The 51,993-nt window shown below is 39.0% G+C and carries 60 protein-coding genes and 1 riboswitch (1 of these 61 cut by a window edge); of the genes, 48 read left to right on the plus strand and 12 right to left on the minus strand.

The window, feature by feature from the left end; all coding sequences use genetic code 11:
- Positions 1-912: the 3' portion of a protein adenylyltransferase SelO gene (locus K9B36_RS12175; protein ID WP_223702387.1), read on the plus strand. The gene continues 564 nt to the left of window position 1, outside the view; 912 of the gene's 1,476 nt are visible here — the last part of the coding sequence; its start codon lies beyond the left edge, outside the window; it ends in the stop codon at positions 910-912.
- 156 nt (positions 913-1,068) lie between these two features.
- Here the strand turns inward: K9B36_RS12175 and K9B36_RS12180 are convergent, their stop codons facing one another.
- The gene (locus K9B36_RS12180; protein ID WP_223702389.1) at positions 1,069-1,344 is read right to left on the minus strand and encodes a hypothetical protein; all 276 of its coding nucleotides are present in this window, start codon (positions 1,342-1,344) and stop codon (positions 1,069-1,071) included.
- A gap of 321 nt (positions 1,345-1,665) precedes the next feature.
- Between K9B36_RS12180 and K9B36_RS12185 the strand changes: the two genes are divergently transcribed.
- Together K9B36_RS12185 and K9B36_RS12190 are read left to right on the plus strand one after the other, a co-directional pair.
- The gene (locus tag K9B36_RS12185; RefSeq protein ID WP_223702474.1) at positions 1,666-2,076 is read left to right on the plus strand and encodes a YkvA family protein; all 411 of its coding nucleotides are present in this window, start codon (positions 1,666-1,668) and stop codon (positions 2,074-2,076) included.
- Positions 2,077-2,194: 118 nt separating this feature from the next.
- Complete coding sequence (locus K9B36_RS12190) at positions 2,195-3,046, plus strand: hypothetical protein (protein ID WP_223702391.1); 852 nt, start codon at positions 2,195-2,197, stop codon at positions 3,044-3,046.
- 137 nt (positions 3,047-3,183) lie between these two features.
- Here the strand turns inward: K9B36_RS12190 and K9B36_RS12195 are convergent, their stop codons facing one another.
- Positions 3,184-4,347 carry an MFS transporter gene (locus K9B36_RS12195; RefSeq protein ID WP_223702392.1) on the minus strand — a complete coding sequence of 388 codons (1,164 nt, stop codon included), beginning with the start codon at positions 4,345-4,347 and terminating at the stop codon, positions 3,184-3,186.
- Between the two features lie 123 nt (positions 4,348-4,470).
- On the opposite strand from K9B36_RS12195, the gene K9B36_RS12200 reads away from it, so the two are divergent.
- From K9B36_RS12200 to K9B36_RS12210, 3 genes are all read left to right on the plus strand, one after another.
- Positions 4,471-5,685, plus strand: a complete 1,215-nt coding sequence (locus K9B36_RS12200) for an MFS transporter (protein WP_223702394.1) — start codon at positions 4,471-4,473, stop codon at positions 5,683-5,685.
- A gap of 106 nt (positions 5,686-5,791) precedes the next feature.
- On the plus strand, positions 5,792-6,814 hold the full coding sequence (locus K9B36_RS12205) for an FUSC family protein (RefSeq protein WP_223702396.1): 1,023 nt from the start codon (positions 5,792-5,794) through the stop codon (positions 6,812-6,814).
- Positions 6,815-6,953: 139 nt separating this feature from the next.
- On the plus strand, positions 6,954-7,337 hold the full coding sequence (locus K9B36_RS12210) for a DUF302 domain-containing protein (protein ID WP_223702397.1): 384 nt from the start codon (positions 6,954-6,956) through the stop codon (positions 7,335-7,337).
- A gap of 55 nt (positions 7,338-7,392) precedes the next feature.
- Here K9B36_RS12210 and K9B36_RS12215 read toward each other — a convergent pair whose 3' ends face one another.
- On the minus strand, positions 7,393-7,698 hold the full coding sequence (locus K9B36_RS12215) for an MGMT family protein (protein ID WP_223702398.1): 306 nt from the start codon (positions 7,696-7,698) through the stop codon (positions 7,393-7,395).
- Positions 7,699-7,869: 171 nt separating this feature from the next.
- Here K9B36_RS12215 and K9B36_RS12220 point away from each other — a divergent pair, with 171 nt between their 5' ends.
- Together K9B36_RS12220 and K9B36_RS12225 are read left to right on the plus strand one after the other, a co-directional pair.
- The gene (locus tag K9B36_RS12220) at positions 7,870-9,033 is read left to right on the plus strand and encodes an iron-containing alcohol dehydrogenase (protein WP_223702399.1); all 1,164 of its coding nucleotides are present in this window, start codon (positions 7,870-7,872) and stop codon (positions 9,031-9,033) included.
- A gap of 272 nt (positions 9,034-9,305) precedes the next feature.
- A complete protein-coding gene (locus tag K9B36_RS12225; RefSeq protein ID WP_223702476.1) occupies positions 9,306-10,094 on the plus strand; it encodes a GNAT family N-acetyltransferase in 789 nt (262 codons plus the stop codon).
- Positions 10,095-10,143: 49 nt separating this feature from the next.
- Here the strand turns inward: K9B36_RS12225 and K9B36_RS12230 are convergent, their stop codons facing one another.
- Positions 10,144-10,431, minus strand: a complete 288-nt coding sequence (locus tag K9B36_RS12230; RefSeq protein WP_223702400.1) for a hypothetical protein — start codon at positions 10,429-10,431, stop codon at positions 10,144-10,146.
- A gap of 99 nt (positions 10,432-10,530) precedes the next feature.
- Between K9B36_RS12230 and K9B36_RS12235 the strand changes: the two genes are divergently transcribed.
- Positions 10,531-11,691 carry a GNAT family N-acetyltransferase gene (locus tag K9B36_RS12235; protein WP_223702401.1) on the plus strand — a complete coding sequence of 387 codons (1,161 nt, stop codon included), beginning with the start codon at positions 10,531-10,533 and terminating at the stop codon, positions 11,689-11,691.
- Between the two features lie 67 nt (positions 11,692-11,758).
- Here the strand turns inward: K9B36_RS12235 and K9B36_RS12240 are convergent, their stop codons facing one another.
- Together K9B36_RS12240 and K9B36_RS12245 are read right to left on the minus strand one after the other, a co-directional pair.
- Positions 11,759-12,541 (minus strand): SDR family oxidoreductase, encoded by a 783-nt coding sequence (locus tag K9B36_RS12240; protein ID WP_223702403.1) that lies wholly within the window; start codon positions 12,539-12,541, stop codon positions 11,759-11,761.
- Positions 12,542-12,771: 230 nt separating this feature from the next.
- The gene (locus K9B36_RS12245) at positions 12,772-13,608 is read right to left on the minus strand and encodes a protein-glutamine gamma-glutamyltransferase (protein ID WP_223702404.1); all 837 of its coding nucleotides are present in this window, start codon (positions 13,606-13,608) and stop codon (positions 12,772-12,774) included.
- A gap of 163 nt (positions 13,609-13,771) precedes the next feature.
- Between K9B36_RS12245 and K9B36_RS12250 the strand changes: the two genes are divergently transcribed.
- The 7 genes from K9B36_RS12250 (at position 13,772) to K9B36_RS12275 (ending at position 20,341) form a co-directional block, all read left to right on the plus strand.
- The gene (locus K9B36_RS12250) at positions 13,772-14,353 is read left to right on the plus strand and encodes a hypothetical protein (RefSeq protein ID WP_223702405.1); all 582 of its coding nucleotides are present in this window, start codon (positions 13,772-13,774) and stop codon (positions 14,351-14,353) included.
- Positions 14,354-14,475: 122 nt separating this feature from the next.
- Entirely contained in the window at positions 14,476-16,197 is a 1,722-nt protein-coding gene (locus K9B36_RS12255; RefSeq protein WP_223702406.1) for a WG repeat-containing protein, read from the plus strand.
- Positions 16,198-16,460: 263 nt separating this feature from the next.
- Positions 16,461-18,041, plus strand: a complete 1,581-nt coding sequence (locus tag K9B36_RS12260; protein WP_223702407.1) for a M2 family metallopeptidase — start codon at positions 16,461-16,463, stop codon at positions 18,039-18,041.
- Between the two features lie 59 nt (positions 18,042-18,100).
- The gene (locus K9B36_RS12265; RefSeq protein ID WP_223702408.1) at positions 18,101-18,661 is read left to right on the plus strand and encodes a GNAT family N-acetyltransferase; all 561 of its coding nucleotides are present in this window, start codon (positions 18,101-18,103) and stop codon (positions 18,659-18,661) included.
- 266 nt (positions 18,662-18,927) lie between these two features.
- Positions 18,928-19,428, plus strand: coding sequence for a CBO0543 family protein (locus tag K9B36_RS12270; RefSeq protein ID WP_223702409.1), 501 nt, complete (start codon positions 18,928-18,930; stop codon positions 19,426-19,428).
- 129 nt (positions 19,429-19,557) lie between these two features.
- On the plus strand, positions 19,558-19,689 hold the full coding sequence (locus K9B36_RS16895) for a hypothetical protein (protein WP_263399345.1): 132 nt from the start codon (positions 19,558-19,560) through the stop codon (positions 19,687-19,689).
- A 397-nt stretch (positions 19,690-20,086) separates the two neighbouring features.
- Positions 20,087-20,341 (plus strand): YqkE family protein, encoded by a 255-nt coding sequence (locus K9B36_RS12275; RefSeq protein ID WP_223702411.1) that lies wholly within the window; start codon positions 20,087-20,089, stop codon positions 20,339-20,341.
- A gap of 196 nt (positions 20,342-20,537) precedes the next feature.
- Here K9B36_RS12275 and K9B36_RS12280 read toward each other — a convergent pair whose 3' ends face one another.
- Entirely contained in the window at positions 20,538-21,458 is a 921-nt protein-coding gene (locus K9B36_RS12280) for an aldo/keto reductase (protein ID WP_223702413.1), read from the minus strand.
- A 107-nt stretch (positions 21,459-21,565) separates the two neighbouring features.
- Positions 21,566-21,715: a Z-ring formation inhibitor MciZ gene (gene mciZ / locus K9B36_RS12285; protein WP_223702415.1), complete on the minus strand. Its 150-nt coding sequence runs from the start codon at positions 21,713-21,715 to the stop codon at positions 21,566-21,568.
- A gap of 73 nt (positions 21,716-21,788) precedes the next feature.
- Between mciZ and K9B36_RS12290 the strand changes: the two genes are divergently transcribed.
- Both K9B36_RS12290 and K9B36_RS12295 read left to right on the plus strand, forming a co-directional pair.
- On the plus strand, positions 21,789-22,340 hold the full coding sequence (locus tag K9B36_RS12290) for an NUDIX hydrolase (RefSeq protein ID WP_223702417.1): 552 nt from the start codon (positions 21,789-21,791) through the stop codon (positions 22,338-22,340).
- 9 nt (positions 22,341-22,349) lie between these two features.
- Positions 22,350-23,519: an endonuclease Q family protein gene (locus K9B36_RS12295; protein ID WP_223702419.1), complete on the plus strand. Its 1,170-nt coding sequence runs from the start codon at positions 22,350-22,352 to the stop codon at positions 23,517-23,519.
- Positions 23,520-23,657: 138 nt separating this feature from the next.
- Here K9B36_RS12295 and K9B36_RS12300 read toward each other — a convergent pair whose 3' ends face one another.
- Both K9B36_RS12300 and K9B36_RS12305 read right to left on the minus strand, forming a co-directional pair.
- On the minus strand, positions 23,658-24,113 hold the full coding sequence (locus K9B36_RS12300) for a GNAT family N-acetyltransferase (protein WP_223702421.1): 456 nt from the start codon (positions 24,111-24,113) through the stop codon (positions 23,658-23,660).
- Between the two features lie 14 nt (positions 24,114-24,127).
- Positions 24,128-24,343 carry a DUF6366 family protein gene (locus K9B36_RS12305; RefSeq protein ID WP_223702423.1) on the minus strand — a complete coding sequence of 72 codons (216 nt, stop codon included), beginning with the start codon at positions 24,341-24,343 and terminating at the stop codon, positions 24,128-24,130.
- Positions 24,344-24,789: 446 nt separating this feature from the next.
- Here K9B36_RS12305 and spoIIM point away from each other — a divergent pair, with 446 nt between their 5' ends.
- From spoIIM to sigF, 11 genes are all read left to right on the plus strand, one after another.
- Positions 24,790-25,431 carry a stage II sporulation protein M gene (spoIIM, locus tag K9B36_RS12310; protein ID WP_223702425.1) on the plus strand — a complete coding sequence of 214 codons (642 nt, stop codon included), beginning with the start codon at positions 24,790-24,792 and terminating at the stop codon, positions 25,429-25,431.
- A gap of 110 nt (positions 25,432-25,541) precedes the next feature.
- Positions 25,542-26,015 (plus strand): ferric iron uptake transcriptional regulator, encoded by a 474-nt coding sequence (gene fur / locus K9B36_RS12315; RefSeq protein ID WP_223702427.1) that lies wholly within the window; start codon positions 25,542-25,544, stop codon positions 26,013-26,015.
- Positions 26,016-26,177: 162 nt separating this feature from the next.
- On the plus strand, positions 26,178-26,405 hold the full coding sequence (locus K9B36_RS12320) for a YqzK family protein (RefSeq protein ID WP_223702429.1): 228 nt from the start codon (positions 26,178-26,180) through the stop codon (positions 26,403-26,405).
- Between the two features lie 6 nt (positions 26,406-26,411).
- Entirely contained in the window at positions 26,412-27,302 is an 891-nt protein-coding gene (xerD, locus tag K9B36_RS12325) for a site-specific tyrosine recombinase XerD (protein WP_223702430.1), read from the plus strand.
- A gap of 355 nt (positions 27,303-27,657) precedes the next feature.
- Positions 27,658-28,842, plus strand: a complete 1,185-nt coding sequence (deoB, locus tag K9B36_RS12330; protein ID WP_223702432.1) for a phosphopentomutase — start codon at positions 27,658-27,660, stop codon at positions 28,840-28,842.
- A gap of 13 nt (positions 28,843-28,855) precedes the next feature.
- Positions 28,856-29,671, plus strand: coding sequence for a purine-nucleoside phosphorylase (locus K9B36_RS12335; RefSeq protein WP_223702477.1), 816 nt, complete (start codon positions 28,856-28,858; stop codon positions 29,669-29,671).
- A 23-nt stretch (positions 29,672-29,694) separates the two neighbouring features.
- Complete coding sequence (locus K9B36_RS12340; protein WP_223702433.1) at positions 29,695-30,999, plus strand: pyrimidine-nucleoside phosphorylase; 1,305 nt, start codon at positions 29,695-29,697, stop codon at positions 30,997-30,999.
- 198 nt (positions 31,000-31,197) lie between these two features.
- Positions 31,198-32,361, plus strand: a complete 1,164-nt coding sequence (locus tag K9B36_RS12345; protein ID WP_223702435.1) for a D-alanyl-D-alanine carboxypeptidase family protein — start codon at positions 31,198-31,200, stop codon at positions 32,359-32,361.
- 126 nt (positions 32,362-32,487) lie between these two features.
- Complete coding sequence (gene spoIIAA, locus K9B36_RS12350; protein WP_223702437.1) at positions 32,488-32,838, plus strand: anti-sigma F factor antagonist; 351 nt, start codon at positions 32,488-32,490, stop codon at positions 32,836-32,838.
- Positions 32,838-33,275, plus strand: a complete 438-nt coding sequence (spoIIAB, locus tag K9B36_RS12355) for an anti-sigma F factor (protein WP_223702438.1) — start codon at positions 32,838-32,840, stop codon at positions 33,273-33,275. The genes spoIIAA and spoIIAB overlap by 1 nt, the downstream gene beginning before the upstream one ends.
- A gap of 12 nt (positions 33,276-33,287) precedes the next feature.
- A complete protein-coding gene (sigF, locus tag K9B36_RS12360) occupies positions 33,288-34,043 on the plus strand; it encodes an RNA polymerase sporulation sigma factor SigF (protein WP_223702439.1) in 756 nt (251 codons plus the stop codon).
- 989 nt (positions 34,044-35,032) lie between these two features.
- Here sigF and K9B36_RS12365 read toward each other — a convergent pair.
- Positions 35,033-35,191, minus strand: coding sequence for a hypothetical protein (locus tag K9B36_RS12365; protein ID WP_223702440.1), 159 nt, complete (start codon positions 35,189-35,191; stop codon positions 35,033-35,035).
- Positions 35,192-35,252: 61 nt separating this feature from the next.
- On the opposite strand from K9B36_RS12365, the gene K9B36_RS12370 reads away from it, so the two are divergent.
- The 14 genes from K9B36_RS12370 (at position 35,253) to K9B36_RS12435 (ending at position 47,314) form a co-directional block, all read left to right on the plus strand.
- Positions 35,253-35,873, plus strand: a complete 621-nt coding sequence (locus K9B36_RS12370; protein WP_223702441.1) for a stage V sporulation protein AA — start codon at positions 35,253-35,255, stop codon at positions 35,871-35,873.
- On the plus strand, positions 35,863-36,285 hold the full coding sequence (locus K9B36_RS12375) for a stage V sporulation protein AB (RefSeq protein WP_223702479.1): 423 nt from the start codon (positions 35,863-35,865) through the stop codon (positions 36,283-36,285). Before K9B36_RS12370 ends, K9B36_RS12375 begins: the two co-directional genes overlap by 11 nt.
- 14 nt (positions 36,286-36,299) lie before the next feature.
- Entirely contained in the window at positions 36,300-36,761 is a 462-nt protein-coding gene (gene spoVAC / locus K9B36_RS12380; RefSeq protein ID WP_223702442.1) for a stage V sporulation protein AC, read from the plus strand.
- Between the two features lie 15 nt (positions 36,762-36,776).
- Positions 36,777-37,787, plus strand: a complete 1,011-nt coding sequence (gene spoVAD, locus K9B36_RS12385) for a stage V sporulation protein AD (RefSeq protein WP_223702444.1) — start codon at positions 36,777-36,779, stop codon at positions 37,785-37,787.
- Complete coding sequence (gene spoVAE, locus K9B36_RS12390; RefSeq protein ID WP_223702446.1) at positions 37,787-38,137, plus strand: stage V sporulation protein AE; 351 nt, start codon at positions 37,787-37,789, stop codon at positions 38,135-38,137. The genes spoVAD and spoVAE overlap by 1 nt, the downstream gene beginning before the upstream one ends.
- Before the next feature lie 6 nt (positions 38,138-38,143).
- Entirely contained in the window at positions 38,144-38,755 is a 612-nt protein-coding gene (locus K9B36_RS12395; protein ID WP_263399348.1) for a stage V sporulation protein AE, read from the plus strand.
- Positions 38,703-40,187, plus strand: a complete 1,485-nt coding sequence (locus K9B36_RS12400) for a spore germination protein (protein WP_223702448.1) — start codon at positions 38,703-38,705, stop codon at positions 40,185-40,187. The genes K9B36_RS12395 and K9B36_RS12400 overlap by 53 nt, the downstream gene beginning before the upstream one ends.
- Positions 40,188-40,431: 244 nt before the next feature.
- Positions 40,432-41,757, plus strand: a complete 1,326-nt coding sequence (lysA, locus tag K9B36_RS12405; protein WP_223702450.1) for a diaminopimelate decarboxylase — start codon at positions 40,432-40,434, stop codon at positions 41,755-41,757.
- 498 nt (positions 41,758-42,255) lie between these two features.
- Positions 42,256-42,696, plus strand: coding sequence for a peptidylprolyl isomerase (locus tag K9B36_RS12410; RefSeq protein WP_223702451.1), 441 nt, complete (start codon positions 42,256-42,258; stop codon positions 42,694-42,696).
- 306 nt (positions 42,697-43,002) lie between these two features.
- Positions 43,003-43,200, plus strand: a riboswitch (FMN riboswitch).
- 123 nt (positions 43,201-43,323) lie between these two features.
- Positions 43,324-44,406 (plus strand): bifunctional diaminohydroxyphosphoribosylaminopyrimidine deaminase/5-amino-6-(5-phosphoribosylamino)uracil reductase RibD, encoded by a 1,083-nt coding sequence (gene ribD, locus K9B36_RS12415; RefSeq protein ID WP_223702453.1) that lies wholly within the window; start codon positions 43,324-43,326, stop codon positions 44,404-44,406.
- A 12-nt stretch (positions 44,407-44,418) separates the two neighbouring features.
- Positions 44,419-45,072: a riboflavin synthase gene (ribE, locus tag K9B36_RS12420; protein ID WP_223702454.1), complete on the plus strand. Its 654-nt coding sequence runs from the start codon at positions 44,419-44,421 to the stop codon at positions 45,070-45,072.
- 24 nt (positions 45,073-45,096) lie between these two features.
- Positions 45,097-46,290, plus strand: coding sequence for a bifunctional 3,4-dihydroxy-2-butanone-4-phosphate synthase/GTP cyclohydrolase II (locus K9B36_RS12425; protein ID WP_223702481.1), 1,194 nt, complete (start codon positions 45,097-45,099; stop codon positions 46,288-46,290).
- 53 nt (positions 46,291-46,343) lie between these two features.
- Entirely contained in the window at positions 46,344-46,808 is a 465-nt protein-coding gene (gene ribH / locus K9B36_RS12430) for a 6,7-dimethyl-8-ribityllumazine synthase (RefSeq protein ID WP_223702456.1), read from the plus strand.
- Between the two features lie 158 nt (positions 46,809-46,966).
- Entirely contained in the window at positions 46,967-47,314 is a 348-nt protein-coding gene (locus K9B36_RS12435) for a GNAT family N-acetyltransferase (protein ID WP_223702458.1), read from the plus strand.
- A 58-nt stretch (positions 47,315-47,372) separates the two neighbouring features.
- Here K9B36_RS12435 and K9B36_RS12440 read toward each other — a convergent pair whose 3' ends face one another.
- Complete coding sequence (locus K9B36_RS12440; protein ID WP_223702460.1) at positions 47,373-47,906, minus strand: DUF309 domain-containing protein; 534 nt, start codon at positions 47,904-47,906, stop codon at positions 47,373-47,375.
- Positions 47,907-48,030: 124 nt separating this feature from the next.
- Between K9B36_RS12440 and K9B36_RS12445 the strand changes: the two genes are divergently transcribed.
- The 5 genes from K9B36_RS12445 to K9B36_RS12465 all read left to right on the plus strand — a co-directional run bounded on the left by K9B36_RS12445 (position 48,031) and on the right by K9B36_RS12465 (position 51,488).
- On the plus strand, positions 48,031-48,807 hold the full coding sequence (locus K9B36_RS12445) for a segregation/condensation protein A (RefSeq protein WP_223702462.1): 777 nt from the start codon (positions 48,031-48,033) through the stop codon (positions 48,805-48,807).
- A complete protein-coding gene (scpB, locus tag K9B36_RS12450) occupies positions 48,794-49,372 on the plus strand; it encodes an SMC-Scp complex subunit ScpB (RefSeq protein WP_317889875.1) in 579 nt (192 codons plus the stop codon). Before K9B36_RS12445 ends, scpB begins: the two co-directional genes overlap by 14 nt.
- Before the next feature lie 66 nt (positions 49,373-49,438).
- Positions 49,439-49,894, plus strand: a complete 456-nt coding sequence (locus tag K9B36_RS12455; protein ID WP_223702466.1) for a hypothetical protein — start codon at positions 49,439-49,441, stop codon at positions 49,892-49,894.
- Between the two features lie 52 nt (positions 49,895-49,946).
- Complete coding sequence (locus K9B36_RS12460; RefSeq protein WP_223702468.1) at positions 49,947-50,438, plus strand: YpuI family protein; 492 nt, start codon at positions 49,947-49,949, stop codon at positions 50,436-50,438.
- Between the two features lie 171 nt (positions 50,439-50,609).
- A complete protein-coding gene (locus K9B36_RS12465) occupies positions 50,610-51,488 on the plus strand; it encodes a superoxide dismutase (protein WP_223702469.1) in 879 nt (292 codons plus the stop codon).
- Positions 51,489-51,993 lie beyond the last annotated feature (505 nt).

Below are 51,993 nucleotides of genomic sequence, written 5' to 3' on the forward strand. Positions count from 1 at the left end.
GGAACTTTCCAATATGCAGCACAATGGGCCTCAGAGGAAGAGCTGCGGGCGCTAGCAGATTATGCGATAGACCGTCACTATCCGGATGCAAAAGCACAGGAAAACCCCTACCTCTTTTTGCTTCAGGAAGTGATCAAACGCCAAGCTGAACTGATTGCAAAGTGGCAGCTTATTGGCTTTATTCATGGTGTGATGAACACTGACAATATGACCATTAGCGGAGAAACAATTGATTATGGTCCTTGCGCCTTTATGGATGTGTATGATCCTGCAACAGTATTCAGTTCCATTGACCGGGAAGGACGATACGCCTATGGCAATCAACCATATATCGGCGGGTGGAATCTAGCAAGATTTGCAGAAAGCTTAGTGCCGTTATTACACGACACTCAGGAGAAGGCGGTCGAAATGGCTCAAGATGCCCTTTCAGATTATTCAAGATTATATAAATCAAGTTGGCTCAAAGGGATGAGAGCAAAACTCGGTCTAATTAACGAAGAGGAGCAGGATGAAGCTCTTATCCAAGATTTACTCGGAATGATGAAAAAGTATGGTGCAGACTATACCAATACCTTCCGCTGGTTGAGTTTTGACAAGCAAAAGAAATCAGTTCTATTTGGCACAGAAGAATTCACAAAGTGGTTTGAACAGTGGCAGGCAAGGCTAGGGAGGCAGGAGAATTCCCAAGCGTCTTCCAAGCAGTTGATGCAAAATAGCAACCCTGCTGTTATCCCTCGAAATCACTTAGTGGAAGAGGCATTAGATGCAGCTGTTGAAGAGGGCGATTACAGTGTGATGGAGAGTCTGCTTGATGTTCTTTCAAAACCTTACGCGCACGAACTGGACGAAGGGAAATACTGCTCCGAGCCACCAGATTCCAATCGACCGTATCAGACCTATTGTGGTACATGAGAGATTTCCATCCCTATATTAGGGGTTACAGGCATTGTTTGAATACCAAAAAGTTCGGAGCGCAAACCTTCCGAACTTTTTCATGTTGCGTTTAGTGGTGTGCGTCAAACTGAATGCGTTTCCATAGTTTTGTAAAAAAGCCTGCCTTGAAGGAAATTATCTTCTTTCAAGTTCTCTTCCATTGAACAGAATGATGATGTTAGGTTGTTGTTCTTTTTTCACTAAGCGACTCTGAAAAAAATAGATAGAAAGAAAATAGAGGACAGCTATTCCATTTAAGGACAATTGGGTTTCCAACAGCCTTTGGGGAGAAACAAAACCACTAAAGAAAAATGATAACACCCATAATGCAGCTAACATGATGAGGCCGATTGAGTATAATCTCAACTCAATCTTTTCGTGCTGTTGACTGTTTCTAGCTTGTTTATTCATGATGTACACACTCCTTAGGTTCACCCTAAAAGAAATGATTTCGTAAAAGGGTATGTATAGTGGACGGTATTAAGAACTAGGGGGCTTTATCAAGTTTTTATAAAATGTGCTAACACTAGTGAAGTTCTAAAGCTGTTTGTCCGAAAGATGTACCTTTTCAAAAATGGAAGTAAAATAGAGTTATAGTAATAGGTAACTATAATTGTAATCTGTAGCAATACGCAAGGATAGGAGTGTCCTATATGTTTTGGAAAAAGAAAGAAGTCGACGCAAAAGTCAAAGAGAGCCAAAAGAACAGCATGGATGAAAGATTTGGAGAAAATGGAAGTACTTAATGAAGAAGTAAAATATAAGGCAATTGAATATTTGAGGGATAAGAATAAATTAAAACATTTGATTAAAAGAGCAGAAGTTAAAGTGGATAACAAAGAGGCCAGTAAAGGATTTGTGCAAGATACATGGGATAACCTTAAAACGATGATGGAACTTATCAAAGCATATATTAAAGGAGATTACAGAAATATTCCTTATGGTTCTCTTGTGCTAATTGTAGGAGCAATAATTTATTTTGTTATGCCTATAGATGCAGTACCTGATGTCTTATTCGCATTAGGTTTTACGGATGATGCAGCTGTAATAGCACTGACTTTAAGAAAAGTGAAGAAAGATCTTGATAAGTTTGCTGCTTGGAAAGGTGAGCTTGAAAAGAAGGATATGGATGGTAAGGTGTAGATGAAGCTAGTATAAAGGAAACTGATGTTTAAGTTCAAAACAATTGGCCAGGTTGTGGACTCTGTGAAAACAAGAAACTTTTTAATTGTAGAATCGTATAAAGGTAAAGATATAGATATTGGAGATGGTAGATATCGATTCAATTGAAGTTATAAATTTAATCCCGAAATTTTTAAAGTTTTATGAAAAGGCAAATGTTGATGGTTTAACTCAAGGTGAAAGATGGACTTTGTGGGAGAAACATTATAATTTCGGTGCAATACCACCAGGTGAAGAAGGAAGAAAATTAGCGAGATCCTTGCTTGATAAAGCATGGTATAAATACCTAGAAAATATAGAACTCATAAGAACTTGGAAACCAAATCAGGAAAGAGTAGCAGAATGTCTAACAGAAGTGAAAGCGCTATTAGGCTACAGTGAAAGTATAAACTTTGTCGTTGTTTATTTTGTAGGTGCTTTTGAAAAGAATCCATTTGTCGCACCATATGACGAGAAAAGATTGGCTCTTTGTTTACCTATTGAAAATGGAAATTCAGCTATTTTACTTGCACACGAGCTTACCCATATAGTTCATTCGAAAACAGCAGATATTACAGCAGGATGGGAACGAACGATAGCTTGTACAATACTACAAGAGGGCTTGGCAACCCAAGCTAGTAAGTTTTTAGTACCTGGAGAACCAGAAGAAGTGTATATAGAATATAGTGAAAATTGGTTAAAATCCTGTAAGCACAATAAAAAAGAAATCATTAGCGGTATTTATCCTTTTTTGAACAATTCTTCTTCGGAGATTGTTTATAAATTTACTATGGGAAAAGGAACAACAAACCATGAAAGAGAAGCCTATTTCATTGGATGGGAAGTTGTGGGAGACCTTATCAGAAAAGGCATTTCTTATGAAGAACTCGCAATGATTAAAGAAAAAGATATGCCAGAATATATTAGGTGCATTCTAAATAAAGAAATATAAAAACATTTAGTTTCTCAATTAAAACAAGAAGGTTCTTTCCTTTTCAAGTGAAAGAGCCTTCTTGGTATTCCATATCTTATCTCTATCCATCGGTTATACATCAGATGGATGATTTGAATGATAAGAAATATTTTGAATCATACTTGGATATCTTGTTTCTTTATAATGAGAGTATAATAGAAATAGATGAATAAGGATCCCAATAAAGCTGAATAGGCTAAGATTCGATATAAAACAAAGCTATTAAAGTATTCAATGATGGCACCACCTGCAAGAGAGCCAATCATTCCAGCTAAACCAAAGACAATCGTGATAAAAAAGACATGTCCCGTTGCCTGTAGCTCTTTCGGAAGGATTTTTGTTACATACTGAAAGGCGGCTAAATAGAACAACCCGAAGGAAACGCCGTGTAACAGCTGCAAGTACAAAATCATTTCGGGAGTGGTGATGACGGACATAAGAAACCAACGAAGTGCATAAAGTAGGCCGGATAATCCAATGAAAATAAATTCATGAAGCTTACGGAACCAGAGCCAACTTGTAGCGAGAAAAAGGACTTCTACCATGATACCGATAAAAGTAGCCAATCCGATTAAAGACTCCTGGCCTCCGAGTTCTACAATATGTATCCCTAAGTAGTTATCATTAGTGCGATGAGTGACAGAGATGAATACAGCTATTAATAGAAATACACTTAACTTAGGATCCATCCCCATTTTCACTGCGTCCATGAGGGTCACTTGCTTTTTAGAGGTCTGAACGTCGGTAATTTTCAAACTGATAAGAAAGGTAAAGAAACCAAAAAATAAAAAGGGATAAAGAATATTTTGAATCCCGATTATGGCAAATAGATAACCACTTATTAGAGCAGTCAATCCAAATCCAAAGGCGCCCCATAACCGTATGGAGCCGAATGTTCTGCCTTCTTCTGTTGCTGTCTTAAGTGCTAAGCTTTCTCCTAATGGGTTTAGAGGAGAGAGAAAACAAAAGAACAAAAACATGAAGATAACAAATGCAATAAAAGATTGAACTTGAAATAAAACCATGCTTATGACAATGGAACCGATCAAACACATAATAAGAACTTTCTTTGTGGATCTCCATCTGTCACTCATAAACCCCCAAAAAGGCTGGGTTAAAATCGCGGCCAATGGGCCAATTGCAAGGATCAAACCTATCTGGGAAGTAGGTAAACCAATATCCCTAAAGTACACAGGCAAATAATTGCCAATGATGGTAGTAGTTGAAAAACTAAAAAACAGGAAAATCATTAATGTAAAACTTTTATTTCTTCTAAACATACATAGCCCCTTATCTTTGAAAATAATGCATTAAAAAACTACTAAATGCTATCTTAGCATGAGGCAGGGGAATGGAACAACAAAAGGGACAGGTCCCCGTGTTCCAGTCTGAAAGGAGCACCTATGAAAACTCGGAAACTCTCATCACACAATATTCGCGTCATGTTTTGGATCCGCTTTTTTGGAACCATCAATTTCCTTGCCCCAGTGTTAACGCTTTTCTACTTTTCTAGGGGACTTGAAGCCTCTCACATCCTTTTATTACAACTTTTCTGGAGTGGAGCTGTTCTGCTTGGAGAGATACCGGGGGGAGTGGTTGCAGATCGATTCGGTGCGAAAGCATCTTTTCTGATAGGAGTTATCGTCAAGATTATTAGTCTAGGCTTGTTGGTTTTCGCCTTTGAACCTTGGATGTTTTTCTTATTCAGCGCGTTAAATGGCTTTGCTGTCACCTTTTTTTCTGGAGCGGACGAAGCGCTAATCTATGAATCACTTAAAGAAGACAATGACCACCATCGAATGGACCGTGCGATGGGGAAAATTCAATCGGCAGGATTTATTTCCATGATTCTTGCTGTACTATTTGGTGCTTATTTGGCAAAAGATCTACAAGATGAACAGTTTGTTTTACTAATCGTTCTTGGATTGGCATTCCACCTCTTTGAATTGCTTCTAATCTTCTTGGTTAGAAACCCGAGGAGTAGCGGGTCCTACCGGGACAATCCTTTCACTCAAGTAGCTGATGGAATCAAGGCAATTCGGAAAGCGCCGACGTTATTGCTTTTATTTGTTAATTTTACCTTCGTTTTTATTGCAGCAGACTCTGTCTATGAAGCCTTCAACCAACCAGTATTCATTAATGCCGGTTTACCTGTTGTTATGATTGGAGTGTTGTATGCACTTGCGGCGATAGGTGGATTTATAGCTTCTCAATCAGTGGGATGGTTTACCAGTAGGTTGCCGAGAAATTTACTAATGGCTGTGACCGGTGGTTTGGCTGCGCTTGGTCTTTTTCTGTCAGCGGTGTTCGGTGAATCATTATGGGTAGTGATTGGTGCATTTTTTGTTTTGAGGCTCGGCCAGGCGATAAGAGGCCCCATCTATTCTCAACTGAAAAATGACCAGATTCCTTCTAATGTCAGGGCTACTACCTTATCATTAATTTCGGTACTTGATTCGGCATTTGATCTTTTACTTTTTGGACTTCTCTCGATTGTCGCCGTTAAAGGTGTGAGTGGCATCTTGCTAGCAAGCAGTTTTATTGCATTGATTGGGACACTTACCCCGTTGAAAATGAAGGCAGGCGTGAAAGCCGAAGCGAAGAATCGAACGGCCTAAACCTAAAAGTTTATTCCTGCCAGATTAATTGTTATATTTAAATTACTATCTGAAGTAAATTAACTCATCTATTTTTAACTATAGAGCAGAATTGGAGTAGGGTATTATGACGATGACGATAGGTCCACGTATTATTAAAACTGGATTAGCCGTGACGCTAGCGTTATACATTTGTGCTGCCGTGGGTCTAGATCCAGCAATTTTTGCAGGCGTAGCAGCAATACTTACTGTTCAGCCTTCTATTTATCGTACATGGAAACAGATGCTCGATCAAATAGTGACAAATACCATAGGTGCAGCAGTGGCACTTTTCTTTATCTATTATTTAGGAGACAATCCAATTACAATTGGTTTTGTAATTATGCTTGTTATCTCTCTTAGTTTGAAATTGAAGATGGAAAGTACTATCCCGCTTACGTTAGTTACTGTGTTAGCTATCATGAGTGCACCAGGCAACGAAGATATTATGTTTACGATAAACCGCTTTCTTATTATCCTGATTGGTGTCGGCTCCGCAATGACTGTAAATCTTGTGGTACTGCCTCCAAAATACACAAAAAATTATATGGAGAAAATACATTCTACCTTTCAGACCATGTCCTTACTGCTACGTACTGCTGTTTCAAATGAAATGTCAGAAAAGGCCTATCAAGATCAGAGTAAAGAATTGAAAACAAGCATCGAGAAATTGGAAAGTCAATTTAAAGTATTTGATGAAGAACGAGGCAAGCTAGGTAAATTAAATCAAACGAACGCAAGGGAAATAGTCGTATTCAAGCAGATGCTCAAAACCTTGCAAGAAGGGGAACAACTTCTAGAGAATATAGACGAGCATTACTTTCAAAGTAATACAACGGATGAAGAGAACCTATTGTTTGATCGGCACATCGAAGAGTTAACAAAATGTCACGAGTATCTCTTATTAAAATATCAGGGAAAAATGAAAGACCAAGAACTCCTAGTCGATGATGCACTCGAAAAAAGTGGCGAATTCTTCGATCAGGTTATTAACATCTATAGCCACGACAAAGAACAGAAATTAAGACTGATGATTATTACCTCATCCGTCATCGACTACACCTTTCAGCTAATTCGATTAAATAAGCTAATAGATCATTATCTAAAATAAAGGGAAATTGGGGAGATTCCTTGTCCCATTCCGTAAGAACAATCTGGGACGAGGGACCTGAACCTGCGATTCTTTTTTTCTCTAAAGGGAATAGTAAGACTATCTTGAAATCTTACGACTGAAAAGGGAGTTGATTTGAATGTTCGACTATACGGTGAAAACGAGTAAAACGGTGGAGGAAGCAATCCGTAGTCTTGAAGGAACGTTAAAAGAGAAGGAATTCGGAGTTCTATGGAAATTTGATATAAAAGAAAAGTTGCAGGAAAAAGGTCTTGATTTTAACCAAGCATATCATGTTCTGGAAGTTTGCAATCCCTATGAAGCTGAGCGTGTGCTATCCAAAAATCAGCTGGTGGGCTACTTCCTACCATGCAAAATTGTTGTTTATGATGATGGTGGTGTTACTAAAATCGGGATGCCAAGACCTTCCGCACTAATTGAAAAATTGAATGATCAGTCTCTTAAGGACCTTGGAAAGGATATTGAGGAAAGATTGATTGAATGCATAGACCAAGCTGTTTAGTCTAGGAGTTCAAGATTAAAGAATTCATTAGGTACCCTGTAGAAAAGAGAAACTTTTAAGGTAGCCATTGATATGTAGCTAAATCAATCGTTCGTTTGTGGTCAACTTCTACACTTTCCATTTCCAGTAGGAGTATTTGCTCATTAAAGGCGTCATCATCTTGAAGGGCAATCTGTCCTTTGGCGTTTATGACGCGATGCCATGGCAGTTGATGTTTTCTGCTCATCGAATGAAGGATACGTACAACTTGACGTGCGGCTCTCGGACTACCTGCAAGTCCTGCTATCTGTCCGTAGGTCATCACCTGACCTTTTGGGATGTTTTGAATAATGTTTATCACTTTTTCAGTAAAAGGTGTCATCAGATGGATCCTTTCTAGTGAATGAGTATGTAATTATTTTTTCTTTAAAGCTAGTGAAAAAATAATCTACCATTATAATATTACATAATGGACTGAGAATAGGAATACACCAAACAAAGAAATTGCTCTATTTTTAATATTCAACTACGATAGAAATAGGAGGCGAAAACTATGGAAAACTTTACATTTCAAAATGGTACAAAGATTATTTTTGGAAAAGATACAGAGTTGCAAGTAGGCGAGGAGTCAATTGCATATGGGAAAAAGTTACTGCTGCATTATGGTGGCGGAAGTATTAAAGAAAGCGGTCTATATGACACAATTATTAAGTCCTTGCAAGAACATGACATTGAAGTCTATGAATTAGGTGGAGTGAAGCCTAACCCTCGTATAAGTCTGGTTCGAGAAGGAGTTGCACTGTGCAAAGAACATAACCTTGATTTTATCCTCGCTGTCGGTGGCGGAAGTGTCATTGACTCGGCCAAAGCGATTGCCGCTGGAGCGAAATACGAGGGAGATGTATGGGATTTCTTTACTGGAGAAAGTCCAGTGACAGAGTGCATGCCAATAGGTGTCGTTTTAACAATTCCTGCTGCAGGCAGTGAAACAAGTACCGGCACCGTTGTAACGAATGAAGAAGGTTGGTACAAGCGTGCAACTGGTCATAGTAAGATGAGACCACAGTTTGCGATTATGAACCCAGTGCTTACATATACACTGCCTTCTTATCAAACAGCTTGCGGAATTACTGACATGATGGCACATATTCTGGAAAGATATTTTACTAATGAGAAAAATGTTGAGTTAACAGACCGTCTATGTGAAGCGACATTAAAGACCATTATTAATAATGCTCATATCGTGTTAGATGACCCTTCCAATTATGCTGCGCGAGCGGAAATCATGTGGTCCGGTACAATTGCACACAATGATTTGCTCAGTACTGGAAGAACCGGTGACTGGGCGAGTCATGACATTGAGCACGAGATAAGTGGGATCTATGACATTGCCCACGGAGCGGGACTTGCAATTATTTTCCCTGCTTGGATGAAGTACGTTTACAAACACGACATTAACCGATTTGCTCAATTTGCAAACCGCGTATGGGATGTTGAACTGGATTTGAACGATCTTGAAAAAACTGCGCTAACAGGCATCAATAAAATGGAACAATTCTTTAACTCCATTGGTATGCCAACCTCATTAGCGGAAGTGGAGATTGGTGATGAACATTTTGCAGAAATGGCCAAAAAGGCAACAGAGCGTTGGCCATTAGGAAACTTTGTAAAGCTACATGAGGAAGATGTTTATAAGATTTATCAGATAGCGAAGTAGATTTGTTTACGAAAAAGAAGCTTAATTTAGTTAAGGGTTTTGATCTGTTAGGTAGATATTAAAAATGTAATGTAAAAAGATCATCAATTTGTATTCTGAATTGGTGGTCTTTTTGTTGGTGTTAAGGTTCGTACTCGGTAACCGAGTTTTAACAACCAAATAGGTGAAATAGAGCTTAGGTGCGAATGATTTTGAAATTTCACATACATTGTTTTAATTATGATAATATGGATGATGGTGGGAATTTAAATATTTATGAAAGAAGGAATTTAATGATTTATGAAGCAGATTTAACGGTAAGGGAAAAGTTAATTCCAATGTTTGAAAAAATTGATAGCACTATTATTCTTTCCTATCTCCAAGGACATATGGGAACTGCTTGGGTTGACGACCCTGAAAATCCAACTGTTGCTCAAATTAATGTGGGGATATTTGTGTTCTTTGCCGGCGATTCCAGTTCAAAGACAGCTGAAGAATTACTGTATAATCTGCCAGATTTTACGCTTGCAATTGTTGATTCAGATGAATGGAAAAATCGTATAGAAACAGTTCACAGTGATTCATTTGAGAAGTTTCAACGGTATAGATTTATGAAGAGCCCTAATTACTTCGATGGGAAATATTTAAAAAATCTCTTAACAACATTGCCAGATGGATACGAGATTAAGCGTATAGATAAGAATATAGCAGAATTACCGTCTTTTCATGAACTTTCTGAAGACTTTGTAAGCCAATTTGAATCTATTGAGGATTTTCTGAATAGAGGAGTTGGTTATTCCATTTTAAAGAATGGTCAAGTGGTTTCTGCTGCCACTTCATTTAGTATCTATGATGAAGGGATAGAGATTGAAGTGGCGAGTCATCCTAATCATAGAAGGAAAGGTTTAGCATCTATAACTGCCTCTGCCTTAATTTTAGATTGTCTGGATAGAGGAAAGTACCCAAGCTGGGATGGTGCTAATCTTGAATCTGTTGAACTAGCCAAAAAACTTGGATACAAATTTAAAGAATCATATGATACATATTTTATAGAGTATATAAAAGAAAAGAACGGTTCTTAAGCTTGATTAGAGGAAAGTGGGGACTGCTTCTTTTTCCCACTCCAAATTCCTACCCGATTGCTTCCGTCACCACAATAGCCAAGTCATCATTGCCAAAAAGCGATAGAACACCAAGTAATGTGTCATTTGAAATTTCTCCGGCTTCCTCTTTAGAAACTGTCAGTTTAAGTGCTTGTGCTAAGGCTGGATTTTTTCTCTGGTTTGGATATGCTTTGGAATAAAGTTTGACTGGGTCCAAGTCATTGTTCACACACCATTGTGCGAACACGAGAATCATCATATTTTCATCTTTTTGATAGTTTTCTATTATTTTTTGTTCGACTTCTTTATTATTCATCTACTAAATCTCCTTTGAAAATACTACAATCATTATAAGGGAATATGAAAGTAAAACACAAAGAAAATAAGTCATGGCTACGATAAAGGGGGATTTTCGATGGATAGAATCGTTCAGTTAACGGAGGAGCAATACTTGGAGGCTATCAAGCTATCTCAATATGCTTTTCAATATGTTGTACCCGAAGAAAAAATAGCGAAGCGGTTAGAAATGCTAAAAAGCCATCATATTTCGGCGATATTTGAAGAAAAACAGCTCGCGGCAAAATTGCATCTTATCACATTCAACGTTTTTATTGGACACAAGAAGTGGAAAATGGGTGGTATTGCAGGTGTGGCAACCTATCCTGAATATCGTCGTAAAGGCTATGTGAAAGACTTAATGCAGCATTCGTTAGAACATATGAAAAGGGAAGGGTGTCACGTTTCTATGCTACATCCCTTCAAAATCTCTTTTTATCGGAAATATGGTTGGGAACTTCTCACAAATCGTCTGAAATGCACGATGGCAAAAAGTGATCTAGTTAAACAAGATTCAGTTGCAGGTACAATAAACCGCACAATTGAAAACCATCCGTATAAAGATTTAAATGAAATTTATACACAATATGCTAGCCGATATGCAGGAATGCTGGTTCGGGAAAACGCTTGGTGGGAAACAATCGGTTCAGACCTGGTTGCTTCGATATATTATGATGAAAAGAAACTGCCTTTAGGATATTTACTATACTCTATTAAAGATTCGAAAATGGGTGTGGAGGAGTTTGTAGCTTTAAACGGTGAGGCACGAAGAGGACTTTGGAATTTTATATGTCAGCATGATTCTATGGTGGACACTGTGGAAATCTCTCTACATGAAAAAGACCCATTAATCTATTCGCTGGAGGAACCAAATATTAAATCAGAGCTATCTCCTTATTTCATGGTAAGAATTGTTGACGCAGAAAAGTTCCTTCAAGAATACGACTTTGAAGAATATGGGGAAGAAGTTACAATCCAAGTTACTGACACCAATGCTCCTTGGAATGAACAGACTTTCTCTATCAGAAATGGCGAGGCTACGGTGCTATCAGAAGAAGAGATCAAAGGAAAAGGAAATATTATCAAGATGTCCATAAACTCTCTTTCTACCATCTTATTTGGCTACAAACGCCCTAGTGAATTGTATGAGTTACAATGGATTAAAGGCAAAAAGGAAGAAATCCAAAAGCTCGAGCAAATGATCCCAACATATTCCTCGTTCTTCTGCGACTTTTTCTAAATTATGTAAAAAGGGGCCAGACCCCATAGGGTCTGGCCAACGAAAGAGCATAGAGTAATTAGTATTACTAAAGCAATGACTCTGCTCCATCAATGTAAATTTGACTGCCTGTGATATGACTAGAAGCATCAGATGCCAAGAAAGAAACAAGGTCGGCCACTTGCTCAGGTTTTCCTGGTTGATGTTCGAGTGGTTGAGAACCTTCGGGGAATTTAATTGGAATATTTATTTTCTCGAGCTCATCTTCTTCTGGAAAGGTATTTTGTTCAATATTGGTTTCAATCGCGCCTGGGCAGATAACATTTACCCGTATTTTATACTTGGCTAATTCAAGTGCTGCCATTTTCCCAAAGGCCGCTTGCCCTGCCTTGGAAGAACTATAGGCGGACATACCGAAACTCCGGAAGGTTCTTGTGCCATTAATAGAGCTGGTAATAATAATGCTTCCTCCGCGTTCCTTCATATGTGGTATGGCTAATTTAACTGTTAAGAATGTGCTTCTTAAATTAGTATTTAACGTTTGGTCCCAGTCTTCGGCAGTTAAATCTTCTATGGGAGCCACTGTCCCGTTAATTCCCCCATTTGCGAAAACGATATCCAGACGCCCCCAGTTATCAACTACCTGCTTAAAGCTTTCTTCCATTCTGTTTACATCAGAAATGTCCGTATTTACTACGAGCGCTTTTCCGCCAAATTGTTCGATTTCTTGTTTAACTTCTTCTGCTTTTTTATCTTCTATGTCAAAAAGAGCTACTTTAACGCCATTTTTAGCTAGTCGAATCGCGCTTTCCCTTCCTATCCCGGAGGAAGCCCCGGTTATAATTGCAACCTTATCTTTTGTTTCTACCATCTCTATTCAGCCTCCTGAAGAAAATGTTCTTTCCTTCCTTTACCCCGTTATGGTAAAAAGTAATACTGCAGGATGCTAATAGGATATAGAGGTATCCTCAAATCGGAAACAGGGTTGTAAGAATAATAAGGAGTGCTTGAAATAATAAAGCTAAAAAGACACTTGGAAAATTTAACCTATATCCGAAGTGAATATTTTCTTAGAAAAGTCTTTTATGAATTATATTTTAATTAGAGAGTGTAAAGATAAAATAAATAACGGTCACAAGAAATAGAGGTTTCGTTATGATGTATAGCTGCACGTGGAACTTTATAAGCATAATAACCCCGAGTGAGGATAGCTATTTTTTCGAACAATTTAAATGACGGTCGGACGACTAATTTCATCATATAGGCAGATTTATTGCTGTTTGGCTTTCTGGTTGAATTTAAAAATTCTATTATTTCATCCCCCGTTTTTAATCCTAAACCATGTCCAAAGTATGTTCCATCACCCATCACAATTGCATTTTCACCTCTCCACCAAGGAGTTTCTGGATTATAATCAGGGTTGTTGAAATAAACAACATCACCTGGTAAGAAGTAATCCAATTCGAGGGTTTGAATATCAAGATCAGAATCAAAATGCCAGCTGTAAAGATAGAGGTTCTGGAACAACTGATCAAAGATATTTTCGCCTATGGTATTAAGTACCGCGTGATAGTAAACAATAACTTTGGCTGTAGCGCATTCAAATGCATAAAGCGAACTGTTCCTGTAAAAGTCTCTAATTGCCCGAGAAGGCTTTACACCTGGATTTAATTGAAATCCACCTCTGCTTGACATTGTCCAGTAATCTGGATTACCGCGGGAACCTGCAAAAGTTTCAAATTCAGCCTCCCCTTGTGCCATGGCTCTAGCGCTAGCAAGAATGTTTTTTCTTAAAAGAATTTCAAATTTTAATTCTTCTATCGATTGATAAAAATAAACAGCCGGATCTTCCTCGATTTGTTTTACAATCATGCTTTCGATGCTATCGTCCGCCCATAAATCACTATGTTGAAAAGGTTCTCCTGAGATTTTAATCATCCTATCCCTCTTTCCCGCCTAATGCATTATAACCCAGAATATTCATCATTTGATATTTCGTGCAGATTATTTGGTGCATGAGAAGGGTTTTTATGGAAAGTAGTAGAATACTATTCTTGGAATATTAATTGATTATCGTAAATTATATAGAAGGAGCACCAATATGAACTATGCTGTAATGTTATTTCTACTCTACTTTTCATTTAAACTTTTATATTTTAAAGCTAATATGAAGGAGTTGAATATTAAGTCTCTCCAAGACCCTTTTGTTCGATTTATCCTTTTTATTGTGGTTAACACCTCGGGAATAGCTTTATTATTTGAGGTTTTTTGGCTCTTTTGGTTAGCGTTTTACATCGGAGTAGTGGGTATTTGTTATGTATCTGTGCAAAAAGATAAGAATCAGGATTATGTTAAACATGTGATTATTTTATCGTTCGCTTTCCTTTTTTTATTAGCGATGTTTTCAACTCACAAGCATCCAGCTTCTTTTATTCATCATATTAGCAGCAAGGAAATGTATGAATGTCCGCTTGAATTTGAGTGTGCTAAAATCACCACGCATATCGCAGAAGATGATACGATTGGAACGATTGTGGAAGTTGTTCCCGTTCAAGAAGAATCCTTCCGATGGTATCTGATTGTTTCATTAGGTTATATGAAAGTAGGACATCCGGATGAAACGGAAGAATTTAAAGGGGTTAGTATATTTGGTGTATGGATTGAGTACGGGAAGTATTTTTAATAACTACATTTGAAGGTTATTCCTCAGGACGAAATCTAGGATCAGTGTTGAAAACGAATAACACCCATTATCCACCCGACCCATATGATAACAAAAAAGTAACATATGGGGAGTTGCCACGAATGTTAAAGAGAATAGTGAAACCTCATCTGTATCCCGCATCCATTAAAACGGTTGAGGGAACTGTATGGGGCTATATCAATGAATCCGGGGAATTTGTCATCCCTCCTCGATACGAAGATGCAAGTGAATTCCAGGAAAATGGTTTAGCAATTGTTCGAAAAAAGGGAACTGGCTTAATTAAACGAAACGGGCGTTTTGCTGTTCCCCCAATCTACAGTTCTATTTCCCCCTTTACCGATGGGCGTGCAGTGGTCCTCACCGAGCAGGGATTTAAGGTCATTAATGAAAAAGGGAAAGTACTCACGGAGAAAGCATACCCTTTCATAAGCTCTTATAAGGAAAATAGAGCAGTTTTTCAAGAAACAGACCAGAATGGCAATATTGTTTATGGGTATTTAGATCTTAAGGGCAGAGCTGTCATCCCAGCACAGTATAAATATGCCTTTGATTATAATGAAGGAAAAGCGCTCGTTCAACTAAAGGAAGGCCTTTATGCGCTGATTGACATGAACGGGCTTCAGCTGCAAACCTTCCCATATGAACAAATGAACGGTTTAAGTGAGGAATTGCTATCTTATAAGAAAACGTTTCAGGAAAAGTCCGGATATGTGGACGAACAAGGAAAGGTGGTTATCTCTCCACGTTTTGCAATGGCCTTACCGTTTGACAATGGAAGGGCAGTTGTCACTATTTCAGAGGCAAATAGAGAAAAATATGGACTAATCGATAAGACGGGTTCCTATATCATTCAACCGAAATATAATGATATTCATTTACTGGGGGAGAACCGTGCAGCTGTTGGAAAGCCTATAAATGTAGAGGAACCATACCTAGGTTCACTATTCGCAATTGCCGATACAGAGACTGGACCATTGCTGACAGATTTTCTTTTTAGTCAGGTAAATGACTATGATGGTGCCTACAGTTCTGTCACACAGGGGGAAACGTCCTTTTTTATTAACAAAAAAGGAAAACCGGCTACAAATCTCCCTATTATACAAGGCATTGGTACGCTTAGTTTGGAAGGGAAGCTTATTAAAGCTTTGATCGATCAAAGACTAGCCTATTATAGTAGAAATGGTAGAACTGTCTGGACGCAAAATACCACCATCCCATTGACCACCTTTCTTTCCATCCATGAGCTAAAATACATGCCAAACAAAGATTACCTCGTCTATTACCCACAACTTAAAGGAATGCAAAGCAAATCAGCAGAAAAGCGAGTGAATCAGCTACTAAAAAAAGAGTCTCAAGTAAAAGAGGTTCCTTCTGATGTTCAGCTTGACTACAGCTACTCTGGAGACTTTTCCATTAAATTTTTCCAAAAGAACCTCCTTGAATTGGAATTAGTAGGCTATCACTTTCCCTACGGAGCTGCCCATGGGATGCCATCTCAAATTGAAGTTCCAATTGATCTAAAAACCGGGAAAATATATTCGTTGAAAGATCTCTTTAAACCTGACAGCAACTATGTGAAAATACTAAGTGAGATCATTGAAAAGCAAATACAAAATCAGCCAGAGGGCTATTATTTTCCTGAAGCCTATAAAGGGATAAGACCAGATCAGCCTTTCTATGTAATGAACGATTATTTGGTAATTTATTTTCAACCATATGAAATAGCAGCCTTTGCAGCAGGCTTCCCAACCTTTAAAATTCCTTACAGTGAAATCATGGAGATAATAAATGTAAACGGTGAATTTTGGAGATCTTTTCATTAAGTCGTTCAGGTACGATGGACTTTCACATACTTTTTTAAATCGTGTTGCTTTCTTCGCCTTGATACACTTGAAACTCTTATGCTTGTGATTAGCATGAGGGTTTTTTCTAATGGCTCTGGAAAGATGAGTGGTAATTATGGCGCTTCTAACTATTAATAGAAGGGAGGTTATAAAGACTCAGTAGAAGGAAAGTTTCTTTTTAAAATTCATAATCTTTGGTAAAATGATTCCCGAGACGAAATAATTTTTTTGGGGGAGTAAGGATGACTTTAGAGCTTTTTTTACAAGAACAAAACGAGATGATGAAGAGATTACATATTGATCGAGCCGAATCCTCTTGGATGTCCTCGACCACTGGAGAAGAAAAATGGAATAAAAAGACCGCAGAAGCACAAACAGCAATGAATGTGTATTTTTCCAATAAAGAGCGGTTTGAAAAAGTTCAAGCATATCTTGCAGAAGAAATAGAAAATCCTTTACATAAACGAGAGTTAGAATCGATGTATGCCAACATGGTCCGAAATCAATTACCTGAAGCGGAATTAAGGGAAATGGTGGAACTGTCAACCGAATTGGTAGGTGTGTTCAATACTTTCCGGGCAACTCTCGACGGTAAAGAGGTTTCAGAAAATGATATCCGTCAAATTCTCATCAAAAGCAATGATCTAGAGCAAAGAGAGTGTGCGTGGCATGCTAGCAAACAGATTGGTAGAGAAGTAGAAGAGAAGCTACTGTCGCTTGTTCGTAAACGCAATGAAACGGCTCGTCAGCTAGGGTATGAAGATTTTCATCAGATGAGTTTTGAGTTACAAGAGTTGGACAGGGACTATGTTTTTAACACGTTTACAAAGTTAAAAGAACTTTCTGATGAACCTTTTCGTCAGTTAAAGCAGGAAATGGATGAAGAATTGGTCGAACGTTTTAACATCGGAATAGATGATATACGCCCATGGCATTATGCAGATCCATTCTTTCAGGAAGCACCACCTTCAAAGGAGTTAGACTTAGATCCGTTCTATGAAGGAAAAAACCTTGAAGAATTAACTGCTGCTACCTTTCAAAGCATGGGCATGGACATAACGGATATGTTGGAAAAAAGCGATTTATATCCGCGTGCAAAGAAAAATCAACATGCTTTCTGCAGCGATCTTAATCGTGAAGGAGATGTAAGGGTATTATGTAATAACACTACATCAGATTATTGGTCTGTAACCATGCTCCATGAATTTGGCCATGCAGCTTACTTTAAGTATATAGACTCTGAACTCCCATTTGGTCTAAGACGTCCTGCCCACACCTTAACAACAGAAGCAATTGCAATGCTTTATGGTCGTATGGGCAAAGATCCTGCCTGGATGCAGCAGTTTTTAGGTGTGGATCAAAATCAAGTAGAATCATTAACACCTCTTATTAACCAGTCCTTGCGAAAGCAGATGTTGATTTCCGCTCGCTGGATTATGACTTTTGCTTTCTTTGAGCGTGAGCTTTACAAAAATCCTGATCAAGACCTAAATTCACTATGGTGGAAAATTGTTCAAGATGTTCAATTTGTCACCCCTCCTGAGAATCAAAATTATCCGCATTGGGCAGCGAAAATTCATTTTACCCTTGTTCCTGTTTATTACCAAAACTACCTATTAGGGGAATTAACCACTTCTCAATTGGAAAGGTATATCAAAGAGAATATTTCTGATGATTTATTTACAGAAAAAGTTGGTGAATACCTAGTAAATGAGTTCTTTTTACCTGGAGCACGAGATCACTGGAACACAAAAATTGAAAAGGCAACAGGAGAAAAGCTAAATCCTAAACATTTTGTGGCACAGTTTGTGAGTGTAAAGTAGAACTCTTATAATTATGCGGCAAAAACAAAGGATCGCTTTAGAATCCTGGGGGCAGAAAGATGAATTCCATTTTACTAGATGTATCGACAGAATTACGCACAAAGAGATTATTTTTACGAATACCAAACGCTGGGGATGGGGTGCAAGTAAATGCAGCGATAAGATCATCCATTGCTGAATTGCAACCTTGGCTGCCATTTGCGCAGACCATTCCAGAGGTAGAAGAAACAGAAAGTAATTTAAGGGAAGCACATGTGAAATTTCTGCAGCGTAGCACTTTTCGTTTTTTGATGTTTCATAGAGAAACAAAAGAATATATAGGTACAATTAGCCTACTTAATATTGATTGGAACGTGTTGAAAGGGGAGATTGGCTACTGGTTGAGTACCGAATATGCTGGGCATGGGTATATGACGGAAGCTGTAAAAAAAGTAGTTGATTGGGCAATTGAAACCTTGAAATTTAGAAGAGTAGAGATAAGATGCGAATCCACTAATCACCGAAGTCGCTCTATCCCTGAGAACATAGGTTTTAAGCTAGAAGCAATATTAAAAAACGACGATAAATCTGCAGATGGAAAGAGAATAACGGATACTTGTATTTACGCAACTATCGGGTAATAATAAGGAGGCTTTCACGTTGTTTCATGTGGAAGCTTTTTTTTTTCGTAAATAAACAACAGTGCTTAATAGAAACAAAATTATAGGAATAAAAACCAGTAAATAACAAAAAATAATAAACAAAGGTGTAATGTCGATTAATAATCAAGGGTCATTTAGCAGAATTCATGGAGGGAGATTCACTTCTCCCCTACATAAAAATACGTAAAAACTGCCAAACCGTTTGGATGAGAATATATTTAAAGTCTATTAGTAAGGAGAATTCTATGCATATTCTTATCACTATTCTGGCTATTCTAGCTGCTTGGCGATGGGCTGATTGGAGCAGGTTTTCAGCTTTCCACGCAACGATTTTGTATATGTCAGCAATGGATTTATTGTATTTAGTTCTGACGGTCGACGATCCATTGTGGATACTAAAATCAAATATCGGTGTCCCTCATACAATTGTAACTTTACTCTATACATTTGTCGTATTTCCCTCTACAGTTATGCTTTTCTTGTCTAATTATCCTGACATCCCATTTAAAAAACTTTTCCACTATGCAAAATGGATTTTTATCTACATAGGTGTGGAATGGATTGGTTATCTTACTGGAGCCATCTATTACAAAAATAGCTGGACACTGGGATGGTCGCTATTATTTTTAATTGTTATGTTTCCTATGTTAAGGCTACATTTTAAAAAGCCCATTCTTTCTTATCTTCTTTCTTTTTTTATAATTGTTTTCCTGCTCTACTGGTTTCAAGTACCACTAAAACATTAAGAGATCTGGTTTTCTGTGGTCAAAAGAAAATCAGGTCTTTTCGTTTTGGAGTTTTAGGTTTATCAAGCGGTCATTTAAGAGGTGCTTGTTGATAGAGGGTGGATGTAGCTGCTTTTGAGAAGTAGTTAAATGGAACAGGCAGGGTTGTTAGATGAAACGAGACATTTGTTAGATGAAAAAGGACATTTGTTAGATGAAAAAGGAAAGTTGTTAGATGAAAATGAAAAGGTGTTAGATGGAATAGGCAAAGTTGTTAGATAGATGATGAAATGTAGCTAGAATTAGTACCTAAACGAACCTTTTCCTCTTAAAAACAGGAAAAATACTCTATTTTTATACCTTTTCTCCAATAAAAACCCCTAATATCTTATAAAAACAAACAAAATTGAGGTGTAATCACCCCATAAATCCTCTAAATTATAAAGTGACAACCAAATGCTTAGCTCCCTCAGGGGGTATTATCATGGGAAATGCCTTTTCTTTTCTAGGTAGAATTAGCTTGATCTTTAACATACTTTTAAGCGGAAAAGTTTGTAACTTGAAGGTAGCTTAGATGAGCAATATCTAATAAAAACAATAGTGTAATATTATTTATACTGCCCTCACTGGCTTCATTTCTGCTATACTACAAAAAAGTCTATAGAGGAGTTTGAATAATATGAAGAAAAAACAAAAAAACCTTTCTCAAAGCATGCAAAAAAAGAAAGAAGAAAAGCTTTCTCTGCAGGATCAAGTGCAGGGAGAAGTGTTTTCCAAGTTAAAAGATATGAAAGCGCAATTACTTCAAGCTGAACTAAAGGCCAAGGATGAAGAAGCAGCAAAGGCGAAGGAAGAAAAGCGTTTGAAGGAGAAAAACAAATCGTTTCAAGAAATGTTTGAAGAAAGTAATCAAAACTGGAAGGAATTTAAGTAGATAGGAAAGAAAATGGAGGTCGGTGGATCATCTCATTTTGTGGGGAAGCCAAATTTTATTATAAAATATCTATCTAAAAATTTATTGCAGAGAAAAACCCTCTTCCTTAAGCTGGTTGCAATCTAATCACTGCGTCTTACATCGAACGGAAAAGCGCCTGGTACCTGAAATTAAAGGTATCAGGCGCTTATTCTTTTTAACGATGGGTAGCATAATGGGACTGTTTAAGAAGCTTCTTCAAATCACTTAATTCACTATCTGTCAGTGGTGGATATTCAATGGCAGAAAAATTGGCTTTAATTTGTGCTTCAGAGCTTGCACCAGGAATGACTGATGCAACAGCAGGGTGTGCTAAACAATAATGAAAAGCACTTGATTGCAATGGTCGATCCCCATTTGCAATATCCAGTTTTGCTAAGAGTTCCGTTAATTCATCATAGGAGTAATCGAGGTAGCCTTTGTCTTGTGCTTTTTCCCTTGCTTTCTCAAGCCAGGTACTTGTCAGAAGGCCCTTTGCCAAAGGTCCTCTTGCAACAACACTAATTTTCTTCGAGTGAAGATAGTCCAGGTACTCTTCCGGTCTCGTATCAAGCATGCTATATTGCATCATCACGGATGCGATGGAAGATGAATTCGCGAAGCGTTCGATTACATTCGGACGAATGGAGGAAATACCATATTCACGGATATATCCTTCCTTTTTTAATTCTTCAAATGCTTCAATCGTTTCATCGGTTGGGTCATCTATTGTTCCACCGTGTAGCTGGTAAAGGTCGATATAATCGGTTTGAAGCCTCCGGAGACTTTCTTTGGCTCCCGATTTAATGTGTTCCTTTGATGGATCCCATTCCCAGCCATCACGACCAGAGCTCCAACGATTACCGACCTTTGTAGCAAGCACTACTTTATCGCGTTGTCCTTTCAAGGCCTTTCCGACAATTTCTTCATTTTGACCAAAATCATATAAATCAGCTGTATCTAAGTAGTTGATGCCAAGATCAATCGCCTGCTTAATAATATCCTTCGCTTTTTTTTCCTCCGTACCAAGGGACATACAACCAAGTCCCATTTCACTTACATACAATTCAGATGAACCAAGCTGGTTTTTACTTAACATAATAAGCCCTCCCTTAATAGAAATGTGCAGCCGGCTTGTACTATTAGCAAGCGTAGCTAGAAAATTATCATTTCTATTAGTCTACAGAAAAAAGAAGGGCACTTCCATTATGAACCCTTGATGTTCTGAATTTCTTTTTGATGCAGCACCCATTCTCGCACCGTGTCATGTGTTTTTGCATACTCTTTTAATTTGGAGCGAATCTCCCATGCTTTTCCTACCATGATAATGCTGTTGGGACGGACGTAGATGTTCATTTTGCTACCTCCTAATGGTTGTATGTTAAAATATATGAAATACTAATAATAATGAGAACAAGGAGCGGTTTTAATGGATCATTTAAAAGAAACTACGATTAAAAAAGAGAAATTATTTTCAGGAAAGATAATTGATTTGTATCTTGAAGATGTGACACTCCCAAATGGAAAAACAAGTAAGCGTGAAATTATTAAACATCCTGGAGCGGTGGCGGTAATTGCAATTACGGAGGAAAATAAAATTGTCATGGTGCGTCAATACCGAAAAGCGATGGAAAAAGTATTGGTGGAAATTCCTGCAGGAAAGCTGGATAAAGGGGAAGAACCTATGAGCACAGCTAAAAGAGAGTTGGAAGAGGAAACAGGTTATACTTGTGAATCTTTAACGCCGTTGATCTCCTTTTATACATCCCCTGGGTTTGCGGACGAGCTTGTGCACCTATTTGTGGCAAATGGATTGAGAAAAGACACCATTGAGCATCAGTTAGATGAAGATGAATTTGTTGATCTTTTAGAGGTTACGCTAGACGAAGCTCAACAAATGATAGACAATCAGGAGATTTACGATGCAAAGACAGCCTACGCTATACAGTATCTACAGCTTCAAGCATTGCTTCGAAAGTAGGGAGAAATAATGCAGGATTATTTTGTTGATTTACATATTCACCTAGGAAGAACGGAGCAGGGAAAGCCGGTTAAAATTACAGCATCCAATTTGTTGACTATGGAAGCGGTCTTGGAAGAATCAAAGTTTCGAAAAGGATTAGATATGATTGGTGTCATCGATTGTCATGTACCGGAAGTGTTGCTCCAATTGCAAAGATGGGTGAAAGAAGGGACAGTAGTTGAGCATGAGGAGGGAGGGCTCCTTTTTGGAGACTTAACCCTTATCCTTGGTTCCGAAATTGAAATTCTCGACGAAAATTGCCACGGAGTAATTCATGCTCTCTGCTATTTTCCAACAATGGAATATATGATGGAGTTTACTCGTTTTCTCAGTTCTCGTCAAAAGAACATTACCTTGTCGACACAACGTGTTTATGAAAACGCTGTGGTTATTCAAGAGAAAGTAAGGGAGTTAAATGGGCTCTTTATTCCGGCTCATGTGTTTACCCCTTTCAAGAGTCTGTATGGTCGGGGCGTTCAGAAAAGTTTAAGAGAGGTATTCAATCCGGAACTAATAGACGGAATCGAACTAGGGTTAAGTGCGGATACTGCAATGGCCAGTCGCTTGTCTGAGCTTGATTGTTATACATTTGTCTCCAATTCGGATGCCCACTCTACTGCAAAAATAGCAAGAGAATACCAGAGAATCAAAATGATAGCCCCCACTTTTACGGAATTAAAGCTTGCCTTACACGAGCGTACTGGGAGGGCGGTTACAGCAAATTATGGTCTTGCTCCGCATTTAGGAAAATATCATCTCACCGCATGTGAAAAATGCTTTCATGTGAAGGAAGCATCCGCTCAGGGAAGTTGCGTGAAATGCGGTCATCACCGCTTCACAAAAGGTGTATCCAGTAGAATTAAGGAAATACAGGACCAGCAGAGTACCACAAGAAAACGGCCACCTTATATCCACCAGGTTCCACTGGATTTCATTCCTGGAGTAGGGCCGAAAACCTTATTGAAATTGCGTGAGGCATTCCAGACAGAAATGAACATTCTTCACGAAGCGACATTTGAACAATTACAGCGGGTAGTGGGGAGCAAGGTTGCCGATCTTATCTTAAAGGCGAGAAGTGGAAAGCTTTCCTTTCATGCAGGTGGTGGAGGCAAGTTTGGTAGAATAGCACCTGACTAAAGAATGGATTCTGAGTCCTTGTGCAAAATCGCAGATGTGGATAAATTTCCACCTGTATTTGCAACTAACTTAAAACAGTGAAAAACGGCTCAGTTCAATTTTTGAACTGAGCCGTTATATTTTTATTTGTTGTTTCTATTACCTATGTCCATCTTTCCTTGCTTGGATATAGCCGTAATAAGCACAAGTCCCATTCTTTGTTAAGTCCTTAACCTGAAAACCGCACTCCTCATAGAAACTAAAATTATTAGCAGATGTGTGCGCAAACCAATCACCGTGGGGGAGTTTTTGAACACAAAGTTCCACGAGCTTTTTACCAATACCTTTACCACGATATTCTGATAAAACAACTAAATCTATTATGTTAGCAGCCATTATTTGGTCCGAGATTACTCTAACCATACCAATCATTTTGTTATTATCCCAAACAGTAAAGGCCCACGTTGAGTTTTTGAATATTAGTGAAAACTTCTCTTTTTGCCAAGAAGGTGTATTCCTTACCCAGCCTGCATCTTCAAACAGAGCTTCAACATACTCAGCAGGAACTCCCTCGGTACCTTCTCTTATTACTAAACCATTGAAATATTGGTACATATTTAACTCCCCCTTTAGTTAAAGAAAAGTGATGCAATTATAAAAATAATTATGATTACAAGAATAAGGAATCCTGTCCCTTTCCACCCAAGACTATTTACCAAATCCACAAGACTGCCATATTGAGCTCTGTTAGAAGCATCTCTCATAATTCCCCCTGGATTACGCTTTAACTCTTCTTGACGCATTCTTTCTCTCCGTCTTTCTGGAGTTTCTGTATTTTTATTCACGGAACAACCTCCCATTTCCTCAATATACCCACCCTTAAGTAACTTTGTTAATAATCATTATACCTATCATGCCGGGGAGAGCAATGAGCTCCAAGGTTATCTTACTTTAGTCTGATTATCCTGCACTACATAACTATTAAATCCAAGTTTTTGTTTTATAATCCACCTATCAATTTTATAGTCTAACTTTTAGATTTATGAGCCGCTTTTTCCATTTTATAATCCATTTGATGCAAGATAAATGCCATTCGACACACAACGACATTTTTTTTGCGCGCTACCATCGTTCTTATTTTTATATTTTCTCCCTCAACTAAGTTGCGGACGAGAAACCTAAGAGGCAGTTGTAAGAATAGCAAAAGAACGAGCAAGATTTTACAATGAGCTTGTCATACTTTTGTTCCTCTATCATACAATCTAGTAAGAGAGTGATAGGAGGAACTATAATGAAAAAACAGTCGCGCTTTTCCAATGTACTAGGACATGTAAGAGAACACTCCTCTCTGTACCTATTTATTGTGGTTCTTTTTTTTATGGGAGTGATATTTGGAGCCATTGTTGTAAATAGCATGAATTTTACACAAAAGCAGGATCTTTATGTTTACTTGAGCCGGTTTTTTGGCCAAGTATCAGAAGGACAATTTGCCAGTGCGAAGGATATCTTTTTTCAAAGTTATTTTCATAACGTAAAATATGTTTTGTTAATGTGGATTCTCGGTATATCCATAATAGGGCTCCCGGTTATACTTGTGCTGTTATTTTTAAAAGGGGTTGTGGTTGGTTTTACTGTTGGATTCCTTGTGAATCAGCTAAGCTGGAAGGGTTTTTTACTATCATTTGTAGCGATTCTTCCCCAGAATATGATAGCGATCCCCGCCTATATTTTGATTGGGACCTTGTCAGTGGCTTTTTCGTTGAAAATGATTAGGCAGCAGTTTGTCAAAAGAATACAAGAACCTTTTTTTCAGCAGTTTATCAAGTATAGCATGGCAATGGGGTGTATCTGTCTTTTATTGTTGCTAGCTTCCTTCATCGAAGCGGTTGCGTCTCCTGTGCTAATGAAATCAGTGATTACTATGCTAAAATGATTATTATAAAATAATAATTATTAATTGTTAATTGTAATAATTATATTTTCTTTGACAGTTCTCTTTGTATTCGCTAAAATGTAAAGGTAAAGCGAGGGAGGGAACAATTAATGGAAGATAGAATTGACCGGATTAAAAAGCAGCTTCATTCCGCTAGCTATAAGCTAACTCCGCAACGGGAATCTACGGTTAGAGTGTTGTTGGAGCATGAAGAGGATCATTTAAGTGCGGAAGATGTATACCTCCTCGTTAAAGAGAAGTCCCCTGAAATAGGACTTGCTACCGTTTATAGAACATTAGAGTTACTAACCGAATTGAAAATAGTTGATAAAATAAATTTTGGCGATGGCGTATCCCGATATGATTTAAGACAAGAGGGAGCTAAACATTTTCATCATCATTTAGTATGTATTGAATGTGGCGCAGTAGATGAAATCCAAGATGATCTACTAGAGGATGTTGAAGCAATTGTAGAACGGGATTGGAACTTCAAGATTAAGGACCACCGTCTTACATTTCACGGAATCTGTCACCGATGCCAAGACCCTGAAAACCCGGATGAAGAAAATAACGAAAATACATAAAAAATGTCCCAGTCGAGCTCTGCGCTTGATGGGGCATTTTTTGTTTATTTACAGGCTGGTCAAAAATAAACGTATCTTCATGTATAAAACCTTCCTAAATTGTCATACCTTCTAATAAGACAAGTTAAAAAGAAAAAGTGTTGCTTGGAGGTTGCATTATACATGAAGAATATTATTGATACATGCTATAATACATTTAAAGTATTTATATTATTTACCGGATGCACAGTATTATTTTATTTTGGGATTGTTTGGGTTAATCAGGAGTATCAGAATTATCATCGTTATGATGAGCCGGAAGGTGCGGCGGTGAAAGTGACAAAAATGGTAGAGGAGAGAGATGAGGGCTGGATTCAGCGCTTGTTGTTTTTTTATCATTACGGGGAGTAGAGCGGATTGCACGATCAATTAAAGGATTTTTTGCATTTTTTATTGGTAGAGAAAGGTTTAGCAGAAAACACGATTATTTCGTATGAGCGAGACTTAAAATCTTATATTCTTTATATGGAAAAGGTGGAAGAGGTATCTTCATTTAATGAAGTTAGTCGTGCCACTATTATTCAGTTTCTTAAATTTCTTCAAGATAAAGGGAAATCATCGAAAACCCTTGCTCGACATATAGCTTCCATTCGTTCATTCCACCAGTTTTTGCTGCGGGACAAGGTCACTACACAGGATCCAACTGTACATATTGAAACACCTAAACCTCAGCAAAAGCTGCCACAGGTTCTATCCGTCGAAGAGGTTCAGGCTTTACTTGAAGTACCGGATACTCAGAAGGACTTTGGCATTCGTGATAAAGCGATGCTTGAACTTCTGTATGCAACAGGAATTCGAGTGTCAGAGCTTATTTCTTTGAATTTAAGCGATGTTCATTTAACGATGGGCTTTATACGGTGTATCGGAAAAGGAAATAAGGAAAGAATTATTCCACTCGGAAAGATAGCACAGGATGCTATTCACATTTATATTGAAGGAAGCCGAAATCGACTAAAAAAGAATAAGTCCACGGAGGCACTTTTTTTAAATCATCATGGTAACCGTTTAACTAGGCAGGGATACTGGAAAATTCTTAAAAAACTTTCAAGAGAAGCTGGAATTAACAAGGATTTGACCCCACATACGCTTCGTCATTCCTTTGCAACACATCTATTGGAAAATGGAGCAGATCTAAGGGCTGTCCAGGAAATGCTCGGGCATGCAGATATTTCTACTACACAGATCTATACCCATGTTTCAAAGAATCGCTTAAAGGATGTTTACAGCATGTTCCATCCAAGAGCATAGGCTGGTTTTTAAACCGGCCATTTTTTCAGTTTGTGTTCTTATACTTTTCTACATATGGCTTACACGCTCGTGTCCTCCTTATGACTATAAGTGAAAACTTAGACAACTCTTTGTAAAGGGTTAGAAAGAATTCTTCACAATAGCGATTTTCAGGTGCGTTGAAGAATTTTCCAAACAAAAAGTGTTTAATTTTTCGTTGCAAGAGTGAAAGCGCTTGTATATACTGAAAGAGAAGAGGTCAGACTTCTGACATTAATCTTATTAATTAATAGGATTATCCTCTAAAAAAGAGGGGAAAATATAACAGTTAAAATAGATATTGAGTATAAATAGCTTATATAAGGAGGTTTTTTAATTGAGTTCTTATACATATAAACGAGTGTTTCTAGTTGTAATGGATTCAGTTGGTATTGGAGAAGCGCCTGATGCCGAGGAATTTGGCGACAAAGGAGCAAACACATTGGGTCATATTGCCGAGCGGATGAATGGTCTTAACATGCCGAACATGGCAATGCTAGGTCTGAGTAATATTGAACAGGTACAAGGAGTAGAAAAAGCAGAAAAACCGCTTGCCTTTTATACTAAAATGGAAGAAGCATCAACTGGAAAAGATACGATGACCGGACATTGGGAGATCATGGGCTTGCATATTGATACACCTTTCCGCGTATTCCCTGGTGGATTTCCTGCTGAATTAATACAAGAGTTAGAGGAGAAGACCGGCAGAAAGATTATTGGGAATATCCCTGCATCAGGCACGGAAATATTGGATCAGTTAGGAAAAGAGCATATGGATACGGGGGCTCTTATTGTCTATACTTCTGCAGACTCCGTACTTCAAATTGCGGCACACGAAGATATCGTTCCAATAGATGAATTATATAAAATTTGTGAAATTGCACGTGAACTAACGTTAGATGAAAAATATATGGTTGGTAGAATCATTGCCCGTCCATTCGAAGGGGAACCTGGGAACTTTAAGCGTACGACGAATCGTCATGACTATGCATTAAAACCTTTTGAGCGCACGGTAATGAATGAATTGAAGGATAGCGGATATGATGTAATTTCCATCGGTAAAATCGCTGATATTTATGATGGAGAAGGCGTGACCCAATCTCTGCGCACTGTGTCTAATACGGATGGTATGGATAAACTGGTGGACACAGTCGAAATGGATTTCACTGGCATCAGCTTTTTGAACCTGGTGGATTTTGATGCAGTATTTGGACATAGAAGAGATCCGGAAGGTTATGGAAAAGCACTAGAAGAGTACGATGCAAGATTACCTGAGGTGCTTTCTAATCTTCGGGAAGATGACCTATTGATCATTACAGCTGACCACGGAAATGATCCAACTTTCCCAGGCACAGATCATACCAGAGAATATGTCCCTTTATTAGTGCATTCTCCACGATATGAAGTTGGGAAAGAGTTAGAAATCAGAAAAACCTTCGCTGATATTGGGGCAACTATTGCAGATAATTTTAATACGCGTGCACCAAAGCACGGAAAAAGCTTTCTTCAAGATCTAAAATAGGAGGAACACAATGATGAAAATAGAAGCATTAAAGCAAGCTGCGGATTATATAAGTTCAAAAATCAATCAACAACCTAAAATTGGATTAATCTTAGGATCAGGTCTTGGGGTGCTAGCTGAAGAAATTCAAAACCCTGTGACCATCCCATATGGCGAAATTCCAGGTTTTCCTGTATCTACGGTAGAAGGGCATGCTGGACAGCTAGTAATTGGGGAGCTAGAAGGTAAAGATGTAGTCGCGATGCAAGGCAGATTCCACTTCTATGAAGGATATTCCATGGAGAAAGTGACGTTTCCTGTACGTGTGATGAAGTATTTGGGAGTGGAAAAATTAATCGTTACAAATGCTGCTGGCGGAGTCAACGAAAGCTTCGAAGCAGGGGACTTAATGATTATCAACGATCATATCAATAATATGGGGACAAACCCACTGATCGGACCGAATGATAGTGATATGGGAGCTCGTTTCCCTGACATGTCCCAAGCTTATTGCAAGGAACTAAGAAAGCTTGCTAAAAATACCGCCGAGAACCTTGGCTTAAAGGTGCAGGAGGGGGTATATGTTGGGAACACAGGCCCTTCTTATGAAACACCTGCAGAAGTAAGAATGCTTCGTACACTTGGGGGCGACGCCGTTGGAATGAGTACGGTACCTGAAGTTATTATCGCACAACACAGTGGAATGAAAGTGCTTGGTATTTCGTGCATTTCCAATATGGCAGCAGGAATTCTTGATCAACCATTAACACATGATGAAGTAATGGAAACAACAGAAATGGTAAAAGCGAATTTCCTTCAATTTGTTAAAACAATTGTCAAAGGTATGTAAATAATAGTAGGGGGGTTTTTAGGATGAGAATGGTAGACGTTATTGAGAAAAAACGTGACGGTAAAGAACTAACAACCGAAGAAATTCAATTTGTTATAAAAGGCTTTACAGATGAAACGATTCCTGACTATCAAATGAGTGCCTTTTCAATGGCAACGTTTTTTCAAGGCATGAGCGACCAAGAGCGTGCGGATTTAACAATTGCAATGGTTAATTCTGGTGATACGATTGACCTTTCTGACATTGAAGGGATTAAAGTGGATAAGCATAGTACAGGTGGTGTTGGTGATACAACAACTCTCGTACTTGCACCACTTGTTGCAGCTGTAGGTGTGCCCGTTGCAAAAATGTCCGGCCGTGGCCTTGGACATACCGGAGGGACAATTGACAAGCTTGAATCAGTTCCAGGCTTCCATGTGGAAATTGATAATCAAGAGTTTATCGACTATGTGAACAAAAACAAGGTGGCAGTTATAGGGCAAAGTGGAAACTTAACTCCTGCTGATAAAAAACTTTATGCACTTCGAGATGTAACGGCGACTGTCAACAGCATTCCACTGATTGCAAGCTCGATCATGAGTAAGAAAATAGCTGCAGGTGCAGATGCAATTGTACTGGATGTTAAGACAGGTGCAGGGGCTTTCATGAAAGATCTAGATGAGGCGAAAAAACTTGCAAAAGCCATGGTCGATATCGGAAATAATGTTGGTCGTCGTACAATGGCCGTTATCTCGGATATGAGCCAGCCGCTTGGCTTCGCGATAGGGAATGCTTTAGAAATTAAAGAAGCGATTGATACTCTTCGAGGAAAAGGTCCAAAGGATTTAGAAGAATTGTGCTTGGTGCTTGGAAGTTATATGGTGCTGCTTGCTGAAAAAGCATCCACTTTGGAAGAAGCGCGCGGTATGTTGGAAGAAGCGATTCACTCGGGTGCTGCAATTGATACTTTGAAAACGTTCCTAGAAGCACAGGGCGGAGACGCCTCTGTCGTGGACCACCCAGAAAACTTACCTCAAGCAAAATATGTAATGGAGCTTGAAGCGAAGGAAGCGGGAGTTGTTTCCGAAATCGTTGCAGATTCTGTTGGTACAGCAGCGATGCTTTTGGGAGCAGGTCGTGCAACAAAAGATTCTGAGATTGATCTTGCTGTGGGCATTGTGCTACGTAAAAAAATTGGTGATAAAGTAGAAGCTGGAGAATCTTTGGCTACCATCCACAGTAACCAGGAAGAGATTTCAGCAGTAAAAGAAAACTTATATGATAGCATTAAGATTGTAAGTGGTAGCGTGGAAGTACCGCCACTTGTGTATGATACCATTTCTGAATAAGGTTAAGCATACAGCTCCTGATACATTGGGAGCTGTTTTTTTGCGTTGTTTTATTCAAGTGAAATCCCTATTTTATCCCACCATTTCGCTAGCTCCTTCCTAAATTTATAATTTTTTCTTCAATTATGCCAAATCTTAGTATAAAACGTATCTAATTGGAAAAAATGTGAAGTATGGAAAAAGATTGGAGGTCTAGGGATGAAAAGGTTTGTAATCGCAATATTTACCATTGCATTAACTTTTTCCGCATTTAGCCCATATGTGCAAGCGGAAGAAAAAGGTGTTCAGCTAACGGAAAGTGCGAAATCAGCAATATTAATTGAACGTGATACCGGTCAAGTTTTGTACGAGAAAAATGGACATGAGAAATTGCCGCCTGCAAGTATGACTAAGATAATGACCATGCTTTTAATAATGGAAGCAATTGAAGAAGGAAAGCTAACTTGGGATGAAAAAATTAGAACAAGTGAATACGCTGCATCGATGGGCGGATCTCAAATTTTCCTTGAAGCAGGGGAAGAAATGACAACAGATGAAATGCTTCGTGGAATTGCAATTGCATCTGGAAATGACGCTTCTGTTGCTATGGCGGAGAGAATCGCCGGTTCTGAAGACGCTTTTGTGGAGAAAATGAACACCAAAGTGAAAGAATTGGGATTAGAAAATACTAAGTTTCAAAACCCAACAGGCTTACCTGCAAAAGAGCATTATAGTACTGCCTCTGATATGGCAGTTATTGCAAAAGAATTATTAAAATACGAAGGAATTACGAAGTACACCGGTCAATACGAGGACTACCTTCGACAAGATACTGAAAAGAAATTTTGGTTAGTTAACACCAATAAGCTTGTGAAATTTTATCCCGGGGTAGATGGGCTGAAAACAGGCTTTACTGCTGAAGCAAAATATTGTTTAACAGCAACAGCCCAAAAGGATAATATGCGAGTAATTGCAGTTGTATTTGGCGCGCCGACTCCTAAAGAGCGTAATGCGCAGGTCACAAATATGCTTGATTATGCCTTTAGCCATTATAAAACCCATCCGATGTTCGAACGCAATGTACCTGTTGCAAAAGTCCATGTGAGTAAAGGGTCTGTTAAAGAACTAGATGCGGTAACAAGTGAACCGATTTCTGTTTTAACGAAAAAAGGGGAAAACATAGATGATGTGGTAAAGGAAATAAACGTGGATGAAAAAGTGAAAGCTCCAGTTAAAAAAGGAGATAAAGTAGGATCCATTATTCTTAAAAAAGGTAGTCAGGTATTATCAGAAAGTGACCTTATTGCGGGATCAGATAGCTTGGAAGCAAGCTGGTGGCAGCTCTTTAAAAGATCACTAGGCCATTTTACCAAACTAGATTAAGTGCAATTTCTGCCGAAGAGAGATATTCTTTAGCGAAATGACACTAGTTTTGTCTTTAAGCAGGATTTAGCCTGATGAAAATAGAAATTGACTCACTGAAGGATGATCCACAAGGAGGAAAGTACAGTGAGTCTTACCGTAGATTTAGAAGTAAAGCAAAATGTTCTTTGTGTACGATTAGCAGGTGAATTAGATCACCACACTGCAGCAAATTTGCGTGAACAAGCAACAACAATTATTGAAAAGCATCAAATTTCTCATATTATTCTGAATTTGGAACATCTCTCTTTTATGGACAGTTCTGGCTTGGGGGTAATTTTGGGAAGGTATAAACAAATCAAAAGTTTGGGCGGTGAAATGGTAGTTTGCTCCATTTCACCAGCAGTCAAACGGTTATTTGAAATGTCTGGTTTGTTTAAAATTATTCGTTTGGAAACTAGCGAGCAAAATGCCTTGCAGACTTTGGGGGTGGCTTGATGAATAATCAAATGCACCTTCAATTTTCTGCTCTAAGCCAAAATGAATCATTTGCAAGAGTTACGGTAGCAGCATTCATTATGCAATTAGATCCAACCATGGATGAGCTTACAGAAATAAAAACAGTTGTCTCGGAGGCAGTGACAAATGCTATTATCCATGGTTATGACAACGATCCTAAAGCCACGGTTTATATTTCTGTAGAACTTGAGGATGGAGCTGTTCATATCACCATTAAAGATGATGGAATCGGGATTGATGATGTGGAAGAAGCAAGACAGCCGTTATATACTACAAAGCCTGAGCTCGAGCGTTCTGGTATGGGTTTTACCATTATGGAAAACTTTATGGATTACGTAGAAATTCACTCATCTAAAGAAGGCACCTCAATCCGTATGACCAAATATTTAGCTAAGAGCAAAGCACTTTGTAATTAAGGAGCTAAGCCTATGGATGTGGAGGTCAAAAATCAAGCACCAACCTACTTAAAAGATCATGAAGTAAAAGAGCTAATTAAAAAAAGTCAAGATGGCGACCAAGAAGCAAGGGACATGATTGTATCTAAAAATATGCGTCTTGTATGGTCCGTTGTTCAACGTTTTATGAATAGAGGATATGAACCGGATGACCTTTTCCAAATTGGAGCCATTGGCTTATTAAAATCGGTTGATAAATTTGATCTGTCTTATGACGTTAAATTCTCGACTTATGCCGTACCGATGATTATCGGGGAAATACAACGCTTTATTCGTGACGATGGGAGTGTAAAAGTAAGTCGCTCCTTAAAAGAAATGGCCAATAAAATCAGAAAAGCCAAAGATGAATTATCAAAACGCTATGGCAGGGTACCTACAATTAATGAAATTGCAGATTTTCTGGAAATTTCAGCAGAAGAAGTGGTACTTGCACAGGAAGCATCGCGAACGCCCTCTTCTATACATGAGACGGTTTACGAAAACGATGGAGATCCTATTACCCTTTTAGATCAGATTGCAGATCTCTCAGAACCCAGATGGTTTGACAAAATTGCTTTAAAAGAGGCGATAGAGGATCTGGATGAACGAGAAAAACTTATCGTCTATTTACGCTATTACAAAGACCAAACCCAAACAGAAGTTGCCCAACGTCTCGGAATCTCCCAGGTACAGGTATCAAGGCTTGAAAAGAAAATATTAGTACAGATGAAAGATCGTATGGATGAATGATATCCATACGTTTTTTTGTGTTATAGGAAATTATGAAAAGTACCCGTTGTACATTTTCAACTTAAAGTTAAGCAGCGTTCAGCTCTAAGCGCAAGAGACTAACAAACTTCCCTCGTCTCCTTACGAAAAGGTCAACAAACAAAGAGAGCAAAGTAAGTACATGAAAAGCAAGGGAGCCGACGGATGATGTAACAACAAGAGAAAAGTAAGGACATGAAAAGCAGCAAAGCGGATGAATGATGTACCTTCAGAAGCACAGTAAGTACATGAAAACCAGAGAAGCCCACGGATGATGTAACAACAAGAGGAAAGTAAGTACATGAAAAGCAGCAAAGCGGATGAATGATGTACCTTCAGAAGCAAAGTAAGTACATGAAAACCAGAGAAGCCCACAGATGATGTATCAACAAGAGCAAAGTAAGTACATGAAAAGCAGCAAAGCGGATGAATGATGTACCTGCAGAAGCAAAGTAAGTACATGAAAAGTAGCGAAGCCCACTGATGATGTAACAACAAGAGCAAAGTAAGTACATGACCCGCAGCAAAGCGGAGGAAGGATGTACCTTCAGAAGCAAAGTAAGGACATGAAAAGTAGGGAAGCCCACTGATGATGTAACAACAAGAGCAAAGTAAGTACATGACCCGCAGCAAAGCGGAGGAAGGATGTACCTTCAGAAGCAAAGTAAGTACATGAAAAGTAGGGAAGCCCACAGATGATGTATCAACAAGAGGAAAGTAAGTACATGAAAAGCAGCAAAGCGGATGAATGATGTACCTTCAGAAGCACAGTACGTACATGAAAACCAGAGAAGCCCACGGATGATGTATCAACAAGAGAAAAGTAAGTACATGAAAAGCAGCAAAGCGGATGAATGATGTACCTTCAGAAGCACAGTAAGTACATGAAAACCAGAGAAGCCCACGGATGATGTATCAACAAGAGAAAAGTAAGTACATGAAAAGCAACAAAGCGGAGAGATGATGTACATTCAGTAGCAAAGTAAGTACATGAAAAGCAAGGAAGTCCGAGAATGATGTACTGGAGTTTGCGCACTAACTACTTTGAAAACCTCAAGCTCCTCCGTTTTCTCTACTAGTTCCCCTTCTATCATAAGTGGTAATTCTTGCCGTTGTTTTTTCCTTTGCATGGTAATTCTCCCACTAATCCATACTACATATACAATCTGTTTTGGCAGGATGTGTTCGGAGATGGAGAAAATGTTGTATATTCGGCTGCGTCATCGTATTCAAGCAAAACCTAATCAAAGAATCACCATAGGAGATGTTGCGCAACTTGTTGCAAGTGACGCAGTTGTCCAACGTATTAGTAAGATTGCAGTTCATCAGGTGAATATGAGTGATAAATCCATTGTCATTGTGGATGTAATGCAGGTAATTAAAGAATTGCAGAAGGTAGATCCCACATTAGAGGTGCAGACTTTTGGACCTGTACAGACCATTATTGAAGTGGTTTATAAGCAAAAAAGGTTTCGGCCTATGTTTTTTGCAGGAGTTTGGCTCCTATTATTTTTTGGAGCGGCCCTTGCTATTATGAATTTCCATGAGGATGTAAGTATGCGGATTGTTCATCAGAAGATATTTAAGACAATCACAGGATTAGAGGATGAAAAGCCTCTACTGTTGCAGATTCCTTATTCTATTGGCTTAGGCCTTGGAATGATCTTATTTTTCAATCATGTGTTTCGTAAGCGTATTAATGAAGAGCCAAGCCCGCTAGAAGTAGAAATGTTCAATTACCAACAGGACTTAGACCGGTATGTTGTTATGAATGAAAATAAAGAAAGTACCAAAAAAATCGATGACCATTAGCATTATATTTGTTGTGTTTCTAGGATTGGCGGGCGGTTTAGCGGTAGGATCAGGGTTTGTGGCATTCTTAGCGGTGCTTGGAATTATTCCGCGTTTAACTCAGCTGACTAAGACAACGAAATTTGTATTTAGTTACGAGTGGGGGGTTATTGGAGGAGCATTATTTGGCAGTTGGATTAGCTTAAATAGTGTGAGCTTTAACCTTCCGTCCTTTTTGGCAATACCGATAGGTCTGTTTTGTGGAGTGTTTGTCGGGTTACTGGCAGCGGCGTTAACCGAAGTGCTAAATGTCCTTCCAATCCTTGCTAAACGCATTGGGGTGGATGGGCAGATGGCTATACTTCTGATGGCGATTGTTTTCGGGAAAATAGTAGGCTCGCTCTATCATTGGCTTGTTTTCGTGGATTTATAAAAAGGAGTGGCAGTATGAGTGAGAAGAAACTAAAAGATAATTACAAAGAAAATATAAAAAAATTCCAGCCAAAACCACCCTATTTTTTAAACTGTCTTAAAGCATTTTTGGTGGGAGGCTTCATTTGTTTAATCGGACAAGGAATTCAGAATTTCTATATTCGTGTATTTGATTTTTCGGAAAAGCAAGCAGGAAACCCTACTGTTGCTACGTTGATATTGTTTGCTGCTCTTTTAACTGGGTTTGGTGTTTATGACAAACTAGGGCAGTTTGCTGGAGCGGGGTCTGCAGTTCCGGTTACGGGATTTGCAAATTCGATGGTAAGTGCTGCGATGGAACATCGCAGCGAGGGTTTGGTATTAGGTGTGGCAACAAATATGTTTAAGCTTGCTGGAAGCGTAATTGTTTTTGGGGTGGTGGCAGCTTATGTGGTTGGAATGGTTCGCTATCTAATGAATATGAGCTTTACCGGATAAGGAGGTAGGTGTGAAGTGAGATTAACAGGGAAACAGACATGGGTCTATGAAAATCCTATCTATATTTTCTCAACAGGAACGGCTGTAGGACCAAAAGAATCCGATGGTCCCCTTGGCTCCCATTTCGATAACACCCACAAAGAACTCCATTGCGGGGAAGATAATTGGGAGCTTGCTGAAAGAAGATTAATGGAGCAGTCCATCAAATCTTGTTTAGAAAAGGTGGATCTCCTGTTTAAAGATATTGATTTTTTTCTTGCAGGAGATTTGTTGAACCAAAACGTTACGTCCAACTATGTTGCACGTCATCATCAAATTCCGTTTTTATGTATGTTTGGTGCCTGTTCCACCTCCATGGAAACGTTAGCGATGTCGGCCTCTTTAGTCGATGCAGGCTTTGCTAATCGAGTTTTAGCTTCAACGAGCAGTCATAATGCAACTGCGGAAAGACAATTCCGTTATCCTACAGAATACGGGGGACAAAAGCCTGATTCTGCCACTTTTACGGTTACTGGTGCAGGCACGGCACTTGTCAGTAAAGAGGTGGGAGACGTTAAAATAACCTCTGCCACCATCGGACGTGTGATGGATTTAGGAATAACCGATCCTTTTGATATGGGATCAGCGATGGCTCCCGCAGCTGCTGATACGATAAAAGCTCACTTGGATGATCTGAATATTCAACCCGAAGCTTATGATTTAATTCTCACAGGGGATCTGTCAGGAGTAGGAACCCCTATTTTGAAAGAATTATTAAAAGAGGAAGGCTACGATATATCTACGATTCACAATGACTGTGGTTTAATGATATTCCGGCCCGATCAAGAGGTTTTTGCAGGTGGCAGCGGGTGTGGTTGTGCAGCAGTCGTGACATACGGTCATATTGTTCATGAACTGAAAACAGGCGCCTTAAATAAAGTGATGGTGGTAGCAACAGGCGCTCTCTTAAGTCCAACGATGATCCAGCAAAAGGAATCGATTCCGACGATTGCACATGCAGTAGTACTGGAAAGGGTGGAACGCTGATGGAATACTTTATTGCTTTTGTAGTCGGTGGACTCATCTGTGTGATAGGACAGCTGTTACTTGATTTTTTTAGGCTGACACCGGCGCATGTAATGAGTAGCTTTGTGGTTGCAGGTGCTGTCCTGGATGGATTCGGCTTATATGACAAGCTGATTGATTTTGCTGGCGCCGGTGCTACCGTTCCTATTACAAGCTTCGGACATTCACTTCTACACGGGGCGATGCACCAGTCTGAAAAACACGGCTTTATCGGCATTGGTATGGGTATCTTTGAATTAACCTCAGCAGGAATTTCTTCCGCAATATTATTTGCCTTTATAGTGGCACTAATTTTCAAGCCGAAAGGATAAGTAATCATGAAAAAAAGACGGGTCATACTAGTTACGGATGGTGATGAATATGCGAAGAAGACGATTCAATATGTTGCAAAGCGATATGGAGGCCGCTGTATCTCGAGTTCATATGGTAATCCTACTGTATTGAGTGGTAAAGAGATTGTCAGGCTTATTTTACAGGCAAAGTCTGAACCTGTCTTTGTAATGTTTGATGATAGTGGTTTCTTAGGTGAAGGGGCAGGAGAAAATGCCCTGAAACATGTAGCTGCTGATCCGCAAATAGAGGTATTAGGTATTATTGCGGTTGCTTCCAAAACACATCAATCGGAGTGGACAAAGGTGAATATCACCGTCGATCGTGATTTACAAGTATCATCTTATGGCGTAGATAAAAGTGGTATTCAGGAAATGGATACTGGAAGAATTAACGGAGATACAGTCTATTGTTTAGATACGATAGATGTGCCAATCATAGTGGGAATCGGTGACATAGGGAAGATGAACAGAAAAGATGATGTGAAGATAGGGTCACCTATTACCTGTAAAGCAGTGGAAATAATATTGGAAAGGAGCGGGTATGATGTCTCACAATGGAATGGAGAAGGTGAAAGTTTCACCAAGTCTGAAGAGTAATGAGAATTTTTTTAAAGAAAGAGTAGGCTTGTCAGAAAGCTTTGATTTAGGTGTCAGAAAGATAACAGTTCTAGGGAAAGAATTGAATATATACTATGTAAATGGATTATGTGATACAGCCTATATTATTGAACTGATGGAAGAACTTGTTCATCTAAATGATGTTGAAAGAAGATCAAGCAAGACAAAGGAAATAATCCATAACCGTCTGGTGCATCAGCAAGTAGAAAATATCGAGTTTCTGGATGAAGCGGTAGATCAGGTGCTCAGTGGATTGATTATTATTCTGCTTGAAGGGGAAGAAAGTGGATTTGTTGTTGATACAAGATCCTACCCTGGTCGAACACCACAAGAACCTGATACTGAAAAAGTTGTGCGTGGAGCAAGGGATGGATATGTAGAGAACATTATTGTTAATACAGCATTAACTCGCAGAAGAATTAGAGATGAACGTTTACGTAATGAGATTTTTCAAATTGGAGAACGCTCAAAAACGGATATATGCCTTTCTTACATAAAAGATGTCGCGAACCCGGATCTTGTGGATACGGTTCGAAAAGAAGTGAAAAAAATTAATATCGATGGACTGACAATGGCAGATAAAACGGTAGAGGAATTTCTCGTGAAACAAGGCTTTAATCCATTTCCGCTAGTTCGATTTACTGAAAGGCCAGATGTTGCTGCGACCCATTTGTTAGAAGGACATGTTCTTATAATGGTAGACACCTCGCCTAGTGTAATCATCACACCAACGACTTATTTCCATCACGTGCAACATGTGGAGGAATATCGTCAATCACCTGCCGTCGGGACATTCGTGCGATGGGTACGTTTCTTAGGAATCCTTGCTTCCTTGTTTCTTTTGCCACTCTGGTTTCTCATGGTGTTGGAACCCGATATGCTCCCCGATGCCATTAGCTTTGTAGGGCCGAATGAGCAGTCCAACATACCGATAGTCATGCAAATCTTTCTCGCAGATATCGGGATAGAATTCTTAAGGCTTGCTGCGATTCACACGCCTACCGCACTTTCTACCGCAATGGGATTAATTGCTGCGGTTCTTATCGGGCAAATCGCAATCGACGTCGGTTTGTTTGTTCCTGAAGTAATCTTGTATGTTGCGGTAGCTGCGATTGGGTCCTTTACAACACCAAGTTATGAATTAAGTGTCGCCAACAAAATCATTCGCCTAATATTATTGGCAATCGTGGCAATGTTCCATGCTCCGGGTCTGATTATAGGGGTGACTGCATTTGTCCTGTTTCTAGTTAGCATCCGCTCGCTAAATACCCCTTATTTATGGCCGTTTATTCCTTTCAGTCCAAAAGCGCTCTTTATGATTTTAATAAGACGAAGTACACCTGGTGCTAAAGTAAGGCCTAGTATCGTCCATCCAAAGAACCGTTTCCGACAGCCGGATAAGTCAAGTTAAAAGAATATTTGCTTGATAGCTTATATTAGATATGATAGAGTTTATTTAATTTAATAAGGCTCTTTTCATAAAGATAGTGAAAAATTGGTTGAGGATTCCTGTCACAGACAGCTAAAAGAGTTCTGTTTAGCTGTTTTTTTCTTACACAATAAAAACTAGGTCAAGTACCCTTCCCTTTTATTCTGGTTGGAATATGGTACAAGTAAAGAAGTAGAAAGAGACTAAGCTAAGAGGAGAAAAGCATATGTACTTTCATGGAACAAGTAAGGTGAATGAAAAAGGACATTTAGAAATTGGCGGAGTGGATACGATTAGTTTGGCTAATCAGTATGGAACGCCCTTATATATATATGACGTTGCGCTTATTCGTGAAAGAGCTCGTAATTTCCAAGAAACGTTTAAAAACTTGGGCGTATCTGCACAGGTAGCCTATGCAAGTAAAGCATTTTCTTCCATTGCCATGTTCCAATTGGCAAAAGAGGAAGGACTATCCCTTGATGTGGTATCTGGTGGAGAGTTATATACCGCAATAGCGGCCGATTTTCCTGTAGAACGTATTCATTTTCACGGCAATAATAAAAGCTATGAAGAGCTGGATATGGCTGTAATGCATAAAATTGGTTGTGTGGTGGTCGACAACTTTCTTGAACTGAATCTGCTTGAGGAAATATGTGAAAAATACGGATACACCATGCCAATCTTGCTCCGTGTCACACCAGGAATTGAAGCACATACTCATGACTACATTCTGACAGGACAAGAAGATTCCAAGTTCGGCTTTGATTTGCAGAGTGGTCAGGCAGAAAAAGCGATGAAGCTCTCCAATGATGCAACCCATTTGGATTTATTAGGTATTCATTGTCATATAGGTTCCCAAATATTTGAGACGACAGGCTTTAAAATGGCGGCAGGAAAGCTCTTTGAGACGTTAAAGCAATGGAAAGAAGAGAATGGCTTTGAAGCTAGAGTGGTCAACCTTGGGGGCGGCTTTGGAATTCGCTATACCAAAGAAGACAATCCATTACCTGCTTCCGTCTATGTAGAAGAAATTATCCGTGATGTTCAAGCATATGTAAAAGAAACCAACCTACAAATGCCGGAAATTTGGATTGAACCAGGCCGATCCCTAGTGGGAGATGCCGGAACAACCATCTATTCTGTCGGCTCCAAGAAGGAAATACCTAACATTCGACAATATTTAGCGATAGACGGAGGAATGAGTGATAATATTCGCCCTGCACTCTATCAAGCAAAATATGAGGCAGTCCTAGCCAACCGAGTGAATGATATAGCAGAAGAGACGGTTTCCATTGCAGGAAAGTGCTGTGAGTCTGGTGATATGCTGATTTGGGACCTGCCTTTACCAAAAGCGAACCACGAAGACCATCTTGCGGTTTTCTGCACAGGTGCCTATGGTTATTCTATGGCAAACAATTATAATCGTATTACAAGACCTGCCGTTGTGTTTGTGGAAAACGGCGAAGCACAGCTTGTGATAAAAAGAGAAACGTTTGAGGACCTTGTGAGATTAGACTTACCATTGCAGTCTAAATCCAAAATATTAAAATGATTGGTAAAAGTGTCACCCTGAAATTTCAGGGTGGCTTTTATATTGGTTTAGGAAAGTTCCAGTAGTGGATAATTTATACAGGTTAAGCAGCCAGCGTCCAGCGTTCAGGCGCCATGTTGTGTAATTAGCATGGAATTTAGTGGGAAATTACAGAAGGTGAGTGCAAAAAGTCAGAAGGTTTTCAGAAAAAGTCGGAAGGATGCTTGAAAAAGTCAGAAGGTTCTCTGAAAAAGTCAGAAGGTACCATTCAACTAGCGGATATATGAAAGATCGACCTTTTAGATTGGTAGCCTAAACTGATCTGTTACGAATTGGATGAGAAACTGACACTTGTTCTTACAAATGGAGTAAAAACAAGGAGCAAACGGTCAAATATGCGGTAAAGTTTCCATTTAACTAATCAATCTATTGGTTTACATGCCATCTTACTTTCCTTTACAAGAAGAATCCTGTATGATTAAGACTGATTAATAGAACCTTTAAAGGAGATGTTTCATAATGAAAAAACAAGGATACATACTTATGCAAAACGGTGAAAAGATTGAGTTTGAACTTTACCCAAACGAAGCTCCTAACACGGTTGCTAACTTTGAAAAGCTTGCTAACGAAGGATTTTATAATGGTGTAACTTTCCATCGTGTTATTCCTGGATTTGTAAGCCAAGGTGGAGACCCGACTGGTACTGGTGCTGGTGGAAGCGGTACAACAATAAAATGTGAAACAGAAGGTAACCCTCATAAACATGAAGCTGGCAGCCTATCAATGGCACATGCTGGAAGAGATACAGGTTCTAGTCAATTCTTTATCGTACATGATCCACAACCACACCTAAATGGCGTGCACACTGTGTTTGGTAAAGTGACAACTGGTCTTGAAACAGCAAGAAAAATGCAAAACGGCGACACAATGGAAAAAGTAGAAGTGTTTGACGCAGAATAATAAAATGGCTGAGATGGGAGCAGAAATGCTCTCTATTTTTATATTTGTTGAAAGAGGTAGTAAAATGAAAAATTCTAATATGATTTTAGCATTCGTATTATTAGGAATGTCTCTTATTTGGGGACTAATTTATTGGTTCTTTATTGTATAATAATGACGATTTCTGCATGCGTAAAAGCTTACAGGTTACTAATAACCTTTGGAATAGTATTTTTTCGAATAGGTTTTAGTGACAAACTAACACAATAAAATTTTCTTTATTCGAAAGATATGCTAATATAATTAGGAATCATACAATTACATAGTTATGTCCTTCGGGGGTGGGTGCAATTCCCTACCGGCGGTGATGAAGCGGTTTGTTGATTGCTTCTTAGTCCGTGACCCAGTTTATTGCCTAAGTTAGTATCTGTATTCCAATACAGTAGGTACGGCTTACTTAATATTCTGGTGGATCTGGTGAAATTCCAGGGCCGACAGTGAAAGTCTGGATGGGAGAAGGATGATAAGTTGCTGAGCAGTGAAAATTCACAAGTTGAACACTGTTTATTTACCTATACGCAATTTTACTCCCAAAACCTCTAGGACTTTTCTTAGTGGTTTTTTATTTTTTGAAAGGTGGAGAGGATTATGGACGATCGTTATTATATGAATTTTGCCATAAGTTTAGCTGAAAAAGCTTCAGGGCAGACCTCTCCCAACCCTGTAGTAGGATCTGTGATAGTAAAGGATGGCGAGATCGTTGGCTTTGGTGCGCACTTGAAAGCAGGGGAAGCTCATGCAGAGGTGAACGCACTTCAAATGGCTGGTGATAAATCAAAAGGCGCAACAGTCTATGTAACGTTAGAGCCTTGCAGTCACTTTGGCAAAACTCCACCTTGTTCTGATCTTTTAATTGAGAAAAAAGTAAGCAGAGTTGTCATAGCATCCGTTGATCCAAATCCACTAGTGGCAGGGAATGGAATCAAGAAACTGAGAGCAGCCGGCATTAGTGTGGAGATAGGTGTTTGCGAAAAAGAAGCGCAAAGGTTAAACATGATCTTTTTTCACTACATACAAACAAAAAGACCGTTTGTCACATTAAAGACGGCTTCTAGTCTGGATGGAAAAACCGCAACAGTTACGAAAAAAAGCAAGTGGATCACCAGCGAAGATGCTCGTCTTGATGTGCACCGTTACAGGCACCAGCATGATGCCATTCTTGTTGGCGTAGAAACGGTTATAGCTGACAATCCAAGTTTGACTACACGGTTACCTAACGGTGGTAAAAATCCTATTCGTGTTGTTTTAGATACAACATTAAGAATGCCATCTAGTGCAAAGGTTGTGACAGACAAGGAAGCACCGACACTGATTGTTACTGGCTCTAATGTGAACGAAGAAAAAATTCATGCGTTCGAGAGTGAGTATGTGAAAATCATCAGGCTTTCCACAACAAAAATCGATGTTCATCTTCTATTAGAACAGCTTGGGCAACGAGGAATCACTTCTTTGTTCGTGGAGGGTGGGGCAACCGTAAATGGAAGCTTCTTAAAAGCAAGAGCCATAAATCAGCTATTAACCTATTTGGCTCCTAAGTTAATTGGAGGAAGTATGGCCCCTGGCATAATAGGTGGAGAAGGATTTGAAACAATCGAAGAATGCATCGATCTAGAGATAAAGGAATACACAATGATAGGATCTGATCTTAAGATTGTGTCTGTTCCAAAGTAAGGAGGGGTATGAATGTTTACTGGAATTATTGAAGAGATTGGTACAGTGAAACAGGTTATTCGTGGTGATCAGGCAATAATACTGGACATTTCAGCTAGGACAGTATTAGAAGACGTGAAGCTGGGTGATAGTATCGCAGTAAATGGAGTATGTCTAACTGTAACTTCTTTTTCTGCTGAGCGCTTTACGGTTGATGTGATGCCTGAAACGGTGAATTCTACCTCCTTAAGTGGACTTGGGGCGGGTTCTAAGGTAAACCTTGAACGCGCTATGATTGCCAATGGAAGATTTGGCGGCCATTTTGTCAGCGGCCATGTGGATGGAACAGGTGTAATAAAAGACAAAAGAAGTGTTTCTAATGCTGTATATTATCAAATATCGGTAAACAGTAATATTGGAAAATACCTGATGTTTAAAGGTTCCGTCACGGTGGATGGCACGAGCTTAACGATATTTGGAGTGGAAGAGGATTCTTTTACAATTTCACTGATTCCTCATACCTCGAAGGAAACGATTCTCGGTGGAAAGGGAAAAGGGGATATAGTAAATATTGAAGTCGACATGCTGGCTAAATACATGGAACATCTTCTAAACAGATCAAATTCGTCTTCTAAAAATAAATCCAGCATTTCTGCTTCATTTTTAGAAGAGCATGGATACAAATAAGGGTGGGTGATTGGAATGAGTGAAATGTTTAATACAATAGAAGAAGCATTGATGGATCTGCAAGCAGGGAAAGTCATTATCGTTTGTGATGATGAGGATCGTGAAAATGAAGGTGATTTTGTTTCTCTGGCTGAGAAAGCCACACCTGCTGTCATTAATTTTATGGCAACACATGGTCGAGGGTTAATCTGTGTTCCTGTCACGGAGGAGCTCGCAGAAAAGCTTGATCTTGGGCCGATGGTTAATCATAACACGGATTCTCATGGGACTGCTTTCACTGTCAGCATCGACCATAAATCGACCACAACAGGTATTTCTGCTTTTGAACGATCTACAACAGTTTTAGAGCTTCTTTCACCGGCAGCTAAAGCAGGCGATTTTAAACGTCCTGGACATATTTTTCCTCTTGTAGCCAAAAAGGGAGGAGTGTTGCGGAGAGCAGGTCATACAGAAGCTGCTGTAGACTTGTCTCTAATGAGCGGATCCTATCCTGCAGGTGTCATTTGTGAAATTATGAATGAGGATGGCTCCATGGCAAGAGTTCCTGAGTTGAGAGAAATTGCAGATAAATTTGATTTGAAAATGATTACCATCAAAGATATGATTCAATATCGAAACCGTAAGGACAAACTTGTCCAAAGAGAAGTAGAAATTAAATTGCCAACTGAATTTGGCGATTTTCGTGCGATTGGTTATTCGAATGTAGTGGACGGAAAAGAACATATTGCGTTAGTTAAAGGAGAAATCAATCCAGACTCCCCGACGTTGGTTCGTGTTCATTCAGAATGCTTGACTGGGGATGTGTTTGGTTCCAATCGTTGTGATTGCGGCCCACAGCTTCATGCAGCTCTTACGCAAATTAATGAAGCTGGCAGTGGTGTGCTATTGTACATGCGCCAGGAAGGCAGAGGTATTGGTCTTTTAAACAAAATGAGAGCATACAAGCTGCAAGAAGAAGGTTATGATACAGTAGAAGCAAATGAAAAACTAGGCTTTGGTGCAGATTTGCGTGATTATGGAATTGGAGCGCAGATACTCCGTGACTTGGGTATTAAAAAAATGAATCTGCTGACAAATAATCCTCGGAAAATTGCTGGATTAAAAGGGTATGAGCTTGAAGTGGTTGATCGTATTGCATTGCAAATGCCAACAAAAGAAGCGAATGAAACCTATCTGAAAACAAAGCACTCCAAATTAGGACATATGCTTCACTTTTAAGTCTACAACTGGAATTGCTTATACGAAAAAACAAAATATGGAGGTAAACAATCATGGGTAAAATTTTTGAAGGCCACTTAGTTGGAACAGGACTAAAAGTAGGAATTGTAGTTGGGCGGTTTAATGAATTTATTACTAGTAAGCTATTAGGTGGCGCACAGGATGCATTAAAAAGACATGGAGTGGATGAGACTCAAGTGGATGTTGCGTGGGTACCAGGTGCATTTGAAATTCCTCTAGTAGCTAAAAGAATGGCTGATTCAGGAAAATATGATGCTGTCATTACACTTGGCACAGTTATCCGAGGCTCTACTCCTCATTTTGACTTTGTCTGCAACGAAACCGCTAAAGGAGTTTCTGCAGCATCAATGCAATCGGGCGTACCTGTTATCTTTGGTGTATTAACTACCGAAACAATTGAACAAGCAATTGAGCGTGCAGGCACAAAGGCTGGTAACAAGGGCTGGGAAGCGGCAGCATCTGCAATTGAAATGGCAAACTTATTACGTGAATTTTAAGATTTATTTTAAAAGGGTATACAATTAATCCCCTATTGGATAGAATGTATATTTAAGAGAAAGATAATCGAAAAAAAGAGGAACCATTTTGCTTGAAAAGCCTATAATACTAATATCATTTTTAGTAAGAAAGTTTTTTCGATAATGAGGGGTATTCTATGTTAATTCGTTATAAAAAGAGCTTTGAAAAAATTGCAATGGGACTTATGTCTTTTATGCCGACGGAAAAGGATTTAAAACAGCTGCAGCAAACCATGAAAGACTATGAAGAAAAAGAAGACTGGCAGCTTTTTCTTTGGAAACAGGAAGATATCATCGGAATAATCGGGGTAGTGGAAGAAGAAGATAGTTTTACTATCCAGCATATTAGTGTAAGCCCATCCCACCGTAAACAAGGTTGTGGAAAAAACATGGTGAAGGCTCTAAAAGAAACTTATCCTAATAGATCTGTACTAACAACTGGATTCACAACTGCGTTTATTGAGAAATGTGACATCGAGCAGTGATTTTTCTCTGAGCCACAAATTAATAAGTACCACCTATTTAGAAAAGGAAGGCTGCGCGTTAGCCATCCTTTTCTTTGGTTTGTTGTCTCATTTTAAGCTGCTTAACTCGTTCGTTAATTACATCTTCCCTATTACGTAAGGAATGTTTATGAATTAAGCTGGTGTTTGAAAGGTCACTTGGGGAACCCCAAACTTTATTTTGTTTTTGGGCAGTATTCTGACATGTCTGTAATAAAGTGGTATCAGTGATAGGTAAATCGATGCTTGTATAGGGCTGGCAATTTTCCGTAAGGTCAATTTGTTTTTGAAGCAATTCTAAAAGTTTATCACTATCTAATGCCAGCTTACTTATTGCAGCTTTTTCACTCTCTATAATCTTTTTAGCATTGCCAAACATTCTTTTCGCACCATTAAAATTACTTCTGCGATGATGGTATAGCCCTACTGCTATTTGGATAAGACCTACCCAATACAGCTCTCTTTCATTGGCAGGACGTTCTTTCCAGTGCTCTTCTAGAACTTCATGACACTCAAAATAGTCACGATCGCAATGAAAATAATGTAAAAATTCGAGATAGGCTGTTGAATACAAAGGTTTCCCCCCTTTTTAAATACGTAAGATTATTTTATCATAATCTCTATACCTCTATAAAATTTTGGCAGAATACACTATACTATTCAATAGTTAAGTAAGTATGTTAGGTGGATGAAGAATCTTGCAAGAATATAATGTGAAGGTGGAAGCATTTGAAGGACCATTAGACCTGTTGCTTCATTTAATAAACCGTTTAGAAATTGATATATATGATATCCCTGTTGCTCAGATTACAGAGCAATATTTATTTTATATTCATACGATGAAAGAATTGCAATTAGACATTGCAAGCGAGTATCTAGTTATGGCAGCCACTTTGTTGGAGATTAAAAGTAAAATGCTCCTGCCAAAGCATGAAGAAGAGCTACTTGATGAGGACGAGGAATTTGGTGAGTATGAGGAGGATCCTCGTGAAGAGCTGATGAATCGATTAATTGAGTATCGTAAGTATAAGGAAGCAGCGGATGATTTGAAAGAACTGGAAGAAGAAAGAAGTCATATTTATACGAAACCTCCAAGTGACTTAAGTGAACTGATGAAAAATGTTGAACCAGAAGCAGTCAAGTTGGATGTTTCCTTATACGATATGCTCGGTGCACTACAGAAACTTATGCGCCGAAAAAAATTGCAAAAACCAATGCAAACAAGAATTACCAGACAGGAAATTCCCATTGAAAAGAGAATGGTCGAACTTATAGAGGATTTAAGGTTATTTAAGGGGAGAAAGCATTTCTTTGATTTGTTCCCGGAATCCAGTAAAGAATACATTGTGGTTACTTTTTTGGCAATTCTCGAGTTGTTAAAAAAGAACACCATCTTGTTGGAGCAAGATAATAATTTTGCAGATATATATGTGTCCTATCAAGAAGGAGGAAATGAGGAAGTTGGATATTATTAATTGGAAGTCAATTGTAGAGAGTTTGCTGTTTGCAGCAGGGGATGAGGGGTTAACACTAAAGCAGCTCAGTGCGGTTCTTGAATTAGAGGAAGGTATCGCATTTGATGTACTTGCTTCTTTAAAAGACGATTATGAGTCTCCCGATAGGGGAATAGCAATAATAGAGCTTGCTGGTGCCTTTTTACTTACGACCAAAAAAGAGCATTCCATCTATTTGAAAAAGCTCGTTGAATCACCAGCTTCCCAAACACTTTCCCAAGCAGCTTTAGAAACCTTGGCAATTGTAGCTTATAAACAGCCAATTGCAAGAACCGAGGTGGAAAGTATACGGGGAGTGAAAAGTGAGCGACCGCTCCAAACCCTTGCAGCAAAAGCCCTCATTAAAGAAGTTGGACGGGCCGAGGGAACTGGGCGTGCCATTCTATATGGAACAACAAGGGAATTTCTCGATTACTTTGGCTTAAAGGATATTAAAGAACTTCCCCCACTTGCACTAAATACTGAGGATGGCGAAGAAGAGGCGGACTTGTTTTTTGAAAAGTTTCAAGAAACGTTTGAAAATTGAAACGATAATAAGGGAAATATGGTAAAATAATAGTACATACTAGATTGAGTACTAAGGGGTGTATTTATGCGAATAACGGAAGTAAAAGGGTATGAGCTTGAAAAAGCACAGTCAAATACATCTGAGGATTTCTTTAATCGTTCAGAAGTAACCTTTGAAGAAGATGGAAAAGAAAAAACCTTTCATGTTTTATACATTCGCTATTTTGATAAGACCTTTCCTGAGTTGCTGGAAATTGGGGGAGAAAATGACCCAATTTTCCAAATAGGTGATAGGGAAGTTAGTTTCAAAGATATCATTGCCCTTACCTGCTTGATTAAAAACCCTGGCTTCCGACAACGGAAACGCCTCTACATCAATACTCAAGAAGAGCTCTCTCGTTATTTCGAAGGAGTAGATGTTCCGAAGTTTCGTGAGATTTTCGAAGGATTGGAGAATAAAGGAGAATATATATTGTCCTCTCCACTCGAGTTCCTAGCTCAAGCGAGTCATAATAAAAATAATCGCAACGTATCTTTATAGGAGTTTCGATTATTACTTGTCTTTTATACTTTAATTGGAGGGTCCATTACTAATGGCTAATACGATTGTGAAAACTCAAACAGAACAAGTAGAGAGTTTTTTAGGAAATACGGTACAACAATTAAATGATTTTCTAAACGAAGTGACATTGTCATCTTTAACCGCTGAAACTTCAGGTGGAACGGACTATGTAAATTTGTTATTGTCCAACACCCGACGTCTTTCCGTGTTTTGCGATGAAGGGCATAATGCTTGCCAAGTTATCTTAAAAAGTGAACCATTCCGTAAATCAGCAGCCGAAAAAGTATTATATAATATTTATCATCAATGTATAGAGGAGTTCTTTGCACCAAGAAACGATGCATGGTACGAAGATAGCCGTTCAGCTTATACAGGGAAGAACTCAATTCAATTCCATGAAGCACCACCAGAAACGTTAAAAGTGCTTATTAGACAACTCGAGAGCGATTTCCAATCGATCCGTGAAGAGCTGGAGTATTATGAAACCGATTATCGTACAAAAATGATTCAGGGTAACCGATAAAGTAACCAAGCATCTAATCCACCAATGAGGATTAGATGCTATTTTTGTTGGATAAAATAAGCGCCTCGAAATCTAACTTTCTCTTCTCCTAGTCCTCTTCTTCCGGTACAACTTTCCTCTTACCTACTTTTCTGCATAGGATAACTCGATGAGTTTGCGAGGAGGATGAACATGATAACCCAAAATCAACATGTATTTAGAGAATACTTACATGATATGGAAAACTGGTGCTTGAAGCTAATAACAGAAAATGGTGCAGAGCGTTCTGATCAATTAAAGGAAGCACGGAAACTTCTAGGAGACATTCAATCTATCCAATATCAAGAAACGATAATGGAGTCAGATGTACTTTTTTTAAAACAACAGTTGGAAGAAGTGGTAGAAACACTCACCCAGACAAATGAAAGTCGACAAAATTATGGAAGAGTACCAATAGGAGAGCATAAATTACCCCCGCTACCCTATAGCTATAATGCTCTGGAGCCTTATATCTCTCGAGATATTATGGAACTACATCATCTAAAACATCATAAAAGCTATGTGGATGGACTAAACAAGGCAGAAAAGAAAATGCAAGAAGCAAGAGAAACAGGGGATTTTGATCTTTTAAAACATTGGGAAAGAGAGGCTGCGTTCCACGGGTCAGGACATTATTTGCATACTATGTTCTGGGATAATATGTCCCCAAATGGTGGGGGGCAGCCTAAAGGTGGTTTAATGCAGCAAATCAATAAGGACTTTGGAAGCTATGATAAGTTTAAGAAGCATTTCTCAGAAGCTGCCGACAAGGTAGAAGGTGTAGGTTGGGCGTTGCTTGTTTGGGCTCCACGCGCACATCGCTTGGAAATCCTGCAAACGGAAAAGCAGCAATTGTTTACACAGTGGGATACGATTCCGTTGCTAGGTCTTGACGTTTGGGAGCACGCTTATTATTTGCAATATAAAACGGACAAAAAGGATTATATCAACAATTTTTGGAATATCGTTAATTGGCGAGATGTAGAGAAGCGCTATCAAGAAGCGTCGAAGTTGAAGTGGAAGTCTTTTTGAATTTTTTGGATTGTTTTGTTAGGGAGGGGTATACATACCTCTCTTTTTTTGGTTAGGAACAGGTTTCTGGGGGAGAAAACTAGTTAGGTTTCTGGTATAACTCCCTGTTCCTTTCCGTTTCAGGTGATCGCTTATCCTTGGGCGGTGCGGGAGCCTCCTCGGCGTTGCCTGCGGGGTCTCCCGTCTACCGCTATCGCCCGCAGGAGTCGATCACCTGCCACTCCAATCCACAGGGGAGAGCACTTTATATGTGATGTCCTTATATACATTGATCATAAAGGTTTTCACTTGNGTTGCCTGCGGGGTCTCCCGTCTACCGCTATCGCCCGCAGGAGTCGATCACCTGCCACTCCAATCCACAGGGGAGAGCACTTTATATGTGATGTCCTTATATACATTGATCATAAAGGTTTTCACTTGAAGAGCTACCATGAAATTTTAGAGTATTCTTTAACTCCCTGTTTCTTTCCGTTTCAGGTGATCGCTTTCCGCGGGGCGGTGCGGG

The organism is Sutcliffiella deserti (assembly GCF_020037475.1).
Taxonomy (GTDB): Bacteria; Bacillota; Bacilli; order Bacillales; family Bacillaceae_I; genus Sutcliffiella_A; species Sutcliffiella_A deserti.

Excerpts from the sequence above, each read along its gene's own strand:
- K9B36_RS12180 (WP_223702389.1), bottom strand. The coding sequence starts at position 1,344 with ATGAATAAACAAGCTAGAAACAGTCAACAGCACGAAAAGATTGAGTTG.
- K9B36_RS12185 (WP_223702474.1), top strand. The coding sequence starts at position 1,666 with ATGGAAGTACTTAATGAAGAAGTAAAATATAAGGCAATTGAATATTTG.
- K9B36_RS12195 (WP_223702392.1), bottom strand. The coding sequence starts at position 4,347 with ATGTTTAGAAGAAATAAAAGTTTTACATTAATGATTTTCCTGTTTTTT.
- K9B36_RS12200 (WP_223702394.1), top strand. The coding sequence starts at position 4,471 with ATGAAAACTCGGAAACTCTCATCACACAATATTCGCGTCATGTTTTGG.
- K9B36_RS12205 (WP_223702396.1), top strand. The coding sequence starts at position 5,792 with ATGACGATGACGATAGGTCCACGTATTATTAAAACTGGATTAGCCGTG.
- K9B36_RS12210 (WP_223702397.1), top strand. The coding sequence starts at position 6,954 with ATGTTCGACTATACGGTGAAAACGAGTAAAACGGTGGAGGAAGCAATC.
- K9B36_RS12215 (WP_223702398.1), bottom strand. The coding sequence starts at position 7,698 with ATGACACCTTTTACTGAAAAAGTGATAAACATTATTCAAAACATCCCA.
- K9B36_RS12220 (WP_223702399.1), top strand. The coding sequence starts at position 7,870 with ATGGAAAACTTTACATTTCAAAATGGTACAAAGATTATTTTTGGAAAA.
- K9B36_RS12225 (WP_223702476.1), top strand. The coding sequence starts at position 9,306 with ATGATTTATGAAGCAGATTTAACGGTAAGGGAAAAGTTAATTCCAATG.
- K9B36_RS12230 (WP_223702400.1), bottom strand. The coding sequence starts at position 10,431 with ATGAATAATAAAGAAGTCGAACAAAAAATAATAGAAAACTATCAAAAA.
- K9B36_RS12235 (WP_223702401.1), top strand. The coding sequence starts at position 10,531 with ATGGATAGAATCGTTCAGTTAACGGAGGAGCAATACTTGGAGGCTATC.
- K9B36_RS12240 (WP_223702403.1), bottom strand. The coding sequence starts at position 12,541 with ATGGTAGAAACAAAAGATAAGGTTGCAATTATAACCGGGGCTTCCTCC.
- K9B36_RS12245 (WP_223702404.1), bottom strand. The coding sequence starts at position 13,608 with ATGATTAAAATCTCAGGAGAACCTTTTCAACATAGTGATTTATGGGCG.
- K9B36_RS12250 (WP_223702405.1), top strand. The coding sequence starts at position 13,772 with ATGAACTATGCTGTAATGTTATTTCTACTCTACTTTTCATTTAAACTT.
- K9B36_RS12255 (WP_223702406.1), top strand. The coding sequence starts at position 14,476 with ATGTTAAAGAGAATAGTGAAACCTCATCTGTATCCCGCATCCATTAAA.
- K9B36_RS12260 (WP_223702407.1), top strand. The coding sequence starts at position 16,461 with ATGACTTTAGAGCTTTTTTTACAAGAACAAAACGAGATGATGAAGAGA.
- K9B36_RS12265 (WP_223702408.1), top strand. The coding sequence starts at position 18,101 with ATGAATTCCATTTTACTAGATGTATCGACAGAATTACGCACAAAGAGA.
- K9B36_RS12270 (WP_223702409.1), top strand. The coding sequence starts at position 18,928 with ATGCATATTCTTATCACTATTCTGGCTATTCTAGCTGCTTGGCGATGG.
- K9B36_RS16895 (WP_263399345.1), top strand. The coding sequence starts at position 19,558 with ATGGAACAGGCAGGGTTGTTAGATGAAACGAGACATTTGTTAGATGAA.
- K9B36_RS12275 (WP_223702411.1), top strand. The coding sequence starts at position 20,087 with ATGAAGAAAAAACAAAAAAACCTTTCTCAAAGCATGCAAAAAAAGAAA.
- K9B36_RS12280 (WP_223702413.1), bottom strand. The coding sequence starts at position 21,458 with ATGTTAAGTAAAAACCAGCTTGGTTCATCTGAATTGTATGTAAGTGAA.
- mciZ (WP_223702415.1), bottom strand. The coding sequence starts at position 21,715 with ATGAACATCTACGTCCGTCCCAACAGCATTATCATGGTAGGAAAAGCA.
- K9B36_RS12290 (WP_223702417.1), top strand. The coding sequence starts at position 21,789 with ATGGATCATTTAAAAGAAACTACGATTAAAAAAGAGAAATTATTTTCA.
- K9B36_RS12295 (WP_223702419.1), top strand. The coding sequence starts at position 22,350 with ATGCAGGATTATTTTGTTGATTTACATATTCACCTAGGAAGAACGGAG.
- K9B36_RS12300 (WP_223702421.1), bottom strand. The coding sequence starts at position 24,113 with ATGTACCAATATTTCAATGGTTTAGTAATAAGAGAAGGTACCGAGGGA.
- spoIIM (WP_223702425.1), top strand. The coding sequence starts at position 24,790 with ATGAAAAAACAGTCGCGCTTTTCCAATGTACTAGGACATGTAAGAGAA.
- fur (WP_223702427.1), top strand. The coding sequence starts at position 25,542 with ATGGAAGATAGAATTGACCGGATTAAAAAGCAGCTTCATTCCGCTAGC.
- K9B36_RS12320 (WP_223702429.1), top strand. The coding sequence starts at position 26,178 with ATGAAGAATATTATTGATACATGCTATAATACATTTAAAGTATTTATA.
- K9B36_RS12335 (WP_223702477.1), top strand. The coding sequence starts at position 28,856 with ATGAAAATAGAAGCATTAAAGCAAGCTGCGGATTATATAAGTTCAAAA.
- K9B36_RS12340 (WP_223702433.1), top strand. The coding sequence starts at position 29,695 with ATGAGAATGGTAGACGTTATTGAGAAAAAACGTGACGGTAAAGAACTA.
- K9B36_RS12345 (WP_223702435.1), top strand. The coding sequence starts at position 31,198 with ATGAAAAGGTTTGTAATCGCAATATTTACCATTGCATTAACTTTTTCC.
- spoIIAB (WP_223702438.1), top strand. The coding sequence starts at position 32,838 with ATGAATAATCAAATGCACCTTCAATTTTCTGCTCTAAGCCAAAATGAA.
- sigF (WP_223702439.1), top strand. The coding sequence starts at position 33,288 with ATGGATGTGGAGGTCAAAAATCAAGCACCAACCTACTTAAAAGATCAT.
- K9B36_RS12365 (WP_223702440.1), bottom strand. The coding sequence starts at position 35,191 with ATGCAAAGGAAAAAACAACGGCAAGAATTACCACTTATGATAGAAGGG.
- K9B36_RS12370 (WP_223702441.1), top strand. The coding sequence starts at position 35,253 with ATGGAGAAAATGTTGTATATTCGGCTGCGTCATCGTATTCAAGCAAAA.
- K9B36_RS12375 (WP_223702479.1), top strand. The coding sequence starts at position 35,863 with ATGACCATTAGCATTATATTTGTTGTGTTTCTAGGATTGGCGGGCGGT.
- spoVAC (WP_223702442.1), top strand. The coding sequence starts at position 36,300 with ATGAGTGAGAAGAAACTAAAAGATAATTACAAAGAAAATATAAAAAAA.
- spoVAE (WP_223702446.1), top strand. The coding sequence starts at position 37,787 with ATGGAATACTTTATTGCTTTTGTAGTCGGTGGACTCATCTGTGTGATA.
- K9B36_RS12395 (WP_263399348.1), top strand. The coding sequence starts at position 38,144 with ATGAAAAAAAGACGGGTCATACTAGTTACGGATGGTGATGAATATGCG.
- K9B36_RS12400 (WP_223702448.1), top strand. The coding sequence starts at position 38,703 with ATGTCTCACAATGGAATGGAGAAGGTGAAAGTTTCACCAAGTCTGAAG.
- lysA (WP_223702450.1), top strand. The coding sequence starts at position 40,432 with ATGTACTTTCATGGAACAAGTAAGGTGAATGAAAAAGGACATTTAGAA.
- K9B36_RS12410 (WP_223702451.1), top strand. The coding sequence starts at position 42,256 with ATGAAAAAACAAGGATACATACTTATGCAAAACGGTGAAAAGATTGAG.
- ribD (WP_223702453.1), top strand. The coding sequence starts at position 43,324 with ATGGACGATCGTTATTATATGAATTTTGCCATAAGTTTAGCTGAAAAA.
- ribE (WP_223702454.1), top strand. The coding sequence starts at position 44,419 with ATGTTTACTGGAATTATTGAAGAGATTGGTACAGTGAAACAGGTTATT.
- K9B36_RS12425 (WP_223702481.1), top strand. The coding sequence starts at position 45,097 with ATGTTTAATACAATAGAAGAAGCATTGATGGATCTGCAAGCAGGGAAA.
- ribH (WP_223702456.1), top strand. The coding sequence starts at position 46,344 with ATGGGTAAAATTTTTGAAGGCCACTTAGTTGGAACAGGACTAAAAGTA.
- K9B36_RS12435 (WP_223702458.1), top strand. The coding sequence starts at position 46,967 with ATGTTAATTCGTTATAAAAAGAGCTTTGAAAAAATTGCAATGGGACTT.
- K9B36_RS12455 (WP_223702466.1), top strand. The coding sequence starts at position 49,439 with ATGCGAATAACGGAAGTAAAAGGGTATGAGCTTGAAAAAGCACAGTCA.
- K9B36_RS12460 (WP_223702468.1), top strand. The coding sequence starts at position 49,947 with ATGGCTAATACGATTGTGAAAACTCAAACAGAACAAGTAGAGAGTTTT.
- K9B36_RS12465 (WP_223702469.1), top strand. The coding sequence starts at position 50,610 with ATGATAACCCAAAATCAACATGTATTTAGAGAATACTTACATGATATG.